This window comes from Alcaligenes endophyticus (genome assembly GCF_026344035.1).
Lineage (GTDB): Bacteria > Pseudomonadota > Gammaproteobacteria > Burkholderiales > Burkholderiaceae_B > Alcaligenes > Alcaligenes endophyticus.
Genome location: NZ_JAPKND010000003.1, coordinates 113,626 through 169,850, shown reverse-complemented (window position 1 = coordinate 169,850; position 56,225 = coordinate 113,626). Strand labels below are relative to the sequence as shown.

The 56,225-nt window shown below is 49.9% G+C and carries 60 protein-coding genes and 1 tRNA gene (1 of these 61 running past the window's edge); 47 read left to right on the top strand and 14 right to left on the bottom strand.

Annotation, left to right across the window (positions count from 1 at the left end):
* Positions 1-423 precede the first annotated feature (423 nt).
* Complete coding sequence (locus OSH01_RS07320) at positions 424-939, top strand: hypothetical protein (protein ID WP_266123428.1); 516 nt, start codon at positions 424-426, stop codon at positions 937-939.
* 79 nt (positions 940-1,018) lie between these two features.
* On the opposite strand, the gene gltX is transcribed toward OSH01_RS07320, so the two are convergent.
* Positions 1,019-2,428: a glutamate--tRNA ligase gene (gltX, locus tag OSH01_RS07315; RefSeq protein ID WP_266123427.1), complete on the bottom strand. Its 1,410-nt coding sequence runs from the start codon at positions 2,426-2,428 to the stop codon at positions 1,019-1,021.
* A gap of 105 nt (positions 2,429-2,533) precedes the next feature.
* On the opposite strand from gltX, the gene OSH01_RS07310 reads away from it, so the two are divergent.
* The gene (locus OSH01_RS07310) at positions 2,534-4,990 is read left to right on the top strand and encodes a bifunctional acetate--CoA ligase family protein/GNAT family N-acetyltransferase (RefSeq protein ID WP_266123426.1); all 2,457 of its coding nucleotides are present in this window, start codon (positions 2,534-2,536) and stop codon (positions 4,988-4,990) included.
* A gap of 3 nt (positions 4,991-4,993) precedes the next feature.
* Here OSH01_RS07310 and OSH01_RS07305 read toward each other — a convergent pair whose 3' ends face one another.
* Entirely contained in the window at positions 4,994-5,662 is a 669-nt protein-coding gene (locus tag OSH01_RS07305) for an alpha/beta hydrolase (RefSeq protein WP_266123425.1), read from the bottom strand.
* Entirely contained in the window at positions 5,659-6,207 is a 549-nt protein-coding gene (yjgA, locus tag OSH01_RS07300; protein ID WP_266123424.1) for a ribosome biogenesis factor YjgA, read from the bottom strand. The genes OSH01_RS07305 and yjgA overlap by 4 nt, the downstream gene beginning before the upstream one ends.
* Positions 6,208-6,284: 77 nt before the next feature.
* Here yjgA and pmbA point away from each other — a divergent pair, with 77 nt between their 5' ends.
* From pmbA to erpA, 12 genes are all read left to right on the top strand, one after another.
* Positions 6,285-7,637 carry a metalloprotease PmbA gene (pmbA, locus tag OSH01_RS07295; protein ID WP_266123423.1) on the top strand — a complete coding sequence of 451 codons (1,353 nt, stop codon included), beginning with the start codon at positions 6,285-6,287 and terminating at the stop codon, positions 7,635-7,637.
* A gap of 145 nt (positions 7,638-7,782) precedes the next feature.
* The gene (locus OSH01_RS07290; RefSeq protein WP_266123422.1) at positions 7,783-8,886 is read left to right on the top strand and encodes a TRAP transporter substrate-binding protein; all 1,104 of its coding nucleotides are present in this window, start codon (positions 7,783-7,785) and stop codon (positions 8,884-8,886) included.
* Between the two features lie 141 nt (positions 8,887-9,027).
* Positions 9,028-9,864, top strand: a complete 837-nt coding sequence (locus tag OSH01_RS07285; RefSeq protein ID WP_266123421.1) for a MurR/RpiR family transcriptional regulator — start codon at positions 9,028-9,030, stop codon at positions 9,862-9,864.
* Between the two features lie 174 nt (positions 9,865-10,038).
* Positions 10,039-11,073, top strand: a complete 1,035-nt coding sequence (locus OSH01_RS07280) for a TRAP transporter substrate-binding protein (protein WP_266123420.1) — start codon at positions 10,039-10,041, stop codon at positions 11,071-11,073.
* 74 nt (positions 11,074-11,147) lie between these two features.
* Positions 11,148-11,702 (top strand): TRAP transporter small permease subunit, encoded by a 555-nt coding sequence (locus OSH01_RS07275; RefSeq protein WP_266123419.1) that lies wholly within the window; start codon positions 11,148-11,150, stop codon positions 11,700-11,702.
* Positions 11,703-11,715: 13 nt separating this feature from the next.
* Positions 11,716-13,020, top strand: a complete 1,305-nt coding sequence (locus OSH01_RS07270; protein WP_266123642.1) for a TRAP transporter large permease — start codon at positions 11,716-11,718, stop codon at positions 13,018-13,020.
* Positions 12,987-13,715: an aspartate/glutamate racemase family protein gene (locus tag OSH01_RS07265; RefSeq protein WP_266123418.1), complete on the top strand. Its 729-nt coding sequence runs from the start codon at positions 12,987-12,989 to the stop codon at positions 13,713-13,715. The genes OSH01_RS07270 and OSH01_RS07265 overlap by 34 nt, the downstream gene beginning before the upstream one ends.
* Positions 13,716-13,862: 147 nt before the next feature.
* Positions 13,863-14,291: a 50S ribosomal protein L13 gene (gene rplM / locus OSH01_RS07260; RefSeq protein ID WP_266123417.1), complete on the top strand. Its 429-nt coding sequence runs from the start codon at positions 13,863-13,865 to the stop codon at positions 14,289-14,291.
* A 9-nt stretch (positions 14,292-14,300) separates the two neighbouring features.
* Positions 14,301-14,693: a 30S ribosomal protein S9 gene (gene rpsI / locus OSH01_RS07255; RefSeq protein WP_266123416.1), complete on the top strand. Its 393-nt coding sequence runs from the start codon at positions 14,301-14,303 to the stop codon at positions 14,691-14,693.
* Between the two features lie 169 nt (positions 14,694-14,862).
* The gene (gene argC, locus OSH01_RS07250) at positions 14,863-15,927 is read left to right on the top strand and encodes an N-acetyl-gamma-glutamyl-phosphate reductase (RefSeq protein WP_266123415.1); all 1,065 of its coding nucleotides are present in this window, start codon (positions 14,863-14,865) and stop codon (positions 15,925-15,927) included.
* Positions 15,928-15,978: 51 nt separating this feature from the next.
* On the top strand, positions 15,979-16,716 hold the full coding sequence (locus OSH01_RS07245; RefSeq protein ID WP_266123414.1) for a DUF6776 family protein: 738 nt from the start codon (positions 15,979-15,981) through the stop codon (positions 16,714-16,716).
* A gap of 48 nt (positions 16,717-16,764) precedes the next feature.
* A complete protein-coding gene (gene erpA / locus OSH01_RS07240) occupies positions 16,765-17,133 on the top strand; it encodes an iron-sulfur cluster insertion protein ErpA (protein WP_266123413.1) in 369 nt (122 codons plus the stop codon).
* Between the two features lie 18 nt (positions 17,134-17,151).
* Here the strand turns inward: erpA and OSH01_RS07235 are convergent, their stop codons facing one another.
* On the bottom strand, positions 17,152-18,246 hold the full coding sequence (locus OSH01_RS07235; RefSeq protein ID WP_266123412.1) for an anhydro-N-acetylmuramic acid kinase: 1,095 nt from the start codon (positions 18,244-18,246) through the stop codon (positions 17,152-17,154).
* A 14-nt stretch (positions 18,247-18,260) separates the two neighbouring features.
* The gene (locus tag OSH01_RS07230; RefSeq protein ID WP_266123411.1) at positions 18,261-19,622 is read right to left on the bottom strand and encodes a M23 family metallopeptidase; all 1,362 of its coding nucleotides are present in this window, start codon (positions 19,620-19,622) and stop codon (positions 18,261-18,263) included.
* 255 nt (positions 19,623-19,877) lie between these two features.
* Here OSH01_RS07230 and tyrS point away from each other — a divergent pair, with 255 nt between their 5' ends.
* From tyrS to OSH01_RS07150, 16 genes are all read left to right on the top strand, one after another.
* Complete coding sequence (gene tyrS, locus OSH01_RS07225) at positions 19,878-21,104, top strand: tyrosine--tRNA ligase (protein ID WP_266123410.1); 1,227 nt, start codon at positions 19,878-19,880, stop codon at positions 21,102-21,104.
* A gap of 21 nt (positions 21,105-21,125) precedes the next feature.
* On the top strand, positions 21,126-21,761 hold the full coding sequence (locus OSH01_RS07220) for a YbhB/YbcL family Raf kinase inhibitor-like protein (RefSeq protein ID WP_266123409.1): 636 nt from the start codon (positions 21,126-21,128) through the stop codon (positions 21,759-21,761).
* 181 nt (positions 21,762-21,942) lie between these two features.
* Positions 21,943-23,187, top strand: coding sequence for a serine hydroxymethyltransferase (gene glyA / locus OSH01_RS07215; RefSeq protein WP_266123408.1), 1,245 nt, complete (start codon positions 21,943-21,945; stop codon positions 23,185-23,187).
* Between the two features lie 42 nt (positions 23,188-23,229).
* Positions 23,230-23,691: a transcriptional regulator NrdR gene (gene nrdR, locus OSH01_RS07210; RefSeq protein ID WP_266123407.1), complete on the top strand. Its 462-nt coding sequence runs from the start codon at positions 23,230-23,232 to the stop codon at positions 23,689-23,691.
* A 16-nt stretch (positions 23,692-23,707) separates the two neighbouring features.
* Positions 23,708-24,829 carry a bifunctional diaminohydroxyphosphoribosylaminopyrimidine deaminase/5-amino-6-(5-phosphoribosylamino)uracil reductase RibD gene (gene ribD / locus OSH01_RS07205; RefSeq protein ID WP_266123406.1) on the top strand — a complete coding sequence of 374 codons (1,122 nt, stop codon included), beginning with the start codon at positions 23,708-23,710 and terminating at the stop codon, positions 24,827-24,829.
* A 58-nt stretch (positions 24,830-24,887) separates the two neighbouring features.
* Positions 24,888-25,508: a riboflavin synthase gene (locus OSH01_RS07200; RefSeq protein ID WP_266123405.1), complete on the top strand. Its 621-nt coding sequence runs from the start codon at positions 24,888-24,890 to the stop codon at positions 25,506-25,508.
* 140 nt (positions 25,509-25,648) lie between these two features.
* Positions 25,649-25,739 (top strand) — tRNA-Ser (locus tag OSH01_RS07195).
* 751 nt (positions 25,740-26,490) lie between these two features.
* The gene (locus tag OSH01_RS07190) at positions 26,491-27,216 is read left to right on the top strand and encodes a succinate dehydrogenase/fumarate reductase iron-sulfur subunit (RefSeq protein ID WP_266123404.1); all 726 of its coding nucleotides are present in this window, start codon (positions 26,491-26,493) and stop codon (positions 27,214-27,216) included.
* A gap of 1 nt (position 27,217) precedes the next feature.
* Positions 27,218-27,547 carry a succinate dehydrogenase gene (locus OSH01_RS07185; protein ID WP_266123403.1) on the top strand — a complete coding sequence of 110 codons (330 nt, stop codon included), beginning with the start codon at positions 27,218-27,220 and terminating at the stop codon, positions 27,545-27,547.
* A 2-nt stretch (positions 27,548-27,549) separates the two neighbouring features.
* Positions 27,550-27,897, top strand: coding sequence for a succinate dehydrogenase, cytochrome b556 subunit (gene sdhC, locus OSH01_RS07180; protein WP_266123402.1), 348 nt, complete (start codon positions 27,550-27,552; stop codon positions 27,895-27,897).
* A gap of 3 nt (positions 27,898-27,900) precedes the next feature.
* Positions 27,901-29,649, top strand: a complete 1,749-nt coding sequence (locus OSH01_RS07175) for an L-aspartate oxidase (protein ID WP_266123401.1) — start codon at positions 27,901-27,903, stop codon at positions 29,647-29,649.
* A 34-nt stretch (positions 29,650-29,683) separates the two neighbouring features.
* A complete protein-coding gene (locus tag OSH01_RS07170) occupies positions 29,684-30,637 on the top strand; it encodes a fumarate hydratase (RefSeq protein ID WP_266123400.1) in 954 nt (317 codons plus the stop codon).
* On the top strand, positions 30,634-31,296 hold the full coding sequence (locus OSH01_RS07165; RefSeq protein ID WP_266123399.1) for a fumarate hydratase C-terminal domain-containing protein: 663 nt from the start codon (positions 30,634-30,636) through the stop codon (positions 31,294-31,296). Before OSH01_RS07170 ends, OSH01_RS07165 begins: the two co-directional genes overlap by 4 nt.
* 12 nt (positions 31,297-31,308) lie before the next feature.
* A complete protein-coding gene (locus OSH01_RS07160) occupies positions 31,309-32,199 on the top strand; it encodes a LysR family transcriptional regulator (protein WP_266123398.1) in 891 nt (296 codons plus the stop codon).
* Between the two features lie 118 nt (positions 32,200-32,317).
* Complete coding sequence (locus OSH01_RS07155) at positions 32,318-33,331, top strand: Bug family tripartite tricarboxylate transporter substrate binding protein (RefSeq protein WP_266123397.1); 1,014 nt, start codon at positions 32,318-32,320, stop codon at positions 33,329-33,331.
* 69 nt (positions 33,332-33,400) lie between these two features.
* Positions 33,401-34,153 (top strand): sulfite exporter TauE/SafE family protein, encoded by a 753-nt coding sequence (locus OSH01_RS07150; RefSeq protein WP_266123396.1) that lies wholly within the window; start codon positions 33,401-33,403, stop codon positions 34,151-34,153.
* A gap of 47 nt (positions 34,154-34,200) precedes the next feature.
* Here the strand turns inward: OSH01_RS07150 and OSH01_RS07145 are convergent, their stop codons facing one another.
* Positions 34,201-35,214, bottom strand: coding sequence for a tripartite tricarboxylate transporter substrate binding protein (locus OSH01_RS07145; protein ID WP_266123395.1), 1,014 nt, complete (start codon positions 35,212-35,214; stop codon positions 34,201-34,203).
* Between the two features lie 46 nt (positions 35,215-35,260).
* A complete protein-coding gene (locus OSH01_RS07140; protein WP_266123394.1) occupies positions 35,261-36,865 on the bottom strand; it encodes a thiamine pyrophosphate-binding protein in 1,605 nt (534 codons plus the stop codon).
* A 322-nt stretch (positions 36,866-37,187) separates the two neighbouring features.
* Here OSH01_RS07140 and OSH01_RS07135 point away from each other — a divergent pair, with 322 nt between their 5' ends.
* From OSH01_RS07135 to OSH01_RS07105, 9 genes are all read left to right on the top strand, one after another.
* A complete protein-coding gene (locus tag OSH01_RS07135; protein WP_266123393.1) occupies positions 37,188-37,628 on the top strand; it encodes a LysR family transcriptional regulator in 441 nt (146 codons plus the stop codon).
* A 3-nt stretch (positions 37,629-37,631) separates the two neighbouring features.
* The gene (locus OSH01_RS07130) at positions 37,632-38,126 is read left to right on the top strand and encodes a LysR substrate-binding domain-containing protein (RefSeq protein WP_266123392.1); all 495 of its coding nucleotides are present in this window, start codon (positions 37,632-37,634) and stop codon (positions 38,124-38,126) included.
* Positions 38,127-38,265: 139 nt separating this feature from the next.
* Positions 38,266-38,550: an arginase family protein gene (locus tag OSH01_RS16520; RefSeq protein ID WP_376918064.1), complete on the top strand. Its 285-nt coding sequence runs from the start codon at positions 38,266-38,268 to the stop codon at positions 38,548-38,550.
* Entirely contained in the window at positions 38,456-39,184 is a 729-nt protein-coding gene (locus OSH01_RS07125; RefSeq protein WP_266123391.1) for an arginase family protein, read from the top strand. Before OSH01_RS16520 ends, OSH01_RS07125 begins: the two co-directional genes overlap by 95 nt.
* Positions 39,185-39,269: 85 nt before the next feature.
* On the top strand, positions 39,270-39,626 hold the full coding sequence (locus OSH01_RS07120; RefSeq protein WP_376918063.1) for a type 2 periplasmic-binding domain-containing protein: 357 nt from the start codon (positions 39,270-39,272) through the stop codon (positions 39,624-39,626).
* 122 nt (positions 39,627-39,748) lie between these two features.
* Positions 39,749-40,015, top strand: a complete 267-nt coding sequence (locus OSH01_RS07115; RefSeq protein ID WP_266123390.1) for an ABC transporter permease subunit — start codon at positions 39,749-39,751, stop codon at positions 40,013-40,015.
* A complete protein-coding gene (locus OSH01_RS16515; RefSeq protein ID WP_354270638.1) occupies positions 39,981-40,295 on the top strand; it encodes a hypothetical protein in 315 nt (104 codons plus the stop codon). Before OSH01_RS07115 ends, OSH01_RS16515 begins: the two co-directional genes overlap by 35 nt.
* Entirely contained in the window at positions 40,217-40,891 is a 675-nt protein-coding gene (locus OSH01_RS07110) for an amino acid ABC transporter permease (protein ID WP_266123389.1), read from the top strand. The genes OSH01_RS16515 and OSH01_RS07110 overlap by 79 nt, the downstream gene beginning before the upstream one ends.
* Positions 40,892-40,908: 17 nt before the next feature.
* Positions 40,909-41,046, top strand: coding sequence for a hypothetical protein (locus tag OSH01_RS07105; protein WP_266123388.1), 138 nt, complete (start codon positions 40,909-40,911; stop codon positions 41,044-41,046).
* A 184-nt stretch (positions 41,047-41,230) separates the two neighbouring features.
* Here the strand turns inward: OSH01_RS07105 and OSH01_RS07100 are convergent, their stop codons facing one another.
* The 4 genes from OSH01_RS07100 to OSH01_RS07085 form a co-directional block, all read right to left on the bottom strand.
* A complete protein-coding gene (locus OSH01_RS07100; protein ID WP_266123387.1) occupies positions 41,231-42,646 on the bottom strand; it encodes an aldehyde dehydrogenase family protein in 1,416 nt (471 codons plus the stop codon).
* Entirely contained in the window at positions 42,643-44,325 is a 1,683-nt protein-coding gene (locus tag OSH01_RS07095) for a thiamine pyrophosphate-dependent enzyme (protein ID WP_266123386.1), read from the bottom strand. The genes OSH01_RS07100 and OSH01_RS07095 overlap by 4 nt, the downstream gene beginning before the upstream one ends.
* A gap of 29 nt (positions 44,326-44,354) precedes the next feature.
* Complete coding sequence (locus OSH01_RS07090) at positions 44,355-45,335, bottom strand: Bug family tripartite tricarboxylate transporter substrate binding protein (protein WP_266123385.1); 981 nt, start codon at positions 45,333-45,335, stop codon at positions 44,355-44,357.
* Positions 45,336-45,397: 62 nt separating this feature from the next.
* The gene (locus tag OSH01_RS07085; protein WP_266123384.1) at positions 45,398-47,050 is read right to left on the bottom strand and encodes an FAD-dependent oxidoreductase; all 1,653 of its coding nucleotides are present in this window, start codon (positions 47,048-47,050) and stop codon (positions 45,398-45,400) included.
* A 171-nt stretch (positions 47,051-47,221) separates the two neighbouring features.
* Here OSH01_RS07085 and hpaR point away from each other — a divergent pair, with 171 nt between their 5' ends.
* Positions 47,222-47,659 carry a homoprotocatechuate degradation operon regulator HpaR gene (gene hpaR, locus OSH01_RS07080; RefSeq protein WP_266123383.1) on the top strand — a complete coding sequence of 146 codons (438 nt, stop codon included), beginning with the start codon at positions 47,222-47,224 and terminating at the stop codon, positions 47,657-47,659.
* A 36-nt stretch (positions 47,660-47,695) separates the two neighbouring features.
* On the opposite strand, the gene OSH01_RS07075 is transcribed toward hpaR, so the two are convergent.
* The gene (locus tag OSH01_RS07075; protein WP_266123382.1) at positions 47,696-48,463 is read right to left on the bottom strand and encodes an IclR family transcriptional regulator; all 768 of its coding nucleotides are present in this window, start codon (positions 48,461-48,463) and stop codon (positions 47,696-47,698) included.
* Between the two features lie 219 nt (positions 48,464-48,682).
* On the opposite strand from OSH01_RS07075, the gene OSH01_RS07070 reads away from it, so the two are divergent.
* The 7 genes from OSH01_RS07070 (at position 48,683) to hpaD (ending at position 54,725) form a co-directional block, all read left to right on the top strand.
* Positions 48,683-49,675 carry a Bug family tripartite tricarboxylate transporter substrate binding protein gene (locus OSH01_RS07070; protein WP_266123381.1) on the top strand — a complete coding sequence of 331 codons (993 nt, stop codon included), beginning with the start codon at positions 48,683-48,685 and terminating at the stop codon, positions 49,673-49,675.
* Positions 49,676-49,700: 25 nt separating this feature from the next.
* Positions 49,701-50,705, top strand: a complete 1,005-nt coding sequence (locus OSH01_RS07065; RefSeq protein WP_266123380.1) for a 2Fe-2S iron-sulfur cluster binding domain-containing protein — start codon at positions 49,701-49,703, stop codon at positions 50,703-50,705.
* Positions 50,706-50,736: 31 nt separating this feature from the next.
* A complete protein-coding gene (locus OSH01_RS07060; protein WP_266123379.1) occupies positions 50,737-52,065 on the top strand; it encodes an aromatic ring-hydroxylating oxygenase subunit alpha in 1,329 nt (442 codons plus the stop codon).
* Positions 52,066-52,078: 13 nt separating this feature from the next.
* Positions 52,079-52,894 (top strand): SDR family NAD(P)-dependent oxidoreductase, encoded by an 816-nt coding sequence (locus OSH01_RS07055; protein ID WP_266123378.1) that lies wholly within the window; start codon positions 52,079-52,081, stop codon positions 52,892-52,894.
* 17 nt (positions 52,895-52,911) lie between these two features.
* Positions 52,912-53,493, top strand: a complete 582-nt coding sequence (locus OSH01_RS07050) for a 3-phenylpropionate/cinnamic acid dioxygenase subunit beta (protein ID WP_266123377.1) — start codon at positions 52,912-52,914, stop codon at positions 53,491-53,493.
* 10 nt (positions 53,494-53,503) lie between these two features.
* Positions 53,504-53,704 (top strand): hypothetical protein, encoded by a 201-nt coding sequence (locus OSH01_RS07045; protein ID WP_266123376.1) that lies wholly within the window; start codon positions 53,504-53,506, stop codon positions 53,702-53,704.
* Positions 53,705-53,801: 97 nt separating this feature from the next.
* Positions 53,802-54,725: a 3,4-dihydroxyphenylacetate 2,3-dioxygenase gene (gene hpaD / locus OSH01_RS07040; protein WP_266123375.1), complete on the top strand. Its 924-nt coding sequence runs from the start codon at positions 53,802-53,804 to the stop codon at positions 54,723-54,725.
* An 89-nt stretch (positions 54,726-54,814) separates the two neighbouring features.
* Here hpaD and OSH01_RS07035 read toward each other — a convergent pair whose 3' ends face one another.
* Positions 54,815-55,564: an SDR family NAD(P)-dependent oxidoreductase gene (locus OSH01_RS07035; protein ID WP_266123374.1), complete on the bottom strand. Its 750-nt coding sequence runs from the start codon at positions 55,562-55,564 to the stop codon at positions 54,815-54,817.
* Between the two features lie 42 nt (positions 55,565-55,606).
* Positions 55,607-56,225 carry the 3' portion of a Bug family tripartite tricarboxylate transporter substrate binding protein gene (locus OSH01_RS07030; protein ID WP_266123373.1) on the bottom strand. It continues 353 nt past the right edge of the window, so 619 of the gene's 972 nt are visible here — the last part of the coding sequence; its start codon lies off the right edge, out of view — the gene reads right to left on this strand; its stop codon occupies positions 55,607-55,609.

Below are 56,225 nucleotides of genomic sequence, written 5' to 3'. Positions count from 1 at the left end.
GCTTGGATCAGCTTGTGTTTTTTCACCCCTTATTAGCGATTCAGATACCATATGTAGTGGTTGCTGTGGGGTGTAGGCACTAATTGTAGTAGTCTCATGCCGACTGTGCAAGTGGCATTTTTGCTTCTCCAGAGTTGAAATTAAGTTCAAGACATGGCAAGGCGGGAACTACGACGAAGATATTTTTAGCTGGCTTGTGCAAGGGGATTGTACTCTTGCTCCAGAGGTGTCAGACGCAAGAAATTGTGTCTGTAGGGTTACCGGCCGCTTGCAGGAAAGAGTCTGTTATGTGTCGAGATATGTAGCAATGTACTGCTACGTTTTGCAAAAAAGTTTAGGCTATTCTCAGGCTCAAGAAGCGTGTTCGACTCACGAGCCTTCAGGTAGAATGACCCTTTGTGGGTGCATGTTAGGAACCTTTTTATGAGCCAGCTCAAAATGCATAGGTCTGTTCGTACGTTAGTTGTGTTACTTAGTGCTGTAGTTGCGGCATGTACGGTGCCGCCGGCTCCTCCCGAGCCAGTTGCCCCTGCTGTGGTCGCTCCTGAGCCTACTCATCCAGCGTGTGTGCCGGCTACCGCTAATAACCCGGTTACAGGTAACTGGTTGAGCAAGCATAAGCAAAAAGGCGTAGCAGGCGAGATACGAGTGTTATTTACCTTGCAGGCAGATGGGACGATGGCCTATACCGAGCAGGTGAAGCGGCCTAATAAGCCCTCTCAGGGGTTGAATGAAAGTGGGTGCTGGCAAGCATCGGGTGATCAGGTGCTATTGAGCACTCAAGAGTCTAATGGGGTAGTAACAGAGCCTGGGGATCCCATTTACCAACATAGTTACCGCATCCTTAAGCTGGCTGGCGATAAGCTAGAGCTCCGTACCGAGGAAGGTTTAGTGTATAAGTTAACGCGTATGTCACCAGGGTATAGACTGCCGTTTTAAGTTCAGTTGGCCTCAAACAAATAGGCCTGACGATAACATTGTCGTCAGGCCTATTGCATGCAAGCTGCGCACCTACGTTTTACAGGCCCGCTAATCTGCCAATGACGGCATCACGGCCTAAAATAGCCAGTACAGCATCGACGGCAGGCGTCTGTTTTTGCCCTGTTACGGCCACACGTAAAGGTATCCCTAGCTTAGGCATCTTAACGTTGTGCTCGCTTAAGATTTCCTTGATGAGAGCGTCTAGGCTGTCGCGATCCCAGCGAGGTAGGCTAGATGCCGCACGGGCGAAGGCGCGTAGTAGATCGCGTGCTTCATCGGTCAGTACTTCGTCTTGCAGCTCTTGGCTGGCAGGCGCAAAGGGGGCACAAAAAAGCAGAGCCCCTTGAGCTAGCTGCTGCAAGGTTTCTGCGCGATCTTTGAGTAAAGCCATCACAAGCTCGAGATTCACCGCTTCAGGCTTGCCACCCAGTTTGACGATGCGTGGCGCGACCAGTTCAGCTAAACGCTCATCGGGGCAGGCCTTAATATAATGAGCATTGACCCAATTTAGCTTTTTAGGATCCCACTGTGAGGGAGACTTGTTGAGGCTGCGGGTATCAAACCATTCGACTAGTTGTTCACGGCTAAAAATCTCGTCGTTGCCATGGCTCCAACCCAGACGGGCCAAATAATTAATCATGGCTTCCGGCAGATAGCCCTCAGCGTCGTACTCCATAAGATTGACAGCCCCGTGTCGCTTAGAGAGCTTCTCGCCGTCGGGACCTAAAATCATGGGAACGTGACCGTACTGTGGCAAGGTAGCGCCTAGCGCCTCTAGGATGACGATTTGACGAGGGGTGTTGTTAACGTGGTCATCACCGCGAATAACGTGGGTGATATTCATGTCCCAGTCATCTACTACAACGCAAAAGTTATACGTAGGTGTGCCGTCGGGGCGAGCAATAACAAGGTCATCTAGCTCGCTGTTGTCAAAGCTGATGCGTCCCTTGACCAAATCGTCCCAACTAGTAGCGCCGGTTTGCGGGCTTTTGAAACGCACCACAGGGCTTCGGTTTGCGGGTATGGCGGGTAGGGTTTTGCCAGCCTCGGGTCGCCAAGTGCCGTCATAGCGAGGTTTTAGCCCTAAGCTGCGCGCTTTTTCACGCATTGCTTCGACTTCGTCGGGTGTGCTGTAGCAAAGATAGGCATGACCTTGTGCTAGCAATTCTTGAATGACGGCCTTATACCGATCAAGACGTTGCATTTGGTAGAAAGGGCCTTCATCGGGGTGCATGCCTAACCATTGCATACCCTCCAGTATGCCCTGAACGGCGGCTTCACTGGAGCGTTCCACATCGGTGTCTTCGATGCGCAATACAAAGGTGCCTTGATGATGGCGGGCAAAAGCCCATGAAAATAACGCGGTGCGCGCGCCTCCTAGGTGTAAAAAACCTGTAGGAGAGGGGGCGAAACGGGTTCGTACTGCTTTAGTAGTAGACGTGCTCATAATTTGTGCTTAGGCTTTGGGTGTCCAAGAGCTTAGAATGGTATACGCATATTCTACCCTAGGGCAGCAAGGATTAAATCAGCCGGTCACCAGGCAGGAGTGCAGATGGCAGCATTAAGACACAGTTTAAGCGCATTATTTGAACCACGATCATTGTTGGTCGTCTCTAGCTTGCCTTTGCCTGTGGTGGAAAATACACCGCCCTGTCTACAAGGCAGACTAACGCAGGCCAGCATTAACGAACAAGGCATATCGATTGCAGCCCAGCTATCTGGTTTGCGTGACGGCCAGCGTCTAGATATGGCGTTAGTGTGTGTGGCGCCGCATCGTTTGCCTGAAGCCTTGGATGCCATAAAGAAATATCAAGCTCGTGTTGTGTTGATATTGGCCGCCGATAAGTCCTCACATGATCCCATCGAGGACATGGTCTATGCTCGTTCTTGGGCGCGTTTTAATCAATGCCTAGTGGTGGGGCCACGTGCGTTTGGCATGCTGCGTCCACATTTGGGGATCAACCTAAGTCACGAACCTCAATCCGTCGCGGCGGGCCGAGTCGCTCTATTGGGGCAGTCGCGTTCTATTACCTCGGCCATTATGGATTGGGCCGAAGATATTCGCTTAGGATTCTCTACCATCATTACCTTAGGTGACGAGGCTCAGCTAGATGTAGCGGATGTGTTGGATTTTCTTGCTACCGATCCCCGTACAGATAGTGTGGCGTTATATCTTGAGCACACCCCTCCATCGCGCCGTTTTACCAGTGCCTTGTATGCTTTGGCCGCTGTCAAGCCTACTGTGGTGTTGAAAGTCGGCGGTGCGCGTAATCCTGATGAAGCACAAGAGGCTGTATTTAATGCTTTGATGCGGCGTGTGGGTGCGGTACGTATCCGTTATTTTGTGCAGCTTTTTTCGGCGCTGAAGGTGTTGGTGTACACGCGTAAGCTGAAGGGTAGGCGGATTGCCTTGTTTTCTAACGGTGATGGCGCAGCACAGTTGGCGCTGGAAGTGCTGGGGCCTGATTCAGCCGTGCATTGCCCCCAATTGTCAGAGTCCACACAGGGCTTGTTGCAACAAGCGCTCGTGCCGGGAGATCAGTCAGCAAATCCAGTCGTCAGCTACGCCCCTCTTAGTCCTGAGCGCATTGAGCAAATATGCTCGACCCTACTAGACGATACGCAAATTGACGGTGTGTTGGTGCTACTGGCGCCTGATCCCTTAGCACCGATGGCGGCGGTGGCGGCTGAGCTAGCCAAGATATCGTCTCGCTCGCGTAAGCCGATTATTACTTGTTTGCTGGGGGACGCGGATATGCGTCCTTTGCGGCATTTATTGGATAGCGTGGGCACGCCTGCGTTTCGCACCCCTGATACGGCCGCGAATGCTTTTGATATTTTGGCCATTCATCACTACAACCAGCAGCTGGCTCAGCAAACTTTACCTTCCTTGCCCTTGAGTCGCCGCCCGGATATTGGGCCTGCACGTGAGCTAGTGGCTTTGGCGCAAAGTGAGCGTCGCGGTTTAACGCAACAAGAAGGCATGTTGTTATTGGCCTATTTCAACGTACCGTTAGTCGCGCTGTTACACAATGAGGTGTTGCCCGCTGCCCAATTCGATATCATGCCCATGGGTTTGCGTATTGATACCGACAAAAAGTTAGGACCCTACGTGGTGTTTGGTGCCGCGGGGCATCAGGGGTGGTTGCCAGAGTCTTATCGGGCCGTCGATTTACCTCCTTTGAATCGTTATTTGGCCCGACAGTTAATTGAGCGCAGTCCGATCTGGCGCAAATTTTTATCGAAGCAGTTAAGCGCTGCGGTGTTTACACAACTGCAAACAGTGATTGAGCGTTTGTCCGAGCTAGTGTGTGAAGTGCCGGCAGTGCGTAGCTTATCTATTGATCCCTTGTATGCCACCGATGAGGGTCTATATTTTGGAGAGCTGACGCTAGGGCTTAGTGCGCAGTCGATGTTGGTGTTACCTGAAACGGTGGGGTATGGGCATATGGCTATCCACCCTTATCCACGGCATATGGTGCAACGACGCCAGTTTAAGGATGGACAGCGCTGGGTATTACGTCCGGTTCGACCCGAGGATGCCGAGGCCCTGCAAGCCTTTATGCGTGGCTTATCTGATGAGTCTCGCTATATGCGTTTTGTGTCTATGTTGCGTGAGCTAACACCCAAGATGCTGGCGCGTTACACCCGTATCGACTTTGATCGAGAGCTGGCGCTGGTAGCCACCGTGCGTGTAGGCGGAAGTGGTCGTGATGAAATTATAGGTTTTGCGCATTACCTGCGGAATGTGGATGGGCGCGGTGCTGAGTATGCCTTGGTGATAGGTGACGAGTGGCAGCGGCGAGGCTTGGGCACAGAGCTGATGAATGCGCTGATTGATGAGGCAGGCTTGCAGGGCTTAACCTACATAGATGGGTATGTGTTAGCGAGCAACAAGCCTATGCAGGCTCTGATGGAGCGCTTGGGGTTTCAGAATGATGTGGACCAAGAGGATCCTGCTATGCGTCGCGTCTGGCTAGATTTAGGCGAGACGCGACGTTCAGACTAAGCGTTACTTAAAGACCGAATTAATAAACGCCGCCACAGCGTCGATTTCCTCCGCACACACCGAGTGAGGCATGGGGTATTGGTGCCAATGCACGGTATAGCCTAATTCACGTAAGTGATCGCGGGAATCTACCGCGCGGGCAAGCGGTACGACTGGGTCGACCGAGCCGTGCGCCATGAAAATGGGGGTTTGTGTATTGGCCGGATGGCGTTCTTTATCCGTCAAAGCCGCAAGAGGCAAGTACCCCGATAGGCAGACCATACCGGCTAGGGCCTCGGGCAAGCGCAAGCCAGTTTGTAGAGTCATGGCACAGCCTTGTGAAAAGCCGGCCAAAATAATATGTTCAGTTGGAATGCCTCTGCTGTTTTCACGTGCGATGAGGTTTTGCACCTCGGCTTGTGATTGGCGTAGACCGCGTTCATCTTCTTGGCGGACTAAGTCTGCCATGTAAATGTCATACCACGAGCGCATGGCCATCCCGCCGTTGATCGTGACAGGCTGTATAGGCGCGTGAGGGAATATAAAACGCACAGGTCGTTCAGCTGTTAGCTTAAGCTCCGGTACGATAGGAGCAAAGTCATGGCCATCTGCACCTAAGCCGTGTAGCCAAATAATGGCATGTTGTGGATTAGGGCCGGTTTCGATTTCAATCGATTCTAGCAGGGGCGTCATGGGATCTCCGTAAGGTCTAACTGAGATTTAATATGTTGAAACAAAGCTCGGTAATGCTTGCGCTGCGGCTCTTGGCCTACTTGTAGGGCGCTATTGTTTTGTGCCTCTTTACGTGCTGCTCGGATGAGTGAACGTAACTGTTGAATATCACCGCCGGGATACTCCTCGGTGAAAGGTGTTAAGGCTTGGTCATCACGTATCAGGAGATCACGCAATGCCTCAATTTTATGCATGGAGCGAGTGTGTTCGCGCGAACCGTTCTCCCATTCATCAAGCTGAGCAATGATGGGTTCGGGCTCGACATGGCGCATGAGTTTGCCGACATAATGTATTTGTCGGCGTTTTCCTTCACGCGCCGTTGTTTTTTGGGCTAGTCTGATGGCTTCACGCAACTCATCACTGAGTTTGAGTTGCTTTAAGCGTTCTGGGGAAAGCTCAATAAGTTTTTTTCCCAGGTCCAGTAAGGCGTGCATTTCGCGCTTTACTTGTGATTTGCTGGGGCGGTCATAGCCGTTTTCGTCGATTTCAGTACGTGGGCGCTGCATAAAGTATGTATAAAGTGTTCGCCAATTAGCTATCATAACCGCCTGAACCCAAAAGAGTAGCGTAGAGCCAAAGAAACATGAGTCAATTACCTATCACCGAACATCAGTTTCAATTTTGCGAGTTGCTTGCAGACGCATTGCAACATGCTAAAAAACTAGGCGCCAGTGATGCCGCTGTAGATATATCTGAGAGCAAGGGGCTGAGTGTTTCCGTGCGCCAGCTTGAATTAGAAACAGTAGAGCAGACTCAGGATCGTAGTATGGGCGTTACAGTGTATGCGGGCCAACGTCGTGGCTCAGCATCTACGTCCGATTTTTCCCTGAAGGCTTTGCGCCAAACGGTAGAGGCGGCCTGGCATATAGCTCGCTATACAGCCGAAGATCCCGCTGCCGGGTTACCGCAGGAAGATCAGCTAGCCTCGGATTACCCTGATTTGCAATTGCACTATCCTTGGGATATTTCCGCAGAACAGGCGGTACGCTTGGCGGTGCGCGCCGAGCAGGCGGCTTTGGAGCTTAGTCCACAGATCACCAATAGTGAGGGCGCAGGCTTAGACACTAATGAAGGCCATTTTGTCATGGGTAATAGCCGTGGCTTTTTAGGGGGCTACGCGTTTAGTCGGCATTCCATGTCGGTAAGTCCGATAGCAGGCAAAGGAAATGCGATGCACCGCGATTACTGGCATGCCAGCAAGCGTCGTTATTCTGATTTGCCTACTCCCGAGTCCATAGGACGCTATGCGGCAGAGCGCACCTTGGCACGTTTATCGGCACGTAAAATTCCCACAGGAAAATATCCAGTTTTATTTGAGGCGCCACTGGCTGTGGGTCTGTTAGGGGCCTTAGTCCAAGCCACAAGTGGCGGCGCCTTGTATCGTCAAAGTAGTTTCTTATTAGATAGTTTAGGCAAGCGCGTGTTGGCACCGCATATTCAGGTCTCAGAGCGTCCACATTTGCGCGCAGCCCTAGGAAGCGCTCCTTTCGATGCGGAAGGGGTACGTACCAGTGATCGCGAAATTGTGATCGATGGAGTATTACAGTCCTACTTTCTCTCTAGCTATAGTGCGCGAAAATTAGGGATGCAAACTACTGGCAGTGCAGGGGGCTCCCACAATTTATTTTTACGCTCTAGTCAAGCGGAGCAAAAAGATGACTTGAACGCCATGCTCAAGAAAATGGGGACAGGCTTATTCGTTACCGAGCTGATCGGTCAAGGTGTTAATTACTTGACGGGTGATTATTCGCGTGGGGCATTTGGTTACTGGGTGGAGAACGGCGTGATTCAGCATGCAGTGGAAGAAATTACCATTGCTGGCAACCTGAAGGAGATGTTTCAGCAGGTGGTAGCGGTAGGAAGTGATGAGTTGACACGTGGCAGTAAAACCAGTGGCTCTATCTTGATAGAGAGCATGTCGGTTGCTGGCGCTTAATCCATTAAAGGAAAGCGCAAGCGCTTAAGATTGCGGATAAACCCTGTTAGTTTCTTATTACATTTGCTATCACGGCAGTGTAAGATTCTTGATGATAGCTAGAGTTTCTAAGCAAATGTAAGTGACGCCCACAAGGAGAGCTTAAATGCAACGTCGTTCCTTTTTGAAAAAAGCCGGTTTGGGTGCTGTAGCAGGTAGCGCAGCCGTTGCCGCACCTGCGATTGCTCAAAGCAATCCGACGGTGAATTGGAAGTTAACTTCCACTTATGGCCCGTCGACGCCAGCCCTGTTTTCTACAGCCCAGCTTTTTTGCAAAATGGTGGAAGAGGCTTCGGATGGTAATTTTAAAATCCGCCTGTATCCCGCTGGCGAAATAGTGCCTGGTTTTGGTGTAATGGATGCTGTTAGTAACGGCACAGTTGAGTGCGGTCAAACGGCGTCCTACTATTATTACGGTTTGGATCCTTCCTATAGTTTTGATACCGCTGTTCCCTTCGGCTTGAATGCGCGTCAAATGAATGCGTGGATGCTGGAAGGCAACGGTATGAAGTTGATGCGCGAGCTGTTCGCTAAGCGCAACATCATCAACTTTCCCTTTGGTAACACGGGTACGCAAATGGGTGGTTGGTACCGCAAAGAGATTAACTCCGTCGAGGACTTGAAAGGTCTGAAAATGCGTACGGCTGGTTTTGCTGGCGAAGTATTGGCGCGTATGGGGGTGGTTCCTCAGCAAGTGCCACCGGGGGATATTTATCCATCCTTAGAGAAAGGTACGTTGGATGCAGTAGAGTTTGTCGGCCCAGTCGATGACGAGCGTTTGGGCTTCCAAAAAGTGGCCAAGTATTATTACTATCCAGGTTGGTGGGAAGGTTCGGCCCAAGTCAGCTTGTATTTTAATGATGCGGCATTTAATGGTTTACCTAAGCAATATCAAAGCATTATTGAAGTTGCTTCGCGAGCTGCCGGTGATCGTTTGCTCACTCAGTACGATGCCGAAAGTCCAGCAGCATTGCGCCGTTTGATTGCAAGTGGGGCAGTGCTGAAAGCCTTCCCGCGTGATGTCATGGATGCCGCTTTTCAAACTTCTAATGTCGTGTACAAAGAGTTCTGCGATAAAGACCCTGGCTTTAAGAAAATTTACGACGATTACATGGGCTTCCGTGATGCGATCGTGCCTTGGTTCCGTGTCGCTGAAAACTCTTATGATAATTATTTAGGAATTGCGCTGGCTAACGCCCGTCGCGGATAAGCAGAAATAGCCTGATTCATCCGGGCTTACTGATGCGGTATAGCCATTGCGTATTGACAGACGCAATGGCTTTTGCCGTTTTTGCAGCAGGTGGCGTTCTTCACAGCAGAGGTTCGCTACGGTTAATCCATAGGTGTATGCATGCCAGGGCCTTCATTTCTGTCTCGAGTCAGGTTAGTTTTACCCGAACTGTATCCAGCAGAGAAACGTTTAGGCGAGTTCGTTTGCGATTTTCCTGGTGAGTTAGCCAGTTATTCGGCATCTGAATTAGCCACCTTAGCGCACGTATCTAAAGCTACCGTTAGTCGTTTTGTGAAGCGTCTGGGTTACGAGAATTATGAAGAGGCCAGACGTCACGCGAGAGAAGAGAAAAGTACGGGGTCACGACTGTTTTTGAGCACAGCGGCGGATGTCAGTCAGGAGCAGTCTATTGAGGCGCATATACGGCAAGGAATTAGCAACCTAGAGGCCACGCTTAGCAGCGTCAGTGAGGTGCAGCTAAAGTCACTGGTGACAGCGCTTTTACAGGCTCGTAAAGTGTGGGTAATTGGCTTTCGCAGTAGCCATTCCTTTGCCTCATATTTGCAATGGCAGCTTACACAAGTTATTGAAAACATTGTTGCGTTACCGGGAGCTGGCCAGACTATGGGCGAGCATATTGCTAGTATGCAACGCGAGGATGTCATCATTGTATTTGGCTTACGTAGACGTGTAGCTCAGTTAGACACCTTACTTGAACGCATGTTGGATACCCAAGCTAAGTTGCTGTATGTGACCGATGAGGGGGGGCCATTTTTGCCCCGTGCACAATGGCATGTGCGTTGTCAGACCTTGGCGCCAGGGCCGTTGTTTAGCCATGTTTCCACCATGGCGCTGTGCCATGTCATCGCTACGCGGGCGATTGAACAAGCAGGTGTTCAGGGGCGTACGCGTTTACGGGATATAGAGATACTAAACGATGCCTTAGGTGAACTATAGCGAATCCAGCCAGTTATACCTGAGTCCACTGTTTGCGTCTACTGGTGAAAATACAGTTTCATATGTGCGGTCATAAAACTATAGTTTAGTCATGGGCAGTTGCTCTGGCCAAGGTGTAGCAGTACAGAGTAGGTGCAAGGTACTGGTGATTAATAATGAAAAGGTAGAGAGACTATGTGGAAGGCTTATGTTGCATGCGCTGGTGTGGGCTTGAGTATGGCCTTTGGTGCACAAGCGGATACCGTACCCTTACGAGTGTTAGGGCAACCGGTAGGGTCGGGCTTGATTCAGCAGAAAAAAGAACAACCTTTCTTTGAAGCACTGGCAGCTAATACTGGCCAGGACTTTACGGTGCAGTACCTGCCGGTGGATGTGGCAGGTATTCCGGACACCGACGGTCTACGTGTTTTGCGTTCAGGGCTTTTTGATATTGTGTCTTTACGAGGCAGCCAGGTCAGCCGCGACGAGCCTACGTTGATGGGTGCGGACTTGGTAGGGCTCAACACCTCCTTCGAGGAAGGTAAACGCAATGTGGAAGCGTATTTCTCTACCGTTGATGAGCGTTTACAGAAATCGTTTAATGCCAAATTACTGGGTTTGTGGCCGGCAGGCCCCCAGATTATTTTCTGCAAGCCCCAAGTGGCAGGCTTAGCTGATTTAAAAGGTTTGAAGGTGCGGGTAGGGGATCAAAACACCGCTAATTTTATGAGTAGTCTAGGGGCGACTGGCGTACCGATGCCTTTTGGTGAGGTTCAGCAGTCATTGGCGCGGGGCGTGGTGGATTGCGCTATTACTGGGCCAGCCTCCGCTAACTCAGGCGGATGGCCTGAGGCTGCGTCTACCGCATTGCCTATCGCCTTGCAAATGGCCGTTAATGGTTATGCAATCAATCTAAAGCGTTGGAACTCCTTAAATGCGGAGCAGCAAGCCGCGCTGGAGCGAGCAGTGGGTCAATTAAGCAGTGATATCTGGACATACTCTGAACAGTTGTACGACGATGCGATGCGTTGTAATGCCGGTGAGCAGCCTTGCGAGCTGGGGCAACCTTACAAGCTTAATACCTTGGTGGCTCAGGAGCAGGATTTGCAAGCCGTAAAGCAAGCGCTACGAGACACTTCCCTGCCGGTTTGGGCCAAGCAATGTAATGCAGTCAACAAAGAGTGTGAAACCAAGTGGCAAGACACCATAGGTAAGCAACTGGGCTGGTAAGACCTACAGGGCGACAGCAGTGGGCGTCTACAAAAATACATTGTGTGGCGCTCACTTAGCATAAGGGACACAACATGAAGCGTTTTGCTCGAATCGCGAGTTTGATTTTTGGCGTGCTTATGCTCGCTTTGTCGGTGATGGTCACGCTAGAGGCCATACTGCGGAAAACGATGCAGTTTTCATTTGGTGGGGTGGATGAGCTTTCAGGATATGCCGTGGCTATTTGTGCGCCATTGGCCTTTGCCGTGGCATTAATCGATCAAGCCCATATACGCATAAACCTTTTATATGTGAAGTTGAGTTTGCGTACACGTGCGATGTTAGATGGCCTATCAGCCTTTTCGCTCTTATTGCTGGCGTTATTCCTTGGTTATTTCACAGTAACTACAGTGCAAGAAACGCAGGATTACGCCTCTTTAGCGCAAACCCCTTGGGCTACTCCTCTTATTTATCCACAAAGTTTGTGGGCGTTGGCAATGGCGTTTTTCGCCCTAGTTGCTCTTTTGTTAGGCATTAGGGCACTGCGCTTGATGATTAGCAAACAATGGGACGTGCTGAATAAGAGCTTTGGCCCAGACTCTGTAGAAGAAGAACTGAAGTCTGAACTCGCTGATTTGCAGCGGCGCTAAAACGAGGTAAATGATGGATGTCATAACTCTAGCCGTAGGTTTTGTGCTCATGCTGGCACTCATGTTTCTGAGTTTGCCAGTGGCGGTCGCAATTATTGCCGTAGGTGGACTGGGAGGCTATTTAACGATGGGGCCTCCCATGTTGGATTTGTGGGGGGGTGTGGTGTGGGGAACGCTGAACAATAGCGTCATGACTGCTATCCCTCTTTTTATGTTGCTGGGTGAGATTTTGTTGCGAGGTGGTATAGCTGATCGTATGTATGATGCGATGGCCGCATGGTTAGGGCGCTTACCAGGTGGTTTGTTGCACACCAATATTGGTACTTGCACGTTGTTTTCAGCCACTTCTGGTTCGTCGGTGGCCACGGCGGCCACGGTGGGCACGATTGCCTTGCCTGCTTTACAAAGCAGGGGCTACCCAGTGTCGGCCTCTTTGGGGTCTTTGGCAGCAGGAGGGACATTGGGCATTTTGATCCCTCCCAGCATTAACTTATTGGTATTTGGCTCTTTGGCTAACGTCTCGGTTGGGCAGCTTTTTATTGCTGGAATCGTGCCGGGTATTTTGATGGTGGCTCTGTTCTCCTTGTATATCGCCGTCGCTCACTCTGGGGCTGGACGCTCTTCGGCAGCTGTCGCGATGACATGGCGTGAGCGAGTCTCTTATTTAAAATATTTAGTTCCCCCTTTAGTGATTTTTGGGGTGGTGATGGGCGGTATTTACGGGGGAGTCACTACGCCTACTGAAGCGGCCGCTGTAGCAGTAATCGTAGCTCTAGGGTTTGTGTGGCATAACGGTAAGCTTAACTTCGCCTTGCTGGAAGCCTGTTTCCGTCAGGCGGCACGCACCACAGGTATGGTGGTTTTAATTATTACTTGTGCCATGTTGCTTAACGTAACGTTGGCAATGTTGGGGGCGACTCAAGCAGTCACTCAGTGGGTTAGCTCATTAGGCTTAAGCACATTTGCTTTATTGGCTCTATTGGTGGTGTTTTACCTGCTGTTGGGAATGTTCATGGATGCGATGTCCATGCTGGTGCTAACCGTGCCTATCGCTGTGCCAGTAGTGGTCGCTGTTGGTGTCGACCCTATCTGGTTTGGTATTTTTATTATTATCATGTGTGAGGTCGCATTGATAACTCCGCCTGTAGGAATGAATTTATTCGTTGTACAGGGTATACGTACGGATGGGGGGAGTTTTAGCGACGTTATTTGGGGCGCGCTGCCTTATGTGTTCATTATGCTAGGCTTTACCTTCTTAATTATGCTGTGGCCTGACATTGTTCTGTGGCTTCCGCGTACGATGAGTGGGGGGGCGTAGAGATGAAGTCAGGGATAAAAATAGCAGTAATTAACCCTAACTCAAATCAGGCAGTGACCGCTATTATTCAGCGGGCAGTGCAACAGGCCTTGGAGCCCAGTACTACGTTGATTTGTGTGAATTCAGATGCAGGCCCCAAATCTATAGAGCTGCCAGAACACCGAATCGAAGCGATTCCCTATTGGCATGCCAAACTTTTGGAACTAGAACAGCTCGAGCCGGATGCTTATGTATTGGCTTGTTATGACGAGTTTGGCTTGGCACAGGCGCGGCAACTGGTCGACAGACCTATAATAGGGGCGGTAGAAGCTAGCATTGCGATGGCTCAAGTCTATGCACAGCGTTATGCCATTATTACGACCATGGCGAGTACCTTGCCGAGCATTTATGCATTGGTGCAGCATTATGGAGCGAGTGAGCGCTGCATCGTTAGAGCCAGTGGTTTGGGTGTGGCTCAAGCAGCTGCGTCCGAACAAGATGTCTTGGGTGTGCTTATACAATCAGCACAAGATCTTATGCTTCAAGACGGCGTGGGGGCTCTGATTTTGGGTTCGGGTGGCCTAGCAGGGCGAGCCGATTACTTGGCCGCTCGTTTGGGTATACCCGTCATTGATGCTGTGGTTTCTGCCGCTAAGATGGCAGAAGCGATGGCAGGCATGCAAAAAGCTGATGTGGCGTCTGTGCAGCATCGTTGATTTTTTGTGTGGGGGTTAGTAAAGCGTGGTAGAATGCTGTGCTTTACTCTATATTTATTGGCACGGGCGACTAATAACGCCTTGGCAGTATGAGTAAAAACACGCTATTTAGCCCCTTTTAGGGTGCAATTTTAATTAGGAACCATCATGAAGACCTTTGTGGCCAAGCCGCATGAAGTCAAACGTGAGTGGTTTGTGATCGACGCAAAAGGCAAAGTCCTAGGTCGTGTGGCCAGCGAAGTCGCACGCCGTTTGCGCGGTAAACACAAGCCTGAATTTACTCCTCACGTAGACACTGGCGATTACATTATCGTTATCAATGCTGCAGAAATTGCCGTTACTGGTAATAAAGCACAAGATAAAAAGTACTACCGTCACTCGAATTATCCAGGCGGTATCTACGAAACCAACTTCCAAACCATGCAAGAGCGTTTTCCTGGCCGTGCGATTGAAAAAGCCGTCAAGGGAATGCTACCCAAGGGACCCCTGGGTTACGCCATGGCTAAGAAACTTAAGGTTTACGCTGGTGCCGAGCATCCACACTCCGCGCAACAGCCTAAAGCTCTGGATATCTAAGGATAGGTCATGATCGGTAACTGGAATTATGGTACAGGTCGTCGCAAGACTTCCGTAGCCCGTGTCTTCATTAAAAAAGGTTCGGGTCAAATCATCGTTAATGGCAAACCTGTAGACGAATATTTTGCTCGTGAAACAGGTCGCATGATTGTGCGTCAGCCTTTGACTCTGACAGAGCATCTCGAGTCGTTTGACATTAAAGTCAACGTACACGGCGGTGGTGAAAGTGGTCAGGCAGGTGCAGTGCGCCACGGTTTGACACGTGCTTTGATCGATTACGACGAGAGCCTGAAAGCTTCGTTGAAACAGGCTGGTTTGGTAACACGTGATGCACGTGAAGTCGAACGTAAGAAAGTTGGTTTCCACAAAGCGCGTCGTCGTAAGCAGTTTAGTAAGCGTTAATTCCTTACTCGCTGTTGCGATCCACAAAACCCCAGCCCAATGTGCTGGGGTTTTGCTTTTTATGCGACACCATTAAGTGATAGCTACGGCATGGCTTTAATTTGTTAAGTTTAAACTGTATGCTGTATAGCTGAGAATCATCGTTATATGTCTTTAGGGCACAAGAAACATGGGCACACTGAGCAATACCAAAGTTAAGGTTGGGATAGTTGGCGGTACAGGATACACAGGGGTGGAATTATTGCGCTTGTTGGCGCAACATCCACACGTAGAGTTAGTGGCGATCACTTCCCGCAAAGAAGATGGCGTGCCGGTGGCTGATATGTATCCGAATCTGCGTGGCCATGTTGATCTTAAGTTCCAAACTCCCGAGCAGGCTAATTTGGAACAGTGCGATGTAGTGTTTTTTGCCACTCCACATGGTGTGGCAATGAGTCAAGTCGAGCGGCTGTTAGCGGCAGATGTCAAAGTGATTGATTTAGCCGCTGATTTTCGCTTGCAAGATATCAATGCTTTTGAAAAATGGTACAAAATGGAGCATAGCTGCCCTGATGTACTACGTACGGTGGCTTATGGCTTACCAGAGTTGCACCGCGAAAAAATTGCTCAAGCCAAGGTGGTGGCTAACCCAGGTTGTTACCCCACTACGGTTGTTTTGGGCTTGGCGCCGCTGGTGCAAGCAGCGAACACACTCGTGGATACGCAGCATCTTATTGCCGACTGTAAATCGGGGGTCTCCGGGGCAGGGAAAGGTGCGTCAGTACCTAATTTGTTTGCCGAGGCTAGTGATAACTTTAAAGCGTACGGGGTAAGTGGTCACAGACACCAACCTGAAATCGTGGAGCAATTACAAAATCTGCATGGAGCGCCAGTAGGCTTAACCTTTGTGCCTCATTTAGTGCCCATGATTCGTGGCATGTTTTCGACTATTTATGCCCGTATTTTGCCTGAGGCGCTAGAAGTGGATTTTCAGCAGGTGTTCGAACAACACTACGCTGGCGAGACTTTTGTTGATGTGTTGCCTGCAGGTAGCTTGCCCGAAACGCGCTCCGTGCGTGCAAGTAACAAGTTGCGCATTGCCATACAGCGTCCCGGTAATGGTGATCAGCTTATTATTTTGGTGGTACAAGATAACTTGGTCAAAGGCGCCTCTGGCCAAGCAGTGCAAAATATGAACTTGTTGTTTGGACTGCCTGAAAATGCAGGCTTACAGCATGTGGCAATTTTGCCCTAAGTAAAGGCTGATGAAACGGGAACTTGGCTAGATTTATTCAGTCAAAAGCTTATGAGTCTCGAATCAACGCCTACTGATAGCCCTCCCAGCACCGCTTTTTTTCCGGTTAAGCGGCGGCTGGGTTGGATATACGCCGCTTTATTGTTGCTATTTGTTTTGTTGTTGGCCTACGCCGCTTACAACCTTATTAATAAACAAGATCAACACGCTAGCCGTGTCGAGACTGCACTTACTCTTTTGCAACAAAGTCGCCAAGAGCTGCTGCACTTGCAAGCCGAATTCGACGCGGTGCGTGCGCAGGCGGTAATAGAGGAAAGCACACGTAAAGCCCTCGAAGTAACGCTAGCTGAAACGCAAGTCGAGCTATTAAGGGCACAAGAGCAATTGGCTTTTTATGACCAACTTATGCCCGCTGGCCCAAGTGGTGCACTCAGTCTGCGTGCGTTGGATATCACGCCCCAAGATGGTCAGTTGTATTATCGGGTGTTGTTGCAACGCAATGCGCAGCAAGCAGGATCGTTTTCTGGCCGCCTAGAGTTTGAAGCCAGTGGCCAGCAAGCTAATCAAGGACGAGTGACGCTGATTTTAAAACCGGTAGCTGGGGAGACCGAGAGCGTAGAACCTGCTCCTGATATATTGGGTTTGGGTTTTGAGCGCTTTCAGCGTTCTGCGGGTTGGTTGCAGATACCCACAGGTTTTGAGCCGCAGTCGGTTACACTGAAAGTATTCGAAGGAAATGTATTGCGTCTGACGCGGAAAATCGAGCTTGACGCAGTGCTTAAGCCTTAAAATAGTACTGTAATTTGTGATGCGGAATATTATCCGCTGGAGATACTAATGACCACTTCTACTGAAACCGTCAACTTGCAAGTGCCTCCTAGCCCTATCGGCCTGTCCGACGCGGCTGTTGAGAAAGTGCGTGAGTTGTTGCTTGAAGAGGGTGAGCCCGAACTAAAGCTACGTGTATTTGTGCAGGGTGGTGGTTGTTCTGGTTTTCAGTATGGCTTCACCTTTGATGATGAAGTCGCTGACGATGACACCACTATAGATAAAAATGGAGTGCAGCTTCTGGTGGACCCCATGAGCTTTCAATACCTTGTGGGCGCAGAGATCGACTACAAAGATGATCTTGAAGGCGCACAATTTGTAATTCGTAACCCGAATGCCAACACCACATGTGGGTGTGGTTCGTCGTTTTCCATTTAAGATTGCTTTTGCAACGTATTAGGCTGGATAGCAAGCACCCAATACGCGGGCGTGTTTGGCGCCAGTCACGCTTGGTAAACTGGCTGGTATACGTTGCACATGTGCGTAGGCCAGCCAGGCAAAGGCCAGAGCTTCAATATGCTGAGGGTCTAAACCCAATTCTTTCGTGCTGCGCACGACTAGGCCACTGTGCTGGCTAAGTGCCTTGAGCAAGGCAAGGTTTTGGGCGCCGCCGCCACACACAATAATTTCCTCTGTACAAGGTGCGTACTGCCGTATTGCCGCACTTACGCTGTGTGCGCTAAATGCTAATAAGGTTGCCTGCACTTCACCTGTGCTTAGGTCTCGGTCTAACAGGTCTAGCTTTTGCTCCAGCCACCCCAAGTTGAATAGGTCACGGCCAGTAGACTTGGGTGGTGCCATTTGTAGCCAAGGCTCAGATAGCAATAAGGCGAGCAGCTCGTCATCGGCTTGAGCAGAGGCTGCCCACTCACCGTGATGATCGTAGCGCAATTGTTGATGTCGCTGTATCCAGGCATCTAATAAAATATTAGCTGGGCCAGTATCAAACCCCCATACAGGCTGGCTGGGATGCAAAATGCTGATATTGGCAATGCCACCCAAATTTAAAATGATGCGCTTTTTGTGTGGATGGGCAAAAAGCGCTTGGTGAACAATAGGTACAAGGGGAGCCCCTTGTCCGCCTGCGGCAATGTCTCGGCTACGAAAATCGGCAATAACGTCTTTGTTACAAAGCTCTGCTATGACGGCAGGCGCATTGAGCTGTAGTGTGTAGGACTGCTTGGGTTCGTGGCGTATAGTTTGCCCGTGCACGCCAATCGCTCGTATGGAGTCCGCCCAGCGACTGTTAAGCCAAGGCTGGCAGGCTTGCGCATAAAGGTGTGCTAGCTCTACGGCTAGTATTTGCGAAGTGTGGAGCTCATTGTGGCTAGGATGTTGTAGCCTGAGTAGCTGCTGTATGAGTGAGTCAGGTAGTTCTAGGCTAGTGAACTCCAGCACTTTGGGGGTGGGGGAGCTCAGATCAGCAAGGACGGCATCAATGCCGTCCATGCTAGTGCCAGACATGACGCCTATGTATAGTGCTGCACTCATGGGGGCCGACGTGCTTAACGCTGTGCAACGAGCGTAGGGGCAACGGGGGCATGTAATAGCGAGAGCGTATCTTTATACGATGCCATCACGGTGGTGAACGCTTCTTTTTGTTTGGCTTCCAAACTGCGCTGTACGGGCAGATCCACAGATAAAGGGTCGATTGGAGTATTGGCCACGCGGAATTCATAGTGCAAATGAGGGCCTGTTGCCCAGCCTGTGGCGCCTACATAGCCGATAAGCTCACCTTGCTGGACTTTTGATCCCTTGCGTAGACCTGGTGCAAAGCGGCTTTGATGCGCATATAACGTGGTGTACTGGCCGTGATGCTGCAAGATGATCACATTGCCGTAGCCACGCTGAGTACCTATAAACTCGACTGTACCGTCGGCAGTAGCATGAATAGGTGTACCGGAAGGGGCTGCGTAGTCGACACCTTTGTGGCCAGTCCAGTGCCCATGTATGGGGTGCCGCCTAGTACCAAATGTAGAACTAACACGGCTAAATTTTAAGGCGCTACGCAAGAATGCGCCGCGCAAACTTTGACCATTAAAGTCATAATAGCCACCACTTTCGTTTTCAGGCTTAAACCATGCGGCTTGATAGGAATTGCCTTGATTGACAAACTCCACGGCCAACAGACGCCCTGAGCCTACCTCTTGTCCCTCATGGGTGTAGGACTCGTATAAGACTTCGAAAGTGTCGCCTTTACGTAGGTCTTTAATGAAGTCGATTTTGCTGCTGAGCATATCAGCCATTTGCAAAGTGATGGCATCTGGAATGTTTTGCGCGTCGGTGGCGGCAAACAAAGAGCTGCTAATTTCACCTTTAGCTAAACGTAGGTTTGGAGTGGGGGCTTCTTGTTGTTCTTGGGCGTTAAAGCCACCTTGGCCATCGGGGCTAATTTCTAGCCATGCTGCCGAAGCGGAGCCATTTTGCTCAGTGTACGGCGTGTGGTTATAGCGCAGCCATTGTAAGTTTTTATCGGCATCTAAGGCAGCTTGAACACTGCGGCCTGGATAAAGTTTATAAATCGAGCGAGCGTCTTGGTTAACAGTCAAAAACTGCTGTAAGCCAGGCTCGTTGATATTTAGTCGTTGGAGTAAAGCGGCTAGCGTATCGCCACGGCGAATACGCGTTTCAGCTAAGTAATCATGCTCTGTGCTGGGGCTCAGAACGGTGAGCTCAGCCGGTAGAGTCAGAGTTTGACTAGCTTGATAGATAGTGGGTTGGGGGGCGGCGGGCATCACAGCAATGGCTGCTGCACCTACAAAAGCAAGTAAGCTAAGGCCAATAAGCCCCGTTTTTATAAAATAAGCTCGACGGTGCCGAGGTTGCTGGATGTTCAGGGGGGCGTCGGGGGACCCTTTGCGTGACATAGAACCAAAAACCTTGATTGACGTACGAGAGGCTGCTCCTGCTTCTAGCAGAGACAGACGCGGGTACTAAGAAAAAATATAGACCGCAAGCGGCCTATAGTTCGCTCGTGGGTCTGATAATATATGTATTAGCCGCTTAGGTTGGCTCGACAAGAGGTATAAGCGGCTAATAGTCCGTTATCCTAGCGCATTAGCGCGTAATTTTCGAGTTTTTTTAAGTAATTTCGCTATTTTGTTCTATTGAACACTTTTTTTATGTCATCCCCATTAGAAACCCTATCCGCAGAAGCCCAGGCAGACCTGGAACTTGTTAAACGAGGCTGTGACGAGTTGCTCGTCGAGGCCGATTTTGCGCGTAAGCTCGCACGTAGTCGGAATACAGGTCAGGCTCTGCGTATTAAGCTAGGTCTGGACCCAACGGCACCTGATATTCACTTGGGGCATACTGTTGTTCTAAACAAAATGCGTCAGCTTCAGGATATGGGGCATACCGTCATTTTCTTGATCGGTGACTTTACCTCCACCATCGGAGATCCCAGTGGGCGCAATAGTACACGCCCACCCCTTACGCCAGAGCAAGTCGTTGCGAATGCGAAAACCTATTACGAACAAGCTAGCTTGGTCTTAAACCCAGAGCGTACTGAAGTGCGTTACAACTCCGAGTGGTGTGATCAGCTTGGGTCGCGTGGCATGATACAACTGGCCTCGCGGTATACCGTTGCACGCATGATGGAACGGGACGATTTCACTAAACGCTTTAAGGGCGGAATTCCTATTTCAGTACACGAGTTTCTCTACCCCTTATTGCAAGGCTATGATTCAGTACAACTGAAAGCGGATTTAGAACTAGGTGGAACGGATCAAAAGTTCAACTTATTGGTTGGCCGAGAGCTACAAAAAGAATACGGACAAGAGCCGCAGTGTATTTTGACGATGCCATTACTCGAGGGCTTGGACGGTGTTGAGAAAATGTCCAAGTCTAAAGGGAATTACATCGGTATTAGCGAAACGCCAGACTCCATGTTTGGTAAGTTGATGTCGATCTCAGATACCCTAATGTGGCGTTATTACGAGTTGCTGTCGTTCCGCAGTATGGCAGACATTGCCAATCTTAAAGAACAAATTGAGCAGGGTGTAAATCCGCGTGACGTGAAAGTGGCCCTTGCGCAGGAGATTATTACTCGTTTCCACGATAAACCGTCGGCTGAGCGTGCTCTGGAAAACTTTGAAGCCCGTTTCAAACGGGGTGAAATGCCGGAGGACATGCCCGAGCTTACCATTGCGGGCCAGTTAGCGTTATTGCGGGTCTTACGTGAAGCCGGTTTAGTGAGCTCAGCCTCTGAGGCGCAACGTAACGTAGAGCAAGGTGGTGTGCGGATTGACGGCGAGCGAATCGAAGATAAAGGCCTAGTACTTGAGCCCGGTACCTATGTGCTGCAGGTGGGTAAGCGCAAATTTGCACGCGTTACCTTAAGCGGCTAACCCTCAACGGAGATATGAGCTATGAGACTGTATAGTGATTCTTTCGAAGATCAAACTCCCTTGCCAGAGCGTTTGGCGTTTTGTCGCTACGATGCCCAAAGCCGAGTGGCTTTAGCGGGTAATATAAACCCGCATTTAGCATGGTCTGATGCACCAGTCGGGACGAAATCATATGCGGTGATCTGTCACGACCCCGATGTGCCAAGCAAACCTGACGATGTTAATCAAGAGGGGCGCGAAATTCCCGCCGACTTACCACGTATCAGCTTTTATCATTGGCTGCTAGTGAATATCAGCGGACAGGTGCAGTCTTTAGCGGAAGGCTCATATTCCAAAGGCATCACTCCACGAGGTAAAGCGGGGCCTTTGGCTTTGGATGATACCCGCCAAGGAGTAAACGACTACACGACTTGGTTTGCCAATGATAGGGATATGAATGGGGATTACTTTGGCTACGATGGCCCATGTCCTCCTTGGAATGACTCCATTGTGCACCGTTATGTTTTTACCGTGTACGCCCTAGACGTGGCTGAGCTGCCATTAGAGGGGCGTTTTACTGGCAAGGACGTATTGCAGGCAATGGCTGGACATATTTTGGATCAAGCCAGTATTACCGGGCTTTATACGCTGAATCCGCGCTTAATGAATCAACAATAAGCGCTTGCAGCCTAGCATGAGTTTTCTTCATTTTGTAAATGAACACTAGGCGACATTGCGTGAAATTTACGACTAATACGTCTGAAATATCGGCCCTTTCGCAGGCCGTCAGACGTATTGCTCATTACACAGGCTAAAATACGCCTTTGTTTTTGCTCTATTACACATCTTAGGAACCTCCATGTTTGACCGCTCCCTTACGTTGGCTACAGTAGACCCTGATCTTTGGGCTGCCATTGAGAAAGAGAATGTTCGTCAGGAACAGCATATTGAATTGATTGCTTCCGAAAATTACACTAGCCCCGCGGTAATGCAGGCTCAGGGGACGCAACTAACCAATAAGTATGCAGAAGGCTATCCAGGCAAGCGTTACTACGGTGGCTGCGAGTATGTGGATATTGTCGAGCAATTGGCCATTGATCGTCTAAAAGAACTTTTTGGTGCAGAAGCAGCGAACGTGCAGCCCAACTCGGGCTCACAAGCCAATCAGGGCGTATACATGGCAGTACTCAAACCGGGCGATACCGTTTTGGGCATGAGCTTAGCCGAAGGCGGTCACCTAACGCACGGTTCGCCCGTGAATGCCTCGGGTAAGTTGTACAACTTTATTTCCTATGGCTTAGACACCGACGAGGTGATCGATTATGAACAGCTCGAGCAACTAGCCAAAGAGCACAAACCTAAATTGATCGTGGGTGGTGCTTCGGCTTACTCTCTGCATATCGACTTCGAACGTATGGCACGCATAGCTCGTGAAAATGGCGCTTTGTTCATGGTTGATATTGCTCACTACGCCGGTCTCGTTGCTGGTGGCGCATATCCTAACCCTGTGCCTCATGCGGACTTTGTTACTTCCACTACGCATAAATCATTGCGGGGTCCCCGTGGTGGTGTCATTATGATGAAAGCAGAGCATGAAAAAGCGATTAACTCCGCTATTTTCCCGGGTATTCAAGGCGGGCCGCTCATGCACGTGATAGCCGGTAAGGCAGTGGCTTTCAAAGAAGCCCTAGAGCCCGAGTTCAAAACCTATGCACAGCAAGTGGTAAAAAATGCGGACGTGCTGGCGCGTACCTTGGTTGAGCGTGGCTTGCGTATTGTTTCGGGCCGTACTGAAAGTCACGTAATGCTGGTTGATCTGCGTGCTAAAGGTATTACTGGAAAAATAGCCGAAGAGGCTCTGGGCGCTGCTCATATTACGGTGAACAAAAACGCCATTCCAAATGATCCCGAAAAACCATTCGTGACAAGCGGCATACGCTTGGGTACGCCTGCTATGACCACGCGTGGCTTCACAGAGGTTGAGGCCGAGCTGACAGCGCACCTTATCGCGGATGTGCTGGATAACCCTCACGATGAAGCGGTGATCGCTGATGTACGTCGTCGTGTACATGAGTTGACTAGCCGTCTACCTGTATACTCGTAATTCTTTTACGAATGGGGTCGCCCAAGGCGGCCCTCACCTAGTATGAAATGTCCGTTTTGCCACAACACTGATACGCAAGTCATTGATTCTCGAACTTCTGAGGAGGGTGACTCTATACGTCGTCGTAGGCGGTGCGCAGCGTGCGAACGGCGGTTTACCACCTACGAGCGTGCCGAGCTGGTCATGCCAGCGGTAGTCAAACGTAATGGTACGCGCATGGAGTTTGATTCAACTCGTTTGCGGGCGAGTATGGGAATAGCTTTGCGTAAGCGACCCGTGCACATGAGTGCAGTGGATGCCGCGGTGGCCCGGATTGAAGAAAAATTACAACTCAGTGCCCAGCGTGAAGTCACCTCCGAGCACATTGGTGTTTTGGTGATGAACGAGTTACTTAAGCTAGACCAAGTGGCTTATGTACGCTTTGCCTCCGTCTATAAAAGCTTTAAAGATATTCGTGAGTTTGTGCACGCCATCGACGAGATGAGCGATTCTGAGTCAACCTAATGCAACGCATACTCGTATGACAGACCAAGACAGGTATTGGATGCAGCAGGCTCTAGCTCTAGCGGAGCAGGCCTTGTATGTGAGCAGTCCTAATCCACGGGTTGCCTGTATGATCGTGCGTGATGGCATCTTACTAGCCAGTGGAACCACCCAACAAGCGGGGGGGGCTCATGCCGAGGTTATGGCTTTACGACAGGCGGCAGAACGGGGTGTTGAGGTGGCAGGATCTACCGTGTATGTCACCTTAGAGCCATGTAGTCACTATGGCCGTACTCCTCCGTGTGTGGATGCATTGATTCAGGCGCAGCCTGCTAGAGTGGTGGTCGCCATGGAAGATCCTAATCCTTTGGTTGCAGGTAAGGGGTTTAATAAGTTGCGGCAGGCGGGTATTGAAGTAGCTGGACCTTTATGTCTAGAGCAAGCCTTAGCATTAAATGTGGGCTTCTTTGCCCGTATGGTGCGTAAGACCCCATGGCTTTGGATGAAGATGGCTTGCAGTTTAGACGGGCGCAGTGCATTAACAGATGGACAATCGCAGTGGATTACTGGCCCGTTGGCACGTGATGATGGGCACCACTGGCGTGCGCGTAGCTGTGTGGTATTAACGGGCATTGGCACGGTTAATGCTGATAATCCTCTATTGAATGTACGTGCTGTCGCCACTTCAAGACAGCCTTACAAAGCTATTGTGGATACGCAGTTTTCCGTAGATGAAAACGCTGCGCTATTCGATGGCACTCCTTGCTGGGTGTTCGCTAGTCGTCCCGATGCAGAAAAAGCAGCTCGCTTGGCCGATAAAAATGTGCAGCTAGTGCTTTTGCCTGAAAAACAAGGCCACGTGGATTTGACGGCAGTAGTGCAGTGGTTAGGTGCTCAACACATCAACGAAATACACGTGGAAGCGGGGGCAAAGTTAAGTGGGGCGCTCATTGAGGCAGGGTGTGTAGACGAGTTGTTGGTGTATATGGCCCCTAAGTTACTGGGGGCGGGGCGGGGCCTCGCTGACATTCATGCTTTGTCTTCTTTGCGGCAGGCTCCCCAGTACGAGTTTTTTGATGTGTGCCCTGTAGGGCCAGACTTACGATTACGAGCGCGCCAGAAAGCGCATTGGGATGCTTTGTTGGAGCATTGCTCGTGATGCTTAGTAAGTGCTCCCGCTTCAGTGATCCGTTTATTTTTAGCAGAGGTTATTAGCCGTGTTTACAGGTATTGTTGCTGCCGTAGGGCAGATTACTGAAGTTCAAGAGCTGGATGCCAATGATAAAAACGCGGGAGTGCGTTTGCATATTGAGGCGGGCGGGTTAGACTTGTCCCGCAGTAAATTGGGTGACTCCATTGCGATTCAGGGTGCCTGTATGACGGCGGTGCAGTTATGGGATACTGGGTTTGCCGTAGATGTATCACGCGAAAGCTTGAATCGCACTGTCGGGTTAGGGCAGCAGGGTGAGGTAAATCTAGAACATGCTCTGCGTCTTGGTGACTCCTTAGACGGGCATATTGTATCTGGGCACGTGGATGGCGTCGCTCAGGTAAGTTATTTCCAGGCGATTGGTGAGTCTTGGGATTTGCGCATTCTGATACCCACTGACTTAGCTAAGTACTTTGCCTACAAAGGATCGGTTACCGTGAATGGCGTCAGCTTAACGGTGAACCAAGTGGACGATGTAGAAGGTGGCTGCGAAATTCGCATTAATTTGATTCCCCATACCGTTGAGGTAACGACGCTTAAGCACCTCCGTGTGGGTGGTCATGTGAATATTGAAGTGGATACTATTGCGCGCTATGTGGAACGTATGGTGAGCTTGCAGCAACGTTAAGCAAGACCAGTTCATCGCCACTGTATAAAAAGCGACGTACATTTTACAGGCTTGCTTTTTTGTTCTTAAGCTTGCTATAATCGAATGCTTCTTACACGCTATGTCTATTTTGGCTAGCCAGTTAAGAAAAAGTAGTAATAGGACAGGTGGCCGAGTGGTTGAAGGCGCTCGCCTGGAAAGCGGGTATACGTTAATAGCGTATCGAGGGTTCGAATCCCTCTCTGTCCGCCAATTAGCTGTATCAGCTAGTTCAACCAAAACTCAAGACCCGCATGTGTGCAAGCATGGCGGGTTTTTTGTTGTCTAATATATGGCTAATGCCAACCATTGATACCGTCGGGATCTTAGCGGTATTACCGATAATAATAAAAAAGTACCTTCCTGAAGCTATCCGAAGCGTTATTTTTCTAGGCTAGGATGAAAGAAAGACCCTCCCAGCCGCCCTGCGCGTCATACCATAATAGACGGATAGGTTCACTAATCTATAACGCGGATAAATAGTTAGTGGTGCTATGACCAGCAGTTATACGGTCACGACTGTGTATTCTCGGAGGGTAGTGCCAAGCCTAAGCCCATGCACACTAGCAAAGCGGGTTACAACTGGCCCATCAAAAGGGTGACGATTACACGCCTGTAGCCTGGCGGCCAGCATCTTGCACTTGTTTGGTGAGCAAGGCAGCACACTTAAGGAGCAGCGTTAGGCATAAACGGCGCCGCGCCATATTTTCTTAGCAGTATCTGGCTTATACAGTGCCTTGCCTGCTGATTGACGAGCAAACTAAGTCTGCATCAGTAACGAACGCATAGCGGATATTGTAGTGATACATAAACAATAAGGAAAATTGAATTTAAATAATCTTGATTAAGAATATATTTAGATATATACTCGATTTTCAAAGGAGGCGGCTATTCGTTTACGTTGATTTTCCACGTCGTCGATAGCCTGCCATGTTCAACACTGCGTATAAAAGACAAAGTGATTATGGTGGCTACGAAAAGTAAAACAATTAAAGTGAAGATTTGGCGTGGAGACCACGAAGGGGAGATGCTGACCTACGAAGTGGCACGTCGAGATAATCAAACCGTGCTGGACGTGGTGTCCGAGGTGCAAAAAAAGCTGGAGCCCTCTTTAGCCTACCGATACTCCTGTAGGGTAGGGGTATGTGGTACCTGTGCCATTATGGTGAACGGTGAGCCACGCTGGGCGTGTCGCACGCACGTCAGTAAAGTCGCAAAAGACGACGAGCTGACTCTCGAGCCTTTACGCAATATGCCGCGTATCAAAGATCTAGTCGTCAATATGGACGAGTTTTTTGCCAAGTGGCAGCACGTGGGCTCAGACTTTAAAAGCGAGCGCACTCGCGACGACAAGCCTTACGAAGTGAACCCGAAAAGTGCTAAACGCCGCAAAGCCAACGCAGCCATTGAATGCATTAACTGCGGTATTTGTTATGCCGCCTGTGATGTGGTGGGCTGGGATAACAACTATCTTGGGCCAGCCGCTTTAAATCGCGCCTGGACTTTAGTGAATGACGTGCGCCATGTAGGCAGTTCCGAAACCTTGAAAAAAGCGTCGGCCGAAGGCGGCTGTGGTTCATGCCACACCCAGGGTAGCTGTATGACCTATTGCCCGGTCAGCCTTAGCCCTACCGGTAGTATTGCCGGACTGAAGCGCGCCTCGTTATTTAGCTTTTTGAAACGGGATTGAGATGGAACGCGTCTTGTTTTTTTTCCAGCGTCTCACAGCGCTGATTCTTGCTCCTTTCGTGTTAATTCACCTTGCCGTCATTATGTATGCGGTAAAGGGCGGACTGACGGCTGCCGACATCTTGTCGCGCACGCAAGGCAGCGTATGGTGGATCAGTTTTTATGGTGTGTTTGTGATCGCTGTGGCCATTCATGCAGCCATCGGCATACGGCGTGTACTCATAGAGTGGTGCAAGCTTTCGCTATCCGCCGCTAATGTACTCAGCCTGCTCATCGCGCTGGGCATGCTATTTCTGGGCATGCGAGCAGTTGTGGCCGTAGGAGGGCTCTAATTATGAAGGGGTATCAGCGGCATCGTGCTTACTTTGCTTTTTTAGGCCACCGTATTTCAGGCATTTTGCTGGCCTTATTTCTGCCCGTGCACTTTTACGTGCTGGGTTTGGCGCTGAATCAGCAAGCAGCACTGGATGAGTTCCTGGCGATTAGCGAGCTGCCTTTAGTGAAGTTTGCTGAATGGGGCTTGGTGTCGTTACTGGCATTGCACTTTTGTTTTGGTATGCGTTTGCTCACCTTAGAGCTGTTTGCGTGGTCAACACCACGTCAGGCGCGTAAAAGTTGGGTAACAGGCAGCGTACTGATTGCCTTGGTAGTGGGCTTTATTTTTCTGCTTAGGGTTTTGTGAGACATGAAATACGAATATTCAAAAACAGACATTCTCATCCTGGGCTCTGGCGGGGCGGGCCTGTTTGCAGCCTTGCATGCCAAACAAGCGAATCCAGACCTAGACGTGACCATTGCTGTAAAGGGCCTGGTGGGTAAAAGTGGCTGTACACGCATGGTGCAAGGGGGCTACAACGTGGCCTTGGGCGAAGGCGACTCGGTAGAGCGGCACTTTATGGACACCATCGATGGTGGCAAATGGCTGCCGCGCCAAGACTTAGCTTGGCGTCTTGTGGTGGGAGCCATAGAGCGCATCCAAGAGCTTGAGAACGAGATAGGTTGCTTCTTCGATCGTAATCCGGATGGCTCTTTGCACCAGAAAGCCTTTGCTGGGCAGACTTTTGACCGCACAGTCCACAAATCAGATTTGACCGGCATTGAAATTATCAACCGTCTGATGGAAAAGGTGAAAGCCAGTGGCACCAACTGCTTGGAGGAATACCGCGCCATAGAGCTGGTACCTGCCAAAGGTGGGCTGAAGAACGGCATTGCCGGGGTACTGTTTATTAATATGCGTACCGGCGCCTATCACTTCATACAGGCAAAGACAGTTTTATTGGGAACAGGCGCAGGGCCCACCATGTATCTGTATCACACGCCCTCAGGGGATAAAACTTGTGACGGGCTTGCCATGGCGTTGCGTTATGGCCTGGCCTTGCGTGACATGGAAATGGTGCAATTTCACCCCACTGGTTTGCTGGGCGGTCCCGACACCCGCATGACGGGTACTGTACTGGAGGAAGGCTTGCGTGGTGCCGGAGGCTACCTTATTAATGGTCAGGGCGAACGCTTCATGTCTAACTACGATCCACGTGGCGAACGGGCTACTCGTGACGTAGTCAGTCGGGGTATTTATGCAGAAATGCGTGCGGGTCGAACCAGTCCAATGGGTGGTGTATATATTCAAATGAGCCATCTGGGTGCTGACAAGGTCAGCAAGATGTTCCCCGGCATGGTACAGCGTTGCGCCGACTGCGGCTTCGATTTGGCTGGCGGACAGGTAGAGGTCGTTCCCACCGCCCACTACTTAATGGGTGGCATAGAGTTTGAAGTAGATTGTTCTACCGAATCGCCAGGCTTGTTTGTCGCAGGCGAGGACGCGGGAGGGGTTCACGGTGCTAACCGCTTAGGTGGCAATGGCGTGGCTAACTCTACCGTGTTTGGCGGTATCGCTGGTGATTCCATGGCGCAGTTCATTGCTCAGCATAAGGAATGGCGCGAGCCAGACACGACAGTCATCGACCAGGGCATAGCCCGAGCCGAACGCCCATTCACCGACGGCCCCCATCAGTTTTCTGACCTACGCGAAAAGCTTGCGCATGTAATGTGGAACGACGTTGGCGTCATGCGTACTGCCGAGCAAATAAAACATGCCCAGCAGCAGTTAATTGGGCTGAAAGAAGAGCTAACAGCCATTCGTATTCCGGGTGGTGACCGTGCCTTTAACCTAAGCTGGCACGATTGGCTCAACCTAGACAGTTTACTGACCATTTCTCAAACCATTGCTATGGCCGCATTGGCGCGGGAAGACAGCCGTGGTGCTCATTTCCGCGAAGATTTTCCCGAAACGGGCGATTTGGCCAGTAGTACCTTTACAAGCATCAGTTTACGAGAAAAAGGCCTAGAGCTAGAAATGAAACCGGTGTGCTTCGATATTGTGAAGCCTGGGCAATCATTATTAGACAGCCCAGAACTGGTTCCGCATTCCGCTTAATTTGACATTACAAGACAATACGCAGGAGATACCCATGGAAATTCCAATTTCTCGTATCCAGGCCGCCGCATCAGAAATCATGCACCGTGCGGCGATCGACATCCCCGAAGATTACCGTACCGGTATCGAGGCCGCACGCAAGACAGAGACCGGTGCGCTGCCATGCTTCGTGCTCAAAGCCATGGTTGATAACTGGGATGCAGCCACCCAGGATAGACGTCCCATGTGTGCGGACTCCGGTCTGCCGCGCTACTACGTAAAAATGGGAAATAATGCGCGCCTGGAGTCCGGATTTGTGGGGGTAGAGCGCGCCTTGCGCATCGCCACAGCCAAAGCCACGCACGACATTCCGCTGCGTCCCAACCGTGTGCATCCCTTGTGGCGTACCGACCATAACAATAACGTCGGTATTAACGCACCTGAAATTGAGTGGTCGTTCGAGCCAGATGCAGACTGGATAGAAATCACCACTGTGCACAAGGGTGGGCTATTTGGCACTGATTACCGCATGCTGTTTCCAGGTGATGGCATTGATGGCATTAAGCGCTTTGTGCTGGATGGCTTGATCGCCTATGGCAAGCGTGGTTTGGCCTGTCAGCCGGCTATCGTAGGCATTGGTATTGGTGGCTCGAAAGACACATGTATGCAACTGGGCAAACAAGCTGCCTGCTTACGTGTAGTGGGCGACCGTCACCCCGACGAAAAAATTGCCGAACTGGAAGATGAACTGAAAGAATTAGGAAACTCCATCGGCATGGGTGCCATGGGCTACGTAGGTAGTTCCATGGTGGTCGATTGTCATATTGAGGTGGGCTACACACACACGGGAGGCATGCCGGTCAGTATTCACACGTTCTGCCTGTCATCGCGCCGCTGCACCGCACGTATTTATGCTGATGGCAGAATTGAATATCGCACCAACCCAGAATGGTTTACACCGTACATGCGTCGTGAAGATGTGGAGTGGCAAACGGAGGCACTGGCATGAAAGAAGTACATCTGAACTTACCCGTTACAGACGAGCAGCTCGCCCAGTTAGAAATAGGTTCTATTGTTTATCTAAATGGCACTGTTTATACTGCGCGAGAAGGAATTTACAAAAAAGTCATCGAAGACGATGTCACCTTACCCCTAGAGGACTTCTCTGCAATCAGCAATGTGAACTTTCATTGCTCGCCGGCCGTAGCACCCGAGGACAATGGCGATTATCGTGTGGGTGCGGTAACAGCCACAGCCAGCTTCCGTTTTGCCAAATGGATGGATCAGTGGCTGAAAAAAACCGGCACCAAAATCGTAATTGGTAAAGGCGGCATGCCTTATGATGACTACGCAAAGATCATGGTGCCTAACGGAGCCATTTATTTAACAACCGTCGGTTATGGAACCGGTGCCTTACTAGGGCGTGGGGTGACCAAGGTTCGCGATGTCTTCTGGCTGGACGAACTTGGTATTGCGCAGGCAATGTGGTTATTCGAGGTCGAAAACTTCGGTCCTTTTATTGTTGAAAGTGATTTGGCCGGCCGCTCTTTGTTTCATGAGCATGGCGAGCAGATCAATCAAAACATCGAAAAATTATACGCTGGGCTCAAACCTCCTGCTTTGCATCGCTATGGTGAAACCAATAACCGGAAAGACGAAGTTATGTGAGCACAGTAAATAATGGACGTAAAAAGCCTATACACCCTGGTCGCTATCGCTGATAGAGGTAGTTTTGCCGAAGCCGCCAAGTCGCTGGGTATTTCTCTGCCTGCTGTTAGCATGCAAATGAGCGCACTAGAGGACGAGTTGGGAATTAAAATCTTCGACCGTAGCCGGCGCCCGCCTGTGCTAACCGAGAAAGGTTTGTACCTGACAAAGCGTGCACGTGAGCTGATTGCGCACTGGGAAAGCCTTAGCGACTACCTGAAGCGGGACACTACCGGTGCCATACTCAAGCTGGGGGCGGTACATACCGCAGTGTCGGGCATTTTGCCCGTGGCCTTACGTCTGTTGCAAGAGCAGGACCAGGAGATCGAGATACGCCTTACTTCGGGTCTTACCCACGAGCTGGAAATGGCGGTGCTGCGTGGCGAGCTGGATGCGGCCGTGGTGTCGGAACCTGAGGTGGAGCGTCCCGAACTGGAGTTTTTGCCAGTTCTGGATGAGCGTCTGGTGCTAATTACGCACACCTCGGTCAGTGGCAACAGCGAATACGAAATTTTGCAAAACAACCCCTATGTGCGCTTTAACCGCTTGGCACACGTAGCGCGCATGGTGCAAAACGAGTTTCGCAAGCGCGAGATTAACGTGAACTCCACCATGGAAATCGACACCATAGAAGGGGTGATCGCCATGGTAGCGAATGGATTGGGAGTATCGGTGGTACCGGACCGCGGGTTTTTGCAAAAACAAACAGACTCTATACGCAAAATTCCATTCGGTGATCCGCCTATTAGCCGGCGTTTGGGCCTGCTCATACTGCGTAATAATCCGCGCATACAGTTCGCGCATTTGTTATTGCATGCCTTAAAAGAGGCTGCCCAGGAAATTGAGCTCTTACAAGGAAAATAACAAGAGCCATGGCATAAAAAGGAGGGTGGACAAGGACCTAGAGACTCAGACTGAGAGTATTTAGCTGCTTTTAAAGCAGGTATTGATGGCAAATACGTACAAAAAAAGGAGACAAGACATGCTGATGAGGAGTCAAGCTGCTGCTCAGGCAATTAAAGGCATAATAAAAAGGGGGGGCGTCACTGTTTCACTGCTTGCCGTAGCTTTTGCGGGCCCAGCGGCAGCCGTGAGTTGGCCAGAGCGCCCCGTGACCATAATCGTACCATTTTCGGCGGGCGGCGCGACAGATATTGTGGCGCGACAACTCAGCTACGCCCTGAGTAAAAAATGGGGTCAAAGTGTTGTAGTAGAAAACAAAACCGGTGCTGGTGGCAATATAGGAACCGGCCTAGTCGCCAGTGCTAAGCCTGACGGCTATACCTTATTAATGGCATCCGGTGCAAATCTAACGGTTAACCCCCACCTTTACAATAACTTAGCCTTTAATGTAGAGACTGATTTTGCGCCAATTACCAATGTTGCCGTAGGCCCCATGGTCGTGGCGGTATCTGAAAGCGTCAAAAGTGCCGATCTGGCTGAATTCATACAATCAGCCAAAGCTGACCCAGGCAAGTACACAATTGGTTCGGCAGGCGTGGGCTCTCAAGGGCATTTAGCAGGTGAAAATTTCCAATATGCCGCTGACATAGAGCTGTCGCATATTCCTTATCGGGGCGAATCTGCCGCGTTTGCCGACTTGATGGCGGGTCAGATTGATGCGGTGGTTGGAAATATTGGCGCTGCCTTTTCACCGTTAAGCAGTCGACGTATTCGTATCTTGGCGGTCGCCAGCGATGAGCCGACTGATATGTTGCCTGATGTCCCCACCGCTAAACAATTCGGAGTGGATGGTTTTGTGAACTATGGCTGGTTTGGGCTACTCGCTCCAGCGGGTACCGACGCAGCTATCGTGGATAAAGTCCGTACACATGTTGAAGAAGTGTTAGTAGAGGAAGAAAATAGTAAAAAATTGGCGGAACTGGGCATGTGGGGGCTGGCGAATAGCCCTGCCGAGTTTAAAGAGCAAATTACTCGTGAGTCGGCGCAGTGGAAGCAAGTTATCCAAGAGCGCAACATCACCATAAATAACTAAATTACAGGGACATTGTGGTTAGCTTAGGCAGTCCCCTAGCATGTTCACGGTAGTGGATTAGGAATACCGATGGAGTATTGGGTCGTTATCGTGGTCGGCGGGGTGATTGCCGGTTTTGTACAGGGTTTATCCGGTTTCGGTTTCGGCCTAGCATCGTTGGCAATCTGGTCTTGGGTGTTGGAGCCTGAAGCCGCCGTGCCCACCGTCGTCTTTGGATCTCTTGTAGGTCAATTGCTGGCAACTGGCTCTTTAAGGCAGCACATGGATATTGCACGTGCTGGCCCGTTTCTGATTGGCGGAGTGTTGGGTATTCCTCTAGGCTTATGGTTGCTGAGTCTCATAGACCCCTTGCTTTTCAAGTTTGGCTTAGGCGCCTTGTTGTTTGTTTACTGCTTTATCATGTTATTTATTAAGCATATACACAAGATAAGCTGGGGTGGGCGCTTTGCCGATGGGGTAGCTGGTTGGATAGGCGGTGTGGCGGGGGGCGTCGGAGGAATTCCTGGAGCCCTCCCGACGTTGTGGTGCAGCCTCAGGGGTTGGCAAAAAGATCAACAGCGCTCTGTATTTCAGATGTTCAACTTGTTGATGCATATCATCACCTTTGCATCGTTTGTCCTGTTGGGCTTGATCCAACCACAGACAGTCAAAATTATCGCTGTCGTGACTCCATGCATTATTTTGCCGACCTTACTCGGGCTGCGCATGTATCAACGCTTTAGTGATAAAACCTTCAGGTTGATTGTGTTATCGTTGCTTTTGAGCTCCAGTATTACTTTGCTTATCGCAACGGCACCACAGGTGCTAGCCAAGTTGCTCTAGCCCTGTGGGTATTGTTCACCGCTTGATGAAACTTGCTAGGGCTGTGCCTAGTCGATTTCCAGTTGTAGCGTCTGACCCAAGTTCAGGTAAAACTCGTACTGTGCTTTAATAAAGTCTTCTGCTTTGGCACCGGTCACCATTCTGGGTATTGCTCCAGCTCGCTCTACCGCCGTGCGCCAGGACTCCTGTGTAGGGAGATACTGTAACTGTTTTTCCCAGTATGTGACCAGTTCTGGCGACATGTTTTTGGGGCCATAAATTGCGCTCCATCCATTTACGTCTTGTAGCTTGGGATGCCCTACCTCTTGGGCTGTTTGCACATCCGGTAATTCCTTTAGGCGTTCTGGCGATGTCGTCACCAATGCTCTGAGGCGTCCAGCCGTAATATTTCCCAGTAGCGAAGCGAGGTTATTACAGCTAAATGCTACGTCATTGGCTAACACCGCTGCCGTGGCTTCACCACCACCTTTGTACGGAATTTCAGTGGCAATGTCTTTAGGCAGACCAGCCGAGGCAAACAGTGTTTGCGCTGCCAGGTTCAACGATGTGGCCGAACCCGTTGTGCTGTAGGACAGCACATTGGGGTTAGCCTTCATGTGCTCCAATAAGCCCTTTAACGTGGTATGAGGCGAGTCGGCGTTTACAACACAGACCATGGGGTTGATATCGAGAATACCCAAAACGGTAAAATCGTCCCATTCATACTGCTTTTTCTTCAGCAAAGCAGGCAGGATGGCTTGTGATCCCACACGGCCCAGTAGCAAGGTGTAGCCATCCGGATCTGCTTTGTGTACATAAACAGAGCCAATCTGCCCCCCCGCACCCCCTTTGTTTTGCACCACAATGGGTTGGCCCACTACGCTGCCGAGCTCCTTTGAGACAATTCTGGCGGCCATATCCGCATCGCCGCCCGCGGTGTAAGGCACAATCAGGTTAATAGGGCGATCAGGGTATTGTGCCGCCATGCTTATTGGCGTGGTCAGCAGCAAACCTAGTAGCCCCATGGCTGTAGTGCTATAAAAGGTGCGTTGCAGACTCGTTTTTTTATTGTCATTCGACATTGTCTTCTCCTTTGGCTGCATCAGTCTTGCTGATGCTTATCAAGTGCTACGTTAGATATTCGGGCGCTGGCGCCCCTTTTATATGCACGTTGATACAGGCAGGTTGTGTATGATTCACTGCGCTTGCAAGCGCTTTGCTTAGTTCCTGTTTCGTAGTGACATTAAATCCTAAGCCGCCCAGTGCCTGTGCGGCGCCCTCGTACTTCGCGTCCGGATTCAACTCACAGCCTATGAGTCGTTCCGGTCCGTAATTGCGTAGTTGTATTAAGTGCTCTGCATTCCAGCGGTGATCATTGCCTATCACAGCGATAAACGCCGCATTTTCTCGTGTGGCCGTATCAAACTCAGATAAATGAAAACCGACGGTACCGTCACCCATGGCCGCAATAACCGTGGAATTCGGGTAAGCGATTTTCGCGGCAATAGCGTAGGACAGCCCGCCGCCAATAGCGCCAGAAACTCCGTTAATAACGCGTTTTGGGGCCTGGCAAAAAGCCTGTATCCATTGCCCAAACTCTCCTCCGTCGGAGATCAGGATGGCGTTTGGATCGCGATCCAGTAGCGCTTGAATATCCGCACACACCTCACGCGGGCTTAGCATTTCACCGTTGGTGGCGGTGTCGCTTTGCTCGGGGCGCTCAACCAAGCGTTGCGCGACAAGCTCGGCCCAAGCTTGCTGGTGTGCTTGGTGCGTGAGCGAGGTGCTCAATGCTGTTAAGGTATCTTGGGCATGTGCCTGCTGCGTATAACGCAGGCGGTCGGCAAATTGTTGCTTGGCCAGAGTCAGTACGGCCTCTTCCGGGTCAACCACAGCCAGTGCCACATCCGTAGCAAACGAGCTAGAGCGCCCAAAATCCAGTGTGAAGTCAATTTTCTTCCCCACCAGCACCACTACATCGGCTTCCTGAATGACCTGCTTGACCTGCCCCAAAGACGGGTCTTTAAAGCCGCGGGGGCTTTCCATAGGTATAACCGGCAGGCCAGTTGCGTGACGCAATGTTGCTAGCGTAGCGGCGGCACGGCTGCCATTGCATTGTGGTCCAGTCACAATGACCGGTCTTTTCGCTTGTTGTAACAGAGTCACCAACTCAGAGACATCCGGACGTGTCAGATCTCGCTCAAAACTTGGCAAAGCGGGCAGCTCAGTGTGACCGCTCTGTGTCTCCAGCAAATCAAAGGGCAAAGCCAAATGCACCGGACCTGCCCGTCCCGAGTGAGCCAGTTGAATTAACTGTGCGGTAAATTCTGCAATTTCCATCACCGTGCTAGGACGCAAACCCTGTTTGACCAACGGGCGTGTCATGGTTAACTGGTCCAGCTCTTGGAACGCACCCAAACCATCTTGTTTCAGCGGAGAATCCCCCGATAAAAGCAATACTGGACTTTCTGCGTGCTTCGCTGAGAACAAGGCGGACATACCATTTGCAAAACCAGGACCGCCAGCAATCAGCGCCACCCCTATTTCACCCGTCAACTGTGCCCAGGCGTCGGCCATATACACCGCAGCTCCTTCATGACGAGTATGTATGATCCGTATCCCTGCATCGATACAGGCATCGTACACAGGCATAATCTGGTTACCGGACAAACTGAAAACAGTCGTGACACCCGCCTTTTTCAAGGCCTGAGTAAGTAGTTGTGCGCCGAGCATAGGCTCCCCTGTGTATGGTGATTGGCGAATAAGCGAGCTGCTTATGTTCCGATTGTGTTAATTAAAATAAGATACATTAAATTATATTTAACTATTGTGCAAGAGGTATCAAAGTGAAGTGATGGCCTGTGAGTGATACGCTATAGGCGATGGTGGAGTGCATTATCCATAGCGATAGCGCAGAGAGTCGAACATTTTTTCGTTCTGGCTTGGTTAAGTGAATGTTGCACCTGTATCGCTTGATTCCACTTAACCGTTATCATCTTTCTATAAAAATTATTTCAAGATAAAAGAGAGCGGCATTAGGAATACCTCACCTAGTTTGAGCTCACGCGGTCGACGTCGCATAAACAGGCGGTATCTGGAGGCTTTCTATGCAATAGGTGTGGCGGGCACAGCATCGGCGGCAGCTGAAATGCTTAAGTTGACACTACCGGCTATGAGTAAGCAGATTGCCGCATTAGAAAAGCAGATAGGGTATGCTTTATTTCGTCGTCATGAGGGTCGTTTAACCATTACCACCGAGGCTAAATACTTGTTTGATGAAGTGGCCAGCACGCTAAGTCATCTGGACACCTTGTGGGAGGCAATGCTGCGACTACAAGGCCTGGACGTGGGTCAACTAGAAATTGGTAAGCCGCCCGGCCCATCGTATGTGTTTTTACCGCGCTTATTTCGTCAGTTTTTAGCGAGCCGGCCGAACGTGCGCCTGAAACTGCTAGCGACTAACTCCACGTTAATACAAAGAAAAGTGTCGTTGTAGCGTTTGGATTTTGGTCTGGTTGAGCATGCCCCTGCATCGCCCAACTACCAGACGACACCTTTGGATGTCGAGTGCTATTGCGCGATTTCTACTCGGCATCCATTGGCGAGTAAAGATAGCATTACGCCGCAGGATCTAGATGGTTTGCCAGCCGTTACCCTAGAGCCGCAGCATCCATTGGCTCAAGAGCAAAGGCGTATTTTTGAACGTGCTGGAGCGACGTTTAATCCTTGTTATGAAGTGAGCTTGTGGTGGGCAGGATTCGGTTTGGTACGCGAACAATTATGCTACGCCATCGTAGATCGCCTTAATGCCGAGTCGTTTCAGGAAATTGATCAGTCAGCGTCTGTGGTGTTCTTGCCGTTCAAGCCCACCTTGCTCTATCAGTTATCCATTATTGTGCCGACGTTACGGCCTATGTCTACGCTAGCGGAAAGTTTTTTAAATGCTTTATTAAGTGAATTTGAACTACCTGAATGGGCGTCACGTTTACCCTAGCTTGCCTCGGGTTTTCTTTTCTTCTCCCTAGGGGCTATTATTCCATTTGGTTATAGAGCTAAGCTTTTTATTCAATTGTTTTTGTCTTTCTCTCGACCGATTATATAAATAACTAAATTAAGTCAGAGAGGAAACAGTCATGGATATGCGGGGTCATGGTCGAACAAATCGAGCTTTTACGGGCATTCCAACTTTTTTGCGTAGCAACCTATGCATGGATCACACTGCCGTTAACGCTGATTTCGCCGTGTTTGGTATTCCTTTGGATGAAGGCTCCCCGTATATGCGGGGTGCACGTTTTGCTCCTCGCACCATAACGCGAGCACTCCATGCGCTTTGCCCCCACGGGCTTTTACGATACAGAGTTACAGCAGCGATTTTTACAGCACGAGATCGTAACGGGCCGAATAGTGGACGTGGGTGATGTGGTTATACTTTCAAGCAATGTTGAAAAAAGTTTCGACAACATCACCAAGCTGACGCGTCAGCTTCTGGATCAGGGTGTTACCCCTATCGCCATCGGTGGTGATCACGCAGTTAGTTATCCCATTACGCGCGCTTTTACCGAAGACATTCATGTCATTCAGTTTGACGCCCACATGGACTACGCCTCAGTGTCTGACGATTTGCGCTATACCAACGGCCAGCACTTTCGCCACATAGGTACTATGCCCAATGTGAAGTCGATTACTCAGGTAGGTATTCGAAGTCGACGTACTCGACCCGCTGAAATGGCCGACGCCCTGGCTAAAGGCAATCAAATCGTTACGATGGGCAAATTTTGCGAGCTAGGTGCTGCGGGAGTGGCCGATCTGATACCTGCTGGCGCCAAATGTTATGTTAGCATCGACATAGATGCCTTGGATATGTCGTTGACTCCAGGGTGTGTGTCAGCGGAGCCGAATGGTTTGTTGTATCACGAATTACGCGACACTTTATGTGCTTTAGCCCCTCGCAATTCCATCGTAGGTTTCGATCTAGTCGAAGTGAACCCCCAGCTTGACGTAGGCACAGGTATTACCTCTTACCTGGCAGCACATATCAAATGGCTCTGGTGATTGCCGCGCTGTCCATCACTCCTGAGCGGGTGACACGCTACGCTACGCCTTTACCCGTCCGACCTCTGATATAACCCATGTTCTGATGGTTCGTGCCAACGAAGAGAGCATTAATACCCTAGAGGACTTGGATGGCAAAATCGTGGCGGGCCAGTTAGCATCGTCGTATGAAAAAGAATTACGCGAACTGGATGCACGGCTCAAAGCTGACAATAAAAAAAGGTTACGCGAGCTAAAGCTTTATCAGTCCTTCCCTGAAATGCAGGTCGCTTTAGCGAATCGCCAGGTGGATGCAGTAGCGATTTCTACTCCAATGGCGGCAGTAATCATGAAGAAACGCCCGAACCTGTTCAAGCTTTCTGCTGCATTGGGCGATAAGCAGTACTTGGCTTGGGCTACACGTTCGGAAGATACTGCATTGCGTGATTATATAAATGAGTAAATCGCTGTGCTGGAAGCCGATGGGACACTCAAGTCGCTACAAGACAAATGGTTCGGTTTTGACGTACAGACTCCGGCTTCTGGCTACTTTCCTGAAGGCGCATGGTAAGATCGAGCCCCGCCATGGATTTTGATTTTGGCGTCATTCCACAGTATTGGCCTTTATTTATTAACGGCCTGCTGGTAACCATTCAAGTGAGTGCTCTAGGCGTCTTGCTGGGTACGGGTCTGGGCATTGTGATATTACTGATTCGCCAGTGCAGTGTGTGGCCTGCTAGGTGGCTTGCCAACATTTACCTGAGCTTTTTCAGAGGCACTCCAGTCATCGTATTGGCGTTATGTCATTTTGCCGCAAGTGTTCAGAACGACCTTACCGCCTTTAACCAATGAGTTCATCATTTTGATTAAGGCCAACCCTGCCTTGTCTGTCATCACCTTGGTGGAGCTGACCCTTACTGCGCAAATTGTCATGAACCTAACCTTTAGGCCTATGGAAGCTTTTACGGCAGCGGCCATCCTGTTTTTTTGCTTGCTGTTTACGCTAAGTAATGCGACGCGCTATTTGGAATACCGCATCAAGAGAGCGAGCCGATGGCATTCGATTACTCCGTTATCACAGATAATCTTGATGTGTTTGCGCGTGGCTATTTGCCAACGCTCACCCTCTTAGTCTTAGTCATCCCAATTAGCTTTGTGGGTGGAACCGCAATTGCTCTGGCAAGAATATCGGGTAAGCGTTGGCTAATGGTTCCTGCGCGGGCCTTTGTTGAGCTGGTACGCAACATTCCTTTTCTGATTCAGATTTTTCGTGTCTTTTATGGTCTACCGTTTTACGGCATTGATCTTACAGCACAAACAGCAGGTGTGTTGTGCTTGTCGCTGTACGGGTCTGCGTATTTGTCCGAGTCAGTGCGCGGTGCCATTGAAGCTGTGCCACGCGGGCAATGGGAGGCCTCTGACGCCTTAGCCCTGAGCTACACCCAGAAAATGCGCCGGATTATTGCACCGCAGCTACCGGCCTACTTGATCCCGGCGGCAGGTAATATTTTGATCACCTTAAGTAAGGGAATGGTATTGCTGTCGATCATTACTGTACCTGAACTGACCTATATGGCTCAGTCTGTCATAGGCAAGAGCTTTGCTCCTGTGGAAGTATTCACCTTACTGGCTATTATGTACTGGTTTACAAGCGAAGCCATTTCACAAGTAATGAAAGCCCTAGAGCGACATTGTGCCAAAAAAGCACTTCCTCCAGCGTCCCAATAATCCGAGGATATCCTTTCATGACTCAAGCAATGATTTCTTTGAAAAACGTCAATAAATGGTTAGCCTGCTGCAGCGCTCAGCAGTTAAGCGCCTTGATAGGTGGTACGGCACCACCTTTAAGCCTCGCAGCGTTTAGCTATCGCTCCGTGCGCTAAGACGCAAACTATCAGGTATCTTGCTTTAGGTATTAGCGCAGAGGCTCGCGTTACACCTGTTGGGACAAGGAGCAAGGGAGTCAAAAACCCTTTGTAGCTTAAGGAGCCTCTGACTTTCTTGCATCTTGTCCCAGTGGTCACGGCAACGGTATTCTCTTAACTATTGCTTTTTGTGCTGAGGAGTTTAAAAGACGCCTTGCACGGATCGATAATTCAGACACTCTTCAATACCAAATCGGCCATTCTCCCTACCAAAACCCGAGTCTCCCCATCCTCCAAAAGGAGTCGCTAGGTTTTGCGCTGCACCATTAATGACGACTTGTCCTGTGCGCATACCTTGGGCGAATTGAACAGCTTGGTCGTGGTCTTGTGACCAAACTGCTCCAGACAATCCATAAGCGGAATCATTTGCTAGTTGTAGCGCCTCAGAAATATCATCGTATGTCAGTAGGGATAAGACGGGGCCAAAGGTCTCTTCCTGAATAATGTCCATATGGGGCTGAGCATGGCTGACCAAAGTGGGGCTGCAGTACCAGCCAGTAGGCAGGTCGCGAACGTTTCCTACTTGATTGACTTGTGCTCCTTGCTTATGGGCTAGTTCAAGCTGACGTTGGATGCTATCTAATTGTGCTGCTGTAGCCACAGGGCCCAAGCGTGTATCAGGTAAAAACGGATCCCCAACTTGCCAATCCTGCATAAGCTCCAACACTTGAGCTTGAATAGACTCGGCGTGTTGAGATGGAACAATCAGTCTTGATTGATTAACACATGTTTGTCCCGAATTCACCATGCTACTTCGAACAACGTGAGTGAGTGCCTTGCCGATATCTGCGTCTGGTAAAAGAATAGCTGCAGACTTTCCACCTAGCTCTAGCATGACTCGCTTTAATGACTGGGCTGCTGTCGCCATAATTTGGCGACCGGCGTTAGTTGAGCCAGTAAAGCTGATCTGATTAATGGCGGGATGCGTGAATAAAGCTTGTCCTGCTGCTCGTCCACCCCATATCAGGTTCACGACACCGGCAGGTAGCCCGGCTTCGTGCACGGCTTCCATAAAAAGCTGTGCCGCTCCGGCTGCCACTTCGCTAGGCTTAAGCACGATAGTGCAGCCCGCGGCTACCGCACCGGCAACCTTCGCAACAATTTGGTGGATAGGAAAATTCCATGGCGTAATGGCACCTATGACGCCGATAGGAAGGCGCTCAACTAGTGCGTTGCCAATTTTTTCCTGCCATTGGACTTCTGGTAGGGCTGTTATGGTGTGTGCTAGATTATCCAGCGGCATGCTCATTTGCATACCTTCACCCAACCATAATGGGCAGCCAATCTCCGTGGCAAGCACCTGTGCAAACTGCTCTTTACGTTGCTCTAGTGCTGTGGCTAGGCGTTGTAATGCAGCACTGCGCTCTTCTAATGTGCTGTGCGACCAGCCAGATAATGCATTTGTTGCGCTTTGGATTGCTAATTCAATATCGTTTGGGCTGCAGGCCACCACCTGGGCGGTGGGTTGCTCGGTGCTTGGGTTAAAGACGGGTATGGTTGTGGTCGATGACGAAGGGGTAAAACGGCCATTGACATAATGTTCTGCGTAAACCTTCATAACCATTCTCCTGAGTCTAAGGGAGAGGCGGGGGCAGGCGGAGCTGAGACCCCTTTCATTGGCTGGAGTCGAAGCAAGTGCCAAGGGCTGGGCATTTCGGACACCTTCACCTCGATGAGTACTGGGCCATTTTCAGTCAAGGACTCACGTATGGCCGCTTCTAGGGCTTGGGGATTATCCACGCATGTAGACGGAACACCGAACGCTTTCGCAAGTAGTTGGAAGTCCGGATTTTGGAGTTCAACTGCGACCTGTGCACCGAACACGCGTTGCTGAATGGCGCGCACATTTCCGTAATGTCCGTCATTAAAAACCACTAGCGTGACAGGTAGTTGATATCGGGCGGCTGTGGCCAGTTCCTGCATATTCCACCCAAAGCCGCCATCTCCAGTAATGGAAAGTACACGCTTGTTTTTGGCGCCCACCGCTGCACCTAGGGCGGTAGGAAAGCCATATCCCAAGGTACCTTGATAACCAGGGCCGATGTAGGTGCGTGGGGTGTAGACGGGAAAGGCGATTCGCGCTAAATAGCCAACTTGCGTCAGTTCGTTTACAAAAATTCCGTCTTCCGGTAGCGCATTGCGCATACTTTTTATGTATAACGCCTGTGGTGTGATGGTGTCAATCTGGGCTTGGGCCCAATCTTTAATGTTTTTTGCAAGCGTAGTGGAGAGTACTGTTCGCTTGTTAACTAGAGTGCTCAACGCTTCTAGGGTAGTATGCGCATCGGAAATTAGAGTCACTTCTGGAGCTCTGGGCGGGCTCACATCATCAGCATCAATGTTGATATGAATAAATCGTAGACCGGCAGTAGGCCAAGAAGGAGTAGGGCTAAGCGCATCAATAAAGCGGCTACCAACGACTAGCACTACATCGGCATGCTGAAAAACAGCTCGACCAGCTAGGGAGTTCATGGCTAGTGGATGTCGATCGCTGAGTGCGCCGCGACCATTGTCACTCATCACGACTGGTGCCCCCATAGCTTCAGCGAGCGCTTGAAGAGCTTGGCTTGCTCCTGAACTAATAACGCCGCCTCCAGCATAAATTACTGGTAATTTTGCTTTGTTTAATAAATTAGCGGCTGCTTCAAGCGCTCGCGGATCAGGCGCCTCTATCGATGGTAATTGGGTATTACGCAAGGACGTAGAGCTGTCTGGAGTAACTTCAGCTTCTAGAAAATCGTGGGGGATTTCTACCCCTACAGGGCGAGGGCGTCCACTAAGTAGCGCGTCCATAGCGGCATCCAGGGTTGAGCCTATGCCTTGTGGTGACTCAACCATTTGGTGCCATTTTGTCAGCCCCTGAATGAAACCGGATTGATCTTTAATCTCATGCAAGAGGCCATACCCTTTTCCAATTGCAGCCGAGCAAATTTGAGGTGTAATAAATAACACCTGTGAGTTTGAAGCGTAGGCTGTGGCTAAGCCTGCCGCTGCATTTAGTGCACCAGGGCCTGGCACAACCATGGCGGTACCGGGCTTGCCTGTAGCTCGGTAATAGCCATCGGCCATATAGGTTGTGGATTGCTCATGCCTAGGGGTGAAAAAGCGAATGTTGTCGCTTTGCAGGCGTAGCGCCTCTACAGCCCAATCCAGTTGTATGCCTGGAATCATGAAAATATCTTCGATTCCGTTACGAATCAGTCCTTCTGTGAGGGCTTTGCCGCCAGTATGCGTCATGCGTTACTCCAATAAGATAATCGGCTTTGTTAGTTGGCCTGTTGAGCGGTAGCTGTTGAGGCAGAAATAATGGAACCCCATTTATTGAGTTCGTTGACAATAAAGGGGGCGAACTTCTGAGCGGACAAATAGGCTGGCTCTGCTGATAAGGACATAATGCGTTCCTGCACCTCCTTGTTTGTAAGAGCAGCTTCCAAGCTGGCTGACAATTTCTCTACTACTGGGGTAGGTGTATTGGCTGGCGCAAACATGCCTAGCCAAGCGGTAGCGGAATAGTTCGGTACGCCGCTCTCAGCAATGGTTGGGATAGTGGGGGCAATACGAGATCGTTCCGGACTGGTGACGCCCAGAGCAAGCACCTTATTGGCTTGAATTAACGGAGCTGCAGAGGTTAAGTCCACGATCGCAGTGGGCAACTGACCACCTAGAATATCAGCGACAGCGGGGGCACTGCCACGGTAAGGCACAGCGATCAAATCAGTTTCAGTCATAGACGCTAAAAGCTCACCAGCCAGATGTTGAGCAGTATATTGTCCAGGTGTGCCATAGGTGGTGTCGCCAGTGCCTTTCTTGGTTTTAGCCAGCAAATCTGCAATAGACGTAAAACCGCTATCTTTGCCGGCAATCATCACCAATGGGATATCCACCAGTTTAGCCAAGGGAGTGAGGTGCTGCTGGGGGTCGAGTTTCCCTCCATCGGGTAAATGAGGGTTCACAACAATGGCCCCAGTGGCACCGATAGCAATCGTATAGCCGTCTGCTTTAGCATTAGCCAATAGTAATAAGCCATTAACCCCACCCCCGCCTGGTTTATTTTCCACAATAACGGTTTGGCCGGTAGAGGTTGATAGGTCTTTGGCGATCAGCCGTGCAATACCATCAGCTGAGGCGCCAGGCGCAAAAGGCACGATGAGAGTGATTGGGCCACTTGGGTAGGATTTAGTCAGCCCAGTTCCTGTGCCAGCTATGAAAATAGTGCTGACGGCCAGCAATTTTGTCCATGTGTTCATTATTTTGTCTCCAATAAGGGTGTATTAATATTTTTAAAATTAGTGTGGAAAATGTATCTGTCCTAGTTGCTATAGACTCCACGGATTCGGTCAATCAAGCCTGATACATCAGGGGGGATAGCATCACCTCGCCAGGCTATATGCTGATCTGGGCGCGATAACACCAATTTTTGCGGATACAACACACTGGCTTCGTCTGAGTCCACGTCCAGAACCTGAAGCGGTACACCTTGTTCCTGAGCTGCTGTCATTATGGGGCTGACATCAATTTGAGGGTCCAGTCTAAGCAGCGTATATTCGGGGCCCAAAGCATCGTATAAAGATCGTCCATCGCGTAACCACAAGTGTGGTGTGCGACAGCCGGGAACCGTCGATGGGGTATACGTCGCCATGCTGTAGCTAGGTTGCTTTTCTGCGTCATAGGCGATTAAAGGAGATTGGTCGTAGAAATAACCAAAATTTAAGCCAGAGCAAGCATATTGCTGAACATTGAGAGCATAGGCGTCTTCGCCTAGTTTTTGTCGGGCAGCCTCCCCTGCGGGGCTATCCTCAGTAATATTGTCAGGTACGCTCATGCGTTGACGTGCCATGGCCATGCAGTGATCCATCACAAAATGGGACACTTGCTCAGTAATAGGCTGTCGTTCTAGGGTATAGGCGTTCAGTATGGACGCGGGAGCCCAGCCATTGAGGTGAGCGGCTAATAGCCAAGACAGGTTAGCCGCATCAGCAATTCCTGCATTCATGCCGTAACCAGCGTAAGGAACCCAGATATGTGCCGAATCACCGCAAAGGAAAATTCGTTGACTCCGGAATTTGTCAGCAACTAGACGGCGCCCATACCAGTCCTCATTACTGAGCACCTCATACTCGAAATCAGGCGCAACACCGAGGATATCTCGAATTGCTGCATCGCGATCCACGGAGTCAAAATCAGGCTCGTCATCTTTTAGATAATTATGAATAAGCCAACGCTCAACCCCATCAATAGCGTACATATTGCCGCAACGTTTTGGATTGAGTGAGAAAGTGGCCCAAGCGGGGCCTTCTGGCATGTTCTCAAGCAACGAGCGGGCTCGAATGTAGGTAGATTGTACGCGTTGAATCACGGCATCGCCTTGTAGGGTAGCGCCAATTGCTTTACGTACTGACGACTTCCCGCCATCGCACCCGATCATGTATTGACAGCTAATATCGTAGGTCTCACCAGAGAGTAAGTTGCGTACAGTGACCGTTGCATCCGTCTCGGTTTGCGTTACGCCAACAAACTCGGTACTGCTCAGAATTTGGATATTGCTAAGCGTATCGGCGTGCTCAAACAAGATGGGTTCAAGAAAAATTTGGTTAATGCGATGAGGTGGTTCTGGTGTCGGCCAGCCGCAGTCAGGCCCTTCAGTTTCTGTGTATCGATCTTTACGGCTAGGAATAGGAATTTTTGTTAACTCTACTCCCGTGGCAGAAGTTCGATAAGAGATTGAGTGTGGATAGTCTTCGGGTAAACCGCTGCTACGCAATTTACTTGCGAGACCGAGTCGTCGGAAGATCTCCATCGAGCGAGCAGACGTGTGATTGCACTTAACCGGCGGCAAGACATCACGCGCACGTTGTTCAATGACAGTGACTGCCACGCCTCGCCAAGCCAGGTCAATTGCCAGTGTTAATCCTACGGGCCCGGCACCAATAATTAATACCGGAGTTTCTATTTTTTTGCCCATTAAAAGGTTTCCTTTATCCTGCTATTTATAGTTAATTTACTTAATATATTAAGTAATCGTATAGTAAAATTATTTTCGATGTCAACAACTCTGTGCAGAAAAGGGTGTTTCGTGTACCGGTGTCCGTTACACTAGAGCCGCTTCAATAATAGACTCAAGGTAATGACAACTATGAATCGGCCGACGCAACGATGTAATCTTCCTCTGCTTTTATTACGGGCTCGCGAAGCGGTCATGGCGTATTTTCGTATTGAGTTACGTCGTTACGGCCTGACGGAGCAACAATGGCGTGTTATACGTGCCTTAGACAGTTTGGAAGATCTAGAAGCTGGGCGAATCGCCGAGGAGGCGTTTATTCTTGCTCCTAGCCTAAGTGGTGTATTGGCTAGGATGGAGAAAGCAGGGTTGGTTAAGCGTTTCCGTAAACCCTGTGATATGCGCAAGGTCTATGTCAAGCTCACGCCCTACAGTCAGAATTTAGCTGTGGAGTTACGAGCCTGTATCGAAGAGCATTATAAAAATATTGAAACCTTATTAGGCACCGATACCCTCGAGGTATTAGTCAAAGGTCTAGAGAAAGCAGCTGTCTTGCCAGCTCCCACAGAGTAAGGCTACGTCTCTGTGTAGCCTGAAGCAGTAAGGAACTTATTGTGTGCCGCCTAAGGAAACGGTGAGCTTGCGTACCGATTCGATGATTTTTGGTGTTATATCGGCGATTTGTTTTTGAGTCATGCGCACAGCAGGTCCAAATACGCCAATAGAGCCCATGACCTTACCATTATTACCAAAGAATGGGACAGCAACAGCGACGGCTCCTTTAATTATCTCATCGTGACTAATTGCATAGCCTGTCTGGCGTACATCCTCAAGTTGCTGCGCCAGCACAGTAGGGTCGAGTCCGGCTGATTGGCAGTATGTGATTAGTTCGTCAGGGCTTGGATTTAGCCAAGCTAAAATGGCCCGGCCGCTAGCGCCAATAACTACCTGTTCACTGTACCCGACACCACGCTTAAAGCTAAGAGGGTTAGTGCTAGCAAATTCCGACACACAAACGCGCAAAGCACCATGGTGCATGAATAAAGCAACGGTTTCGCCCGTATTCTCGCCGATTTCGCGCAATACCGGTGTAGCGAGTTCGGTAATATCAAAGCTGGAAGACCAAGCCCAGGATAAGCGTCCTACTGCAGGACCCAAGCGAAAACGCTGGGGGTCACCACTTGAGCTGATGAAGTTCTTTTCTTCTAGAGTATAGAGCAGCCGATACAAGGTTGGACGTGACAACTTAGTGCGTACTAACAAGTCAGAGGCCGTTAGCTCCCTATCGTCAGCACCGAAAGCAGACAGTATGTCGAGGGCGCGATCAACCGCGCGCACACTCGCTGTGCCTGTTTTTTCTTTATCAGATTCCACCATTCAACGTCCTTTAGTTTTGCTCGAGCCTATAAGTATTACAGAGGCAAGGGCAATCAGCAATTTATCTCCATAGGCCATGGGCTCGGCAATTGAGCCAAGCACTCCCATTTTCTCACAAGTGCATCCTGCCCATATTGACAAACATCACGATGTCCGTACAATGGATTCCAGTCTCACTAGACGGACAAGAATATTTTCAAAGACTGAGGATCTATAACCATGAAAAAACTCATGTTTTCAGCTGTAAGAGATTGGCGCAAAGTGGGGGCGGCGCTGTTGGTAGGAGCCCTGTCCTGTACTCAGGCCATGGCAAAGGAGGACTACCCCACCCGACCGGTGAAAATAGTGGTTGGGTTTGCGCCTGGAGGAACTAACGACATCATTGCACGCACTATTGCACAAAAGCTGCAGACTCGATTGGGGCAACCTTTCATCGTTGAAAATCGCCCAGGAGCGGCGTCTGCTATTGCTGGTGGCTTAGTGGCAAGAGCGGAGGCAGATGGATATACGCTTTTAGTCTCCTCTAGCGGAGGACTAACAGTCAATCCAGTGTTAATGAAGGACTTGAGTTACGACGCAGTAAAAGATTTCGAACCTATTGCGTTACTCGGTACGTTTCCTTTAGTGGCGGTTACCAACAAGGATAGAGAGCTCAACTCGATTGCAGACTTAAAAGCCTACTCTGAGTCGAATGGAAATGGTTTAAATCATGGTGTTGCAAGCACTTCGTTCCAACTGGTTGCAGAGCTCCTGGCTCAAGAGGCCAATCTGGATCTGACGCACATCATGTACCGGGGATCGGGTCCAGCCATTGAGGCGGTCATGAAAGATGAGGTGGATGTCGCCTTTTTGGATAGTGGCGCTGTCGTGAATCATATTAAATCAGGACATTTAAAACCTTTGGCGGTGACCACGGCCGAACGATCTAAAACTTTGCCCATGGTGCCTACAGTGGCTGAGTCGGGCATAGAGGGTTATGACGCGCCCATTTGGACAGGGTTCGTAGCGCCTATGGGTACTCCCGAAGCGGTAATGAGCACGCTACGAGCTGCCATGAATGAAATTTTACAAGATGAGGAAATGGTCCACAGGCTGGATCAGCTCGGCATGGAACCTGGAAATACTGATGCAGCCGCCTTATCTAAACGGATTGTTGATGATATAGACCGTTGGGCCCAGATTGTAAAAGTAGCGAATATCCCGCTGCGCTGAGCCGTATTAAGAAGTAGGGGGAAGTATGTCCACAGTGACGATGACGCTTTTATTTGAAGATGGGCTCAGTACACAACTGAGTGCTCGTAAGGGCCAAACGGTGGTTGAGGCCGCTCTTGAGTCAGGTTTAACCCTATTAACCGATTGCTCTAACGGCCAATGTGGAACCTGTGTAGCGCAATGTGTGGCCGGGCAAGTTGAGCCAGGTGATTACGATCCTTTGGTGTTGTCTGAGGATGAGTGTGACGACGGTGCACGTTTATGTTGCGTAGCTCGTTTGGAAAGTGATGCCGTACTGGCATTGCCTTATGACTCGTCCGAGGCAAGCGCCATCGAAGCTCCGCCTCAATTGGGCCACATTACAGCCCTAGAGCAGGTTGCGGCAGAGACATTACGCATTGAGGTCCAAGTGTCCAGTGGTGTGGATTTTTTGCCAGGGCAATATGTGCGTATGCGTCCTTCCGGCGCGACAGATTGGCGATCCTATTCCATGGCGAATAAGGTAGGCGATCATCAACTGATTTTTTATGTGCGTTTAGTTTCAGAGGGTTGGTTTTCCACTTGGCTGCTCGAGCAAGCTCAGCCTGGAGACACATTGGAAATTAGTGCTCCTAGAGGTGGTTTTTTCTTGCGCGAAGAGTCGCGACCGAGATTGTTTGTTGCCGGTGGAACGGGGCTGGCGCCATTTTTGGCAATGCTTAAAAACCTGGAAACAATGGATGAAGCTCAGCGTCTGGCACCTATTGATTTATTAGTAGGAGTACGTAGCCGAGAGCACTTATTTGCGCTAGACGAGCTGGAGTCGCTCAGGCAGCGCATACCTAGTCTGACAGTAAGCTTGGCGGCAGAGCAGAATGCTCCAGAAGGCTGTCATACCGGATATGCCACAGAGTTGATTGAGAAAATGTCATTGGCTAAAAATACCAAAGTCTATGTATGTGGGCCACCTCCCATGGTCAATGCTGCACGAGCGGCAGCGATTAAGGCAGGCATTCGTAAGAGCGAAATACTATGCGAACGCTTCACCTGAATCTTTGTAGTGTAGAAAAGGATGTGATTTTATGATGAATTATGATGCATTAATTGATACTGATCAGGGTCTGATCAGTCGCGAGATATTCTCCGCCAAATCGATTTTTGATGAAGAGGTTGAGAAGGTATTCACGCGTGCATGGCTATTTGTTGGTCATGAAAGCCAGATACCTAATCCAGGCGATTTCTTTACCTCTCGTATGGGCACCGAGTCAGTGATTTTGACACGTGATAAAAAAAACAAGATTCATGTGTTTTTGAATTCATGTCGACATCGCGGTATGAAGGTATGTCAGTACGATAAGGGCAATACCACCCTATTTACTTGCCCTTACCATAGCTGGAGTTTTACCACCGAGGGCAAATTATTTGGTGTACCCCAATATAAAAGCTTATATGAAGACTGTTTGAACAAAGAAGACTGGTCATTGATTGAGGTGGCTCAGTTACAGAACTATAAAGGCACTATTTGGGCGACTTGGGATAAAGATGCTCCCGATTTTCACACCTATATGGGTGATGCTTTACTCCATCTGGATTTGGCCTTAGATTCTCGCGACGGTCGGGAGGGCGGATCAGAAGTATTGATGGGGGTACACAAGTGGATCATTCCCTGCAACTGGAAGTTTCCAGCAGAAAACTTCTTGGGTGATACTTATCACAATGTCAGCCATCGTTCTGTGGACCTAGTAGGTATTGGCCCCAGCGCAGAGGCGGGAGTAAAGGGGCGCCGAGATAACGAGTTGGAGCATGCTAAACACCTATGGGTGAACTTTCCGGCAGGTCACGGTGTACATAGTGCCATTATTCCGGAGGACTCGCCATTCGTGGATACCTTCCAGAACAATCCTGAAATTGCAGAATATTTTCGTCATTGCCACGAAGAGCGGCAGCGTCGCTTGGGCGAGCAAGCACGTTTAGTTCCCTTTGTGGGCACCTTGTTTCCCAACGCTTCATTTCATGGTCGCCAGCCCCGTTCAATTTGTGTCTGGCATCCGCATGGCCCCGAGTCCACCGAAGCGTGGCGTTTCTTCCTTGTCGACAAGGATGCGCCTCAGTCAGTGAAAGATTTCCTGCGTCGTTATTATATGCGCTACTCCGGCCCTGCTGGCATGACGGAGCAGGATGATATGGAAAACTGGAATCATGCTACCGCGGCGACCCGTGGACCTATAGCCCGTCGTCACCCATACAACTACATGCAATCGTTGGGTGCTGTAGAGCCTGTAGGCAGTGGACCCGTAGCCGGCAACGTGAGTTTGCAGGTGAGCGAGGAAAATCCCCGTCAGTTCTATCGTCGCTGGCGCGACTATATGAATAATGCAGACTGGGAAGTGCTGTTGGGTAAACATGATTAGTCGCCTGCCTACTATGAGCACCAATGATCACGAGCCTGTCACGATTGTGACAGGTGGCACCTATGGTTTGGGGTTGGATGTCACGATAGCCTTAGCCAAGGCGGGGCATCGTGTGCTGGCCTTCGGTTTAAGCAGTCCGCAAGTTTCCAGTACCGCGCAAGGGTTTACCGATTTTCAGGAGCGGGCAGAGTCCTTAGGCCTGTCTGAAAAAATTAAGGTACTAGAGGCCGATGTATCGTCGGCTAAGGATACGCAATTAGTAGCCACGACTGCCTTGGAGTGTTTTGGACGGATTGATGGTCTAGTAAATAATGCCGCTATCGGCCCTTTAGGTACGGTATTAAGCACTGATGAGGCTTTATTTATGCGCATTCTGGAGGTCAATCTGAAAGGTGCGTACCTGATGAGTCGAGCGGTCTTGCCGCACCTTATTGCTCAAGGTGGTGGCTCCATCGTTAATGTCGGCTCTGGTGCCGGATACGGCAAGCCGGGCATGGCTGCTTATGCGAGTAGCAAAGGTGGCCTCTTGGCTTTGAGCACGGCTATGGCTTACGACCATTTTCATGAGGGGGTGCGGGTGAACGTCGTAATTCCCGGAGGAGGTGGAATTGTAACTGGGATGAGCGTGGGTCGTTTTGGGGGCGATATCGAGAAGTTTACTAGTCGTCCAAGTCCCGGAACAGTAGCGGGCCGTCCAATGTCAGGCGCTGATATGGCGAATGCGATTGGTTTTTTATTATCGCCTGCAGCAGCGGCCATCTCCGGAACCGTTATTGATGTGGGGTGTTTTTCTCATCAGGGCGGTCCGGTACCAATAAGAAGCAATTAATCAGTTTGGAGAAAAAAATGTCAGAATTGGCACACGTTGAGCATACTTCCTTCCAGCCAGTTGTGCGGGATGCTGAGTACTATTTACTGCGTGGACAGGCCGAAGAGTTTCTGTATGACGAGGCAGAACTATTAGATACCCGCCGCTTTCATGAGTGGTTGGATACACTAGAAGAGGATCTAGTGTACTTCATGCCTATGATGTTCAATGTCAAGTTTGGAGAGCATGCAGAAGAAGAAAAGACTCGCTATGAAAAAGACATGAGCTGGTTTAACGAAGATAAGTGGACATTAGGTAAGCGAGCAGAGCAAATTTTGACGGGGGTGCATTGGTCAGAAGAGCCTTTGTCGCGACTAAACCGCCTTGTATCTAATGTGCAAGTAACTGGCAAGAGAGTTAACGAGTTGGGGCAAGAAGAGTTTGAGGTGTGCAGCCGTTTTATCACCTATCAGAATCGGTGCGAACACGAAGAGTTTTATTTTTCGGGGCGGCGTTACGACGTGTTGCGTAAAGTGGGTACAAAGCTTAAGTTGGCACGTCGTGAAATTCACTTGGGCCAAAGCGTATTGCTGGCCAAAAACCTAACGATGTTTTTTTAGGGAGGCGGGCATGTTTGTTAACTTCATGGAACTTCAAGAAGGTGATCTTATCCGCTTAAAGAATCAGACCGTACTAGAAGTGATAGAAAATATAGGCGATGGAATTTGGATTAATGGTCGCGTTATTTCGTCTATCGAAGCGCCTGATACAGTAGGAGATGAGGATCTGTGTCACTGTGAGGAAGCTCTTGAGCGGGTGACGTCCGTCTAAAAGGGGAGACTAAATCATCATAGATTAAGTCAAATTATTAATCGGGATTTCGCAGTTGGTGGATAAAGTCTGTGAAATCCTAAAAACGGAGCACAAGATGGGCAAGTTAGTTTTAGCCGCAAAAATTACACACGTTCCCTCTATGTACTTAAGCGAGCTGGACGGACCGATGAAAGGTGTACGGCAGATCGCGATTGACGGACACAAGGAAATAGCACGTCGTTGCCATGAACTGAATGTGGATACGATCGTTGTGTTTGATACGCATTGGCTGGTAAATGCTGCCTACCATATTAATAGCGCGCCGCATTTTAAAGGGGTGTATACCAGTAACGAGCTGCCTAACTTTATTGCGAATATGGACTACGAGTTTCCTGGAAACCCGGAGCTAGGCGATATTTTGGCTAATATTTGTAATGAATATCAGGTGGAAACACTGGCCCATCCGAACACCACGCTCGGTCCTGAGTATGGAACCTTGGTTCCAATGCGTTATATGAATCAGGATCAGGCTTTTAAAGTTGTTTCGGTATCTGCCTTATGTATGGCACATTATCTTGATGATAGTGCCAGGCTAGGTTGGGCGATGCGCGAAGCGGTTGAAGAACATTACGATGGAAATGTAGCGTTTTTGGCCAGTGGTAGCCTTAGCCATCGCTTTGCACAAAATGGTGTGACGCAGAATTTTTCACAAAAAATATGGAGTCCTTTTCTAGAAAATCTAGATCGACGCGTTATTCAGATGTGGGAGCAGGGAGAGTGGTCAGATTTTTGCACCATGTTGCCTGAGTATGCCGCCAAAGGGCATGGTGAAGGCTTTATGCATGATACTGCTATGCTTATGGGCGCCTTGGGTTGGTCCGAGTATGATGGTAAAGCAGAGGTATTGACCCCTTATTTTGCCGCATCGGGTACTGGCCAAATTAATGCGGTGTTTCCTATTACGCCTGTTAGCGGCAATGCCATTCCAGAGCCTAAGGCCATCCGTGCACAGACAGAAATGAGTGGTGCACGTTTATAAGTGATGAGCGGCTGGACATACAGCACGAAAAAGGCTCTGCTCCGTTTTAAGGGAGCAGAGCCTTTTTGTATATAAGTCCTAGTATGAATTTAGGCGGCAGCGCTACGGCCTCCGTCAATCTGGAAAGTAGCGCCCGTTACGTGTTTCGAATCGTCCGAAGCGAGGAACAAGGCCATTTGTGCTATCTCTTCGGGCTCGGGTAGCCCTAGTAAGTGTTTTTCTACAGCTGTGCGCACGCGAGGATCGACGTCGATAAAGTGTTTAATTCTATCGGTCAGTACGGCACCGGGTGCAATAACATTGCAACGGACATTGTTGGCAGCATGCTCTACAGCAATGGCGCGACTTAACGCTGTCACTCCGCCTTTGGCTGCTGTATAAGCATCACGTCCTTTTAGGCCACGCAGCGCTGCAATGGAGCCCATATTGACAATAGCCCCACCGCCAGCCTTAATCAACTCTGGAATAACATAACGGCAGCATAGAACCGTTCCGTATAAATCGATTTTGATAGCCCGCCAGAATTCTTCCAGATCAATTTCAGTAATTGATTTGTCGTTTAAGCTGGAGCCACCTGCATTATTGATCAAGGCGTGAATATTGCCAAACGTATTTTTGGCTTCATTGATAGCAAGTATTACACTTTCTTCTTCGGTTACATCAAGGTAGATAAATTTAGCCTTACCCCCACTTTCAGTAATTTCTTTTTCGGCATTTTTACCATTTTCTTTATTGATATCGCCCAGTATTACATTTGCACCTTCTTTTGCGAAAGTGAATGCCATCGCTTTCCCTATTCCGGTCGAGGCGCCAGTAATGATTACTGCTTTATCATTCATTTTTCCCAAAACAATAGCTCCACTTATAAGATGTTGGAAAAATTACAGTGTAATATTTGCCTGTTCAATAATTTCTGCCCAGCGTACTAACTCATTTTCCATATAATTGTTGAATAGTTCCGGGCCTTCTGATTTTGGATCAATGCCAAGCTCTTTTAATTTATCCTGAATATCTGGGCGTTGCATTATTTCCATGATATTTTCTGATAAAAAAGACACAATCGGTGCTGGCGTATTCGCTGGCGCAAAAACACCAAACCAGGCACGCACCTGAAAGTCCTCAATACCCTGCTCGGCAATGGTGGGCAGCTCTGGGAAGGCAGGGGAGCGAGTTTTTGCGGTAACAGCGATAGGTCGAACCGAATTGTTTTGAATAAATGGTAGGGCCGCTGGAATATCGACAAACATAAGCTGAATGCGGTTTGCAGCTAAGTCTACTAGCGAAGGTACGCTTCCTCGATAGGGGATGTGCAGCAAATCTATATTGGTTTGCAACTTAAATAATTGGCCTGCTAGATGTTGGGAGCTACCGTTTCCCGCTGAGCCGTAGGAGAGCCCCTCTTTCGAGGTTTTGGCATATTCGATGAGCTCAGGAATGCTAGTAACCGGCATTTCTTGGTTTACTAGAACAATATTGGTTTGTTCGGCTACTAGTGCTAAA

Bases quoted from the DNA above. Each gene is read 5' to 3' on its own strand.
- OSH01_RS07160 (WP_266123398.1), top strand. From the start codon at position 31,309: ATGGACGTAAAAAGCCTATACACCCTGGTCGCTATCGCTGATAGAGGT.
- OSH01_RS07245 (WP_266123414.1), top strand. From the start codon at position 15,979: ATGAGTCTCGAATCAACGCCTACTGATAGCCCTCCCAGCACCGCTTTT.
- OSH01_RS07070 (WP_266123381.1), top strand. From the start codon at position 48,683: ATGAAAAAACTCATGTTTTCAGCTGTAAGAGATTGGCGCAAAGTGGGG.
- OSH01_RS07105 (WP_266123388.1), top strand. From the start codon at position 40,909: ATGACTCAAGCAATGATTTCTTTGAAAAACGTCAATAAATGGTTAGCC.
- OSH01_RS07175 (WP_266123401.1), top strand. From the start codon at position 27,901: ATGAAATACGAATATTCAAAAACAGACATTCTCATCCTGGGCTCTGGC.
- OSH01_RS07125 (WP_266123391.1), top strand. From the start codon at position 38,456: ATGCGCTTTGCCCCCACGGGCTTTTACGATACAGAGTTACAGCAGCGA.
- OSH01_RS07065 (WP_266123380.1), top strand. From the start codon at position 49,701: ATGTCCACAGTGACGATGACGCTTTTATTTGAAGATGGGCTCAGTACA.
- OSH01_RS07310 (WP_266123426.1), top strand. From the start codon at position 2,534: ATGGCAGCATTAAGACACAGTTTAAGCGCATTATTTGAACCACGATCA.
- OSH01_RS07190 (WP_266123404.1), top strand. From the start codon at position 26,491: ATGGTGGCTACGAAAAGTAAAACAATTAAAGTGAAGATTTGGCGTGGA.
- OSH01_RS07270 (WP_266123642.1), top strand. From the start codon at position 11,716: ATGGATGTCATAACTCTAGCCGTAGGTTTTGTGCTCATGCTGGCACTC.
- OSH01_RS07140 (WP_266123394.1), bottom strand. From the start codon at position 36,865: ATGCTCGGCGCACAACTACTTACTCAGGCCTTGAAAAAGGCGGGTGTC.
- OSH01_RS07060 (WP_266123379.1), top strand. From the start codon at position 50,737: ATGATGAATTATGATGCATTAATTGATACTGATCAGGGTCTGATCAGT.
- OSH01_RS07110 (WP_266123389.1), top strand. From the start codon at position 40,217: ATGGCATTCGATTACTCCGTTATCACAGATAATCTTGATGTGTTTGCG.
- OSH01_RS07120 (WP_376918063.1), top strand. From the start codon at position 39,270: ATGGTTCGTGCCAACGAAGAGAGCATTAATACCCTAGAGGACTTGGAT.
- OSH01_RS07045 (WP_266123376.1), top strand. From the start codon at position 53,504: ATGTTTGTTAACTTCATGGAACTTCAAGAAGGTGATCTTATCCGCTTA.
- OSH01_RS07145 (WP_266123395.1), bottom strand. From the start codon at position 35,214: ATGTCGAATGACAATAAAAAAACGAGTCTGCAACGCACCTTTTATAGC.
- OSH01_RS07230 (WP_266123411.1), bottom strand. From the start codon at position 19,622: ATGTCACGCAAAGGGTCCCCCGACGCCCCCCTGAACATCCAGCAACCT.
- OSH01_RS16520 (WP_376918064.1), top strand. From the start codon at position 38,266: ATGGATATGCGGGGTCATGGTCGAACAAATCGAGCTTTTACGGGCATT.
- yjgA (WP_266123424.1), bottom strand. From the start codon at position 6,207: ATGCAGCGCCCACGTACTGAAATCGACGAAAACGGCTATGACCGCCCC.
- argC (WP_266123415.1), top strand. From the start codon at position 14,863: ATGGGCACACTGAGCAATACCAAAGTTAAGGTTGGGATAGTTGGCGGT.
- hpaD (WP_266123375.1), top strand. From the start codon at position 53,802: ATGGGCAAGTTAGTTTTAGCCGCAAAAATTACACACGTTCCCTCTATG.
- ribD (WP_266123406.1), top strand. From the start codon at position 23,708: ATGACAGACCAAGACAGGTATTGGATGCAGCAGGCTCTAGCTCTAGCG.
- rplM (WP_266123417.1), top strand. From the start codon at position 13,863: ATGAAGACCTTTGTGGCCAAGCCGCATGAAGTCAAACGTGAGTGGTTT.
- OSH01_RS07290 (WP_266123422.1), top strand. From the start codon at position 7,783: ATGCAACGTCGTTCCTTTTTGAAAAAAGCCGGTTTGGGTGCTGTAGCA.
- OSH01_RS07165 (WP_266123399.1), top strand. From the start codon at position 30,634: ATGAAAGAAGTACATCTGAACTTACCCGTTACAGACGAGCAGCTCGCC.
- gltX (WP_266123427.1), bottom strand. From the start codon at position 2,428: ATGAGCACGTCTACTACTAAAGCAGTACGAACCCGTTTCGCCCCCTCT.
- OSH01_RS07280 (WP_266123420.1), top strand. From the start codon at position 10,039: ATGTGGAAGGCTTATGTTGCATGCGCTGGTGTGGGCTTGAGTATGGCC.
- OSH01_RS07100 (WP_266123387.1), bottom strand. From the start codon at position 42,646: ATGAAGGTTTACGCAGAACATTATGTCAATGGCCGTTTTACCCCTTCG.
- sdhC (WP_266123402.1), top strand. From the start codon at position 27,550: ATGAAGGGGTATCAGCGGCATCGTGCTTACTTTGCTTTTTTAGGCCAC.
- OSH01_RS07150 (WP_266123396.1), top strand. From the start codon at position 33,401: ATGGAGTATTGGGTCGTTATCGTGGTCGGCGGGGTGATTGCCGGTTTT.
- OSH01_RS07085 (WP_266123384.1), bottom strand. From the start codon at position 47,050: ATGGGCAAAAAAATAGAAACTCCGGTATTAATTATTGGTGCCGGGCCC.
- OSH01_RS07235 (WP_266123412.1), bottom strand. From the start codon at position 18,246: ATGAGTGCAGCACTATACATAGGCGTCATGTCTGGCACTAGCATGGAC.
- OSH01_RS07185 (WP_266123403.1), top strand. From the start codon at position 27,218: ATGGAACGCGTCTTGTTTTTTTTCCAGCGTCTCACAGCGCTGATTCTT.
- OSH01_RS07155 (WP_266123397.1), top strand. From the start codon at position 32,318: ATGCTGATGAGGAGTCAAGCTGCTGCTCAGGCAATTAAAGGCATAATA.
- OSH01_RS07090 (WP_266123385.1), bottom strand. From the start codon at position 45,335: ATGAACACATGGACAAAATTGCTGGCCGTCAGCACTATTTTCATAGCT.
- glyA (WP_266123408.1), top strand. From the start codon at position 21,943: ATGTTTGACCGCTCCCTTACGTTGGCTACAGTAGACCCTGATCTTTGG.
- OSH01_RS07285 (WP_266123421.1), top strand. From the start codon at position 9,028: ATGCCAGGGCCTTCATTTCTGTCTCGAGTCAGGTTAGTTTTACCCGAA.
- rpsI (WP_266123416.1), top strand. From the start codon at position 14,301: ATGATCGGTAACTGGAATTATGGTACAGGTCGTCGCAAGACTTCCGTA.
- OSH01_RS07305 (WP_266123425.1), bottom strand. From the start codon at position 5,662: ATGACGCCCCTGCTAGAATCGATTGAAATCGAAACCGGCCCTAATCCA.
- nrdR (WP_266123407.1), top strand. From the start codon at position 23,230: ATGAAATGTCCGTTTTGCCACAACACTGATACGCAAGTCATTGATTCT.
- erpA (WP_266123413.1), top strand. From the start codon at position 16,765: ATGACCACTTCTACTGAAACCGTCAACTTGCAAGTGCCTCCTAGCCCT.
- OSH01_RS07095 (WP_266123386.1), bottom strand. From the start codon at position 44,325: ATGACGCATACTGGCGGCAAAGCCCTCACAGAAGGACTGATTCGTAAC.
- OSH01_RS07170 (WP_266123400.1), top strand. From the start codon at position 29,684: ATGGAAATTCCAATTTCTCGTATCCAGGCCGCCGCATCAGAAATCATG.
- OSH01_RS07050 (WP_266123377.1), top strand. From the start codon at position 52,912: ATGTCAGAATTGGCACACGTTGAGCATACTTCCTTCCAGCCAGTTGTG.
- OSH01_RS07275 (WP_266123419.1), top strand. From the start codon at position 11,148: ATGAAGCGTTTTGCTCGAATCGCGAGTTTGATTTTTGGCGTGCTTATG.
- OSH01_RS07035 (WP_266123374.1), bottom strand. From the start codon at position 55,564: ATGAATGATAAAGCAGTAATCATTACTGGCGCCTCGACCGGAATAGGG.
- tyrS (WP_266123410.1), top strand. From the start codon at position 19,878: ATGTCATCCCCATTAGAAACCCTATCCGCAGAAGCCCAGGCAGACCTG.
- hpaR (WP_266123383.1), top strand. From the start codon at position 47,222: ATGAATCGGCCGACGCAACGATGTAATCTTCCTCTGCTTTTATTACGG.
- OSH01_RS07320 (WP_266123428.1), top strand. From the start codon at position 424: ATGAGCCAGCTCAAAATGCATAGGTCTGTTCGTACGTTAGTTGTGTTA.
- OSH01_RS07220 (WP_266123409.1), top strand. From the start codon at position 21,126: ATGAGACTGTATAGTGATTCTTTCGAAGATCAAACTCCCTTGCCAGAG.
- OSH01_RS07055 (WP_266123378.1), top strand. From the start codon at position 52,079: ATGAGCACCAATGATCACGAGCCTGTCACGATTGTGACAGGTGGCACC.
- OSH01_RS07075 (WP_266123382.1), bottom strand. From the start codon at position 48,463: ATGGTGGAATCTGATAAAGAAAAAACAGGCACAGCGAGTGTGCGCGCG.
- pmbA (WP_266123423.1), top strand. From the start codon at position 6,285: ATGAGTCAATTACCTATCACCGAACATCAGTTTCAATTTTGCGAGTTG.
- OSH01_RS07115 (WP_266123390.1), top strand. From the start codon at position 39,749: ATGGATTTTGATTTTGGCGTCATTCCACAGTATTGGCCTTTATTTATT.